Consider the following 56458-nt stretch of genomic DNA (forward strand, 5'->3'; position numbering starts at 1 on the left):
AATGAAAATATCTTCGGTGCCGCGATTACGGATCTCGTTAAGGACACCGACCCAGTACTTGGCGCTCTCATTTCCGCCGACCCACAGGCCAAGGACTTCACGATGCCCGTGCAGTCTTGTCCCAATAGCAACATAAACGGCTTTCTTGACGGTTCGGCCGTCCTGCCTCACATTGAAATGCACGGCGTCCATAAAGACGACTGCATACTTTTTGGCCAGCGGCCGGTTCTGCCATTCTTTGGCAATCGGCAGAATTCGATCCGTCATTCGCGAAATCATTTCAGCAGAGGCATCCACACCGTAGATAGACTGCAGGTGAGCCGAGATATCCCGGGTCGTCATGCCTTTTGCATACATGGACAGGACCTGATCCTCTATATTTGAGATATCGGTCTGGTTCTTTTTGACTGACTGCGGTTCGAAGTCACCCTTGCGGTCTCTGGGGACGTCGATCGGGATATCTCCGGCCGAAGAGGTGACTGTTTTAGGGCTGTAGCCGTTGCGGCTGTCATCTGTATGCTTGTTCTTGTAGTCATATTTGCTGTAACCGAGATGGTCATCCATCTCGGCTTCCAGCATCTGCTGGATCGTATCTCCGAGAAGATCCCTCAGCATAGCCTGTACGTCCTGGGCGTCTTCCGGTTTGTAGTGGGAAAGGAGACTCTGAATAAGCGCTTTTCTTTCCGGTGTCAGTTTTCTCTGTCTTGCCATAAAAATATCCTCCTGGATTGAATTTATCTTAACACCAATCCAGGAGGCTTGCTTTCTTCTCTATGGAGTTTACACAGAATTTGTTATACTCTCGGAAAAATATCTCTTATTGCCGCTAATCAAGCACTGGTAAACTGGCTGTTTGACAATGTAAAAGACACATCACCATGCGTCGTGTACGGGCTTATCCCGCCTTATGTTCCCCATGTATCAAACGGCTATTTTTCTGTTCTGTCTGACAACATTAAAAGTCTGCCTGATAAATTAAATGCCTTTACATTAAATGAATTTGGACAGCGGTACACGACGGAACATTTTTATACAGGTATATCTGATTTAAGCTACAGCAGTACGTTTAATAAGCAAGAAGTTGAGGCGACTCTGAAAGAAAACATGCTATTTTGGGGACGGCTATATGATTTGCCGGTAGATGCTATAGAGCAGATTTCTATGCCGTGCATCAATATCGGTCCGTGGGGAAAGGATTTCCATAAGATGACGGAGCGTGTTTTAAAAGAAGATTTATATGTGAGAACCCCGCAGATTATTGCGGAAGCGATTCGTCTTGTCCTTTCTTTCTCATAGCGGGCAAAAACATAACGTCAAGAAAGATCATACCACCGGCTGAGCCGGTGGTATGTCCAGGTCCTACAATGGCCTATTGCCGGCAGCTCTTAACGAGCTTGAAGTCCGTCAACCGCACCTATTTCCCGGGCAACCCCTAAAGGGGCTTCCTGGGTTTCTTACTACCTGCGTTCACCAGCATACCCGCAAACGGGTCCGTTGGTTCAAACAGTGATAACTGATCTGACTGATAGTCTTCCTGAAGCTGCCTTCTTACTATACTCCGCTATCTTCTTCTGATTGCGACCCACGGTATCAACATAATAACCGCGGCACCAAAAATGTCTATTGCCATACTTGTATTTCATCTGTACAAACTTATCGAATATCATAAAGGAGCTTTTTCCTTTCAGATATCCCATAATTTGAGAAACGCTGTATTTAGGCGGTATGGCGATCAACATATGGATATGGTCAGGGCAAAGTTCAGCTTCGATGATTTCTATTTCTTTCCTTTCGCAGAGACTTCTTAGAATTTTGCCTATTTCATTTTTCCATAGACGATTTGTCTTCTGAATTTAGGTGCGAAGACTACATGATATTTTGCAATTCCATTTGGTGTGTGCTAATGTCTCACTGTCCATACAGGATCTCCTCTGTACGTTGTTTAAGACGGTTGACGGACCTTCCTAATCTTACGGCAGAGGAGATTCTACGCATAGCTATAAGCAAAAGGGACTCCCGGCTAAGCCGGGAGTCCCTTTTTGTGATGGGGCACAACTGTGAGGCACAGCATGTACGGAGGATAGCTATAGGCGTAGCGGGAAGCGACTTGGGCGGCGGTGTTATCATCATCCAGCCCAAACTAAAGCCCCTCGCGGCGAGCTGTTGTCTAAAAGAGGCTGTGAGCCGTGCGCGGCTCTACATCAACGCTGGGCTCCATTACAGCGTGCGGCGAGGTACGGTGCAGGTTGAACGCCCCATAGCAACAGCCCTCGTCGGCTATGGCTTTTCGCGTTTTCGCACGGAGCGCGTCGACGCTCTGCTCTCGAAGGTGCTGCTCTTGCATGAAAATAGCGACGTCTACGTGCAACATAATAAAACGTATAAAATATTTCAACAGATCAGACTCCGATACTTCCCTTTACATATCAATAAGCGTTATTTACGTCTATTACACCTCTGATTTAAATATTTACGAAGTAATGATATGTCTTGGTCGCAATCGTTTCGTTTCAAATAGATGAACTTCATGTACGTCATCTCCTCAGGTTCCAGCGGGATCGCCGCCACTCCATAGTATTCACCAAACGATTCAGGCCCTACCGTAACCCCTTTGCCCTTTTTCACAAAATCCATGATAGTGTAGATATTATCGCTTCGATATATCCGTTTCGGAACTATTTTATGCGCGACGCATATATCCTTTATAATCCTGTCCTCCATTGAATGCTCTAACGACGTTATAAGAGCATCTTCCTGGATGTCATTAAAAGTGATGCATTTCCATTTGTGCCTTGGATCGACAATGGACATCAGTACACACTGCCTCTCACAGATTAAATCATAGACAGCAAGTTTTTTTGCAAAGGAAATCCCTCCCTGTAAAGGCAGCCTGTCCAATATAATATCTATATGTCCGTTAGCCAAATCAGGAAAGAAATCTCGTCCAGCTTCTGTAATAAAAGTCGCATTAATATCCGTGTGTATATCAAGAAAACGGACCAAATCCTCAAAAACACCGCTAGAGAACACGCGAGCGCCTACTCCTATGCGCAGATGCCTTCTCGACCGATCGCAATCACCGCGCAACTGTTGCATCAACACATCCCAGGTAATTTTTACAGGCTGAATTTGTTGACAAAAAATTACGCCCATTTCAGTAAGGTAGACCCCGTGCGGCGTCCTGCGAAACAGAGAAAAGCCAAGCTCTGTTTCTAACTTCTTTATGCTCAGAGTCAACGCAGGTTGCGAGACGTGCAAATTTTCAGACGCTTTCAGAAAACTACCGCTTTCAGCAACGCTAAGTACATATGTCAGCTGCCTGATATCCACGGTCTACCCTCCCTTGTAATAGTTATAAAGTCCAACACGCTAACAATTCTAAACGAATATTCTCACATATGCAAATATTTTAGTTATAAATTTCTATTATACGCCATATTATTAATATGTATTTCACAACTTCTGGATTTCTTTCTAAAATATATAATATCCTATCTAATCAACAGGAAGGTGGCCATTATATGAAGCCGAAGTATCTATTAACAGGCAATGAGGCTATTGCACGAGGGGCTTATGAGGCTGGCGTAAAAGTATGTTCTTCTTATCCCGGTACGCCGAGCACAGAAATTTTTGAAAATCTTCCACAATATCAAGGCGAGCTATACTGCGAATGGGCGCCGAACGAAAAAGTGGCCGTGGAGGTAGCATACGGCGCGGCTATCGCTGGCGCCCGCAGCCTCTGTGCCATGAAACACGTTGGGGTAAACGTAGCCGCCGATCCACTTTTTACAGCGGCATACAATGGCGTCAACCGCGGATTCGTAATAGTGACGGCCGATGATCCGAGTATGCACTCCTCACAAAATGAGCAGGATAACCGTTATTACGCAAAGGCGGCGAAGGTAGCGCTCGTAGAGCCGTCGGATTCTCAGGAATGCATAGATTTCTTAAAAGAAGCGTATAAGATATCGGAAAGGTTTGATATGCCGGTTCTTTTTCGTACAACGACAAGGATCTCTCATTCAAAAAGCCTCGTTAGTTTCTCAAAACGTCAGCAGGCAGAAGCGTTCGTTTACAAACGTAACGTTCGTAAAAATGTTTGTACGCCCGCCAATGCATATCTGAATCATCCAAAGGTAGAAACAAACCTGAATATGCTTCAGGAGTACAGCAATGTCTGCCCGCTCAACCAAATGGAGCTTAGGGGACGGGAAAACGGCGTCATAACGGCGTCGATCGCCTATCAATATGCAAAGGAAGTTTTTCCAGAGGATACTTCTTTCTTGAAATTGGGACTCACCTATCCTATGCCTATGGACCTTATCAGAGATTTCGCCTCTAAAGTAAAGAAACTCTATGTCATAGAAGAGTTGGAACCCTTCATGGAGGAACAGATCAAAGCGGCGGGAATCGACTGCATTGGCAAAGAACTGGTCAGCAATATGTACGAACTGAATCCTCAGCGCCTTCGTGAAATGCTGTTCGGCGTCAAACCTGAGACAAAGCCCTTAGACGTTGAGGCCGTCTCCCGCCCGCCCGCACTTTGCCCGGGCTGCCCGCACCGCGGATTCTTCTATACCATGGCAAAGGGAAAGAATTTCATAGTCACGGGTGACATAGGCTGTTATACACTCGGAGCGGCGGCTCCGCTAAATGCGATGGACACTACTATTTGCATGGGCGGCGGCTTTACCGTCGGTATGGGCATGGCGAAGGCGTTCGAGGCAACTGGCCAGACGGAAAAGAAAGTCTTCGGCGTAGTCGGAGACTCGACGTTTTTTCACAGCGGCCTGACAGGAGCCGTTGAAATCATTTACAACAGGGGGCAGGTGATCCCCGTCGTTCTCGACAACCACATCACAGGCATGACAGGGCATCAGGACAATCCAGGCACCGGCTATACGCTCCAAGGCGAAATCGCAGCCTCGATCAAAATAGAAGAGATATTAAAATCATGCGGGTATAAGGACATTTTTATTGTAGACCCGCAAGATCTGGCAGCCATGCAGAAAGCGGTCGACGACGCGCTCGCCTCCGAAGTGCCGGGCGCGATTATCACACGCCGTCCATGCCTGCTCACAAAACGAACTAAGCATGACATAGGATTGTGCGTGGTGGACGCAGCCAAGTGCATAGGATGTAAAAAGTGCCTGTCGGTAGCGTGCCCGGCAGTCACCATAAAAAATAAAAAGTGCGCTATCGACCCGACACAGTGCGTAGGCTGCACTGTCTGCGCGCAGGTCTGTCCGGTAGGTGCGATTTCCAGAAAGGAGGGGAAGTAATGAATACTAAGAGCGCGATTTTAGTCGGCGTCGGCGGGCAGGGAGCCATTTTGACAGCAAAGGTATTCGTCAACGGTTTAATGAAAAAAGGGTACGACGTGAAAATGTCCGAAGTCCACGGGATGAGTCAGCGCGGAGGAAGCGTTTCCACACAGGTACGCTGGGGAGAAAAGGTATATTCCCCGTTAATTGGCGGTGGCGAATCAGACTTGATGGTAGCCTTCGAGAAAATGGAAGCAGTCCGCTACGCGAATTACCTAAAACCAGAAGGTATTGCGGTCATTAACGACTATGAGCTTGCTTCATCTACCATAGCGGCCGGACTTTGTCAATATCCGGAAGGCTGCCTTGAAGCAATGAAGAAAAATTTCAAGTGCCATGTGTTGAACGCGGCCGATATCGCTATCGGACTTGGCAACGCAAAATGTATGAATATAGTGCTCTTCGGTGCGATGACGAAAACACTTGCGCTGGAAGACATTAACTGGGAGGAAATTATTCATGAGACTGTTCCGCCCAAGTTCCTCGAACTGAACTTGGCGGCCTTCCATGCCGGACGTAATGCTGTAAGGTAAGATAAGGCAAGGGTCATGAATATATATGAACAGTATCGTTCCAAGCTCCGTACGCCGGATGAAGCCGTACAGGCGGTTAAGAGCGGCGACTGGGTCGACTATACGGCCACCTTAAGCTATCCCGCGCTGCTTGACGAGGCTTTAGCCAGGCGCAAGGACGGATTAAGAGATGTCAAAATACGCGGGAATCTGATTTTCGGCCCGATCCATGTAGTCGAGTGCGATCCGGAAAGAGAACATTTTATCTATAACAGCTGGCACTGTTCTGCTTATGAGAGAAAACTGTGCGACAAAGGGCTCTGCAACTACATACCTATGGTTTTTCGCAACGTCGTGCCATATTACCGACACTTTCTGACCGTAAACGTGGCGATGATGTGCGTAACGCCGATGGATAAGCACGGTTACTTCAATCTCTCAACCGCAACCGGTGTAGGGCGCGGGATACTTGAAAAGGCCGACGTTGTGATTTTAGAAGTTAATGAAAATCTGCCGCGTGTTTACGGCGGTTTTGATGAAGTCATCCATATATCGGACGTCGACTATATTGTGGAAGGGACCCACCAACCGCTGCGGCAGTTCCCGGTAGCGCAGGCTACGGAGGAGGATATAAAAATTGCCGAGATAATAGTGCCCTATATACCTTCTGGAGCGACGCTGCAGTTGGGAATAGGAGCTATGCCGAACGTTGTCGGCACACTGCTGGCAGAATCCGATCTCAAAGACTTGGGCATGCATACAGAGTTGTGCGGCGACGCTTATTACGAGTTGTTTAAAGCGGGCAAGCTGACAAACGCACAAAAAACAATTCACAGGCATAAAGGAATGACCGGCATCATTATCGGCTCACAGAAGCTCTATGAATGGGTGGATCAAAATCCCGGAATTGTTGCAGCACCGCTGGAATATATCAACGCCCCTGAGACGATAGGACGGTTGGATAATATGATATCCATCAACAGCTGCATCTCGATGGATCTATACGGACAGGTCTGCGCTGAAAGCGCCGAGCTGCGTCACATCAGCGGCACTGGCGGTCAACTGGATTATCTGACAGGCGCGGCCATGTCCGCAGGCGGTAAGGCCTTTGTCTGTATGACATCTTCTTTTAAGGACAAAAACGGTGTGCGCAAGTCGCGTATATTGCCTCATTTTCGCGGGGATATAGTTACAGATCCACGAAGTCAGGCCTATTATCTGGTAACTGAGTACGGCGCCGTCAACTTGACGGGACGGAGCACATGGGAACGCGCCGAACTTCTGATTGCAATCGCGCATCCAGATTTTCGCGAAGAATTAATTTCAGCGGCAGAAAAGCAGAAAATCTGGCGAAAATCAAATAAACGATAGTAATACAAGGAGGTAAGGTTATGCTTTCGGAAGCAATGTATGCACTTGGCGCCAAAAAGTCCTGCATACGCGAACTTTTTGAATATGGAATGCGTCAGTCCGCAGTCGTAGGGGCAGAAAACGTCTACGATTTTTCAATTGGCAACCCATCAATTCCGGCGCCGCAAAAGGTCAAGGATGCTTTTGTCCGATTACTTACAGAACGAGACAGCCTGGAGATTCACGGTTACACTCAAGCGGCAGGCCGCATGGACGCAAGGGAGGCAATCGCTGAAGGCCTGAACAGTAGGTACAACGCATGTATCAGGGCACAGAACATTTTCTTCACTTGCGGAGCTGCCCCTGCGCTCGTCGCATTGATTCGCGCACTTGCCGTTGACGGGGCCGAGATACTGGCGATCGCTCCCTATTTCCCCGAATACCGTCCCTTTGTCGAGAGCAATGGAATGCGTTTCACAATAGTTCCAGCTGACACAGATGCATTTCAGATATCATTCAGCGCCCTGGAGGCTCAGTTAACACCGCATACACAGGCGGTGATCGTAAACTCTCCCAATAATCCTTCTGGCGTCGTATATACGGAAGAAACGCTGAGAAGGCTTGGGGCTATTCTCAAAAGAAAGAGCAGGGAATACGGACATTTCATATATATTATTGCGGATGAACCTTATCGTGAATTGGCATATGACGGCGTCAAGGTCCCGTTCATCCCCTCTGTCTATCCTGATACCGTAGTATGTTATTCATTCTCAAAATCACTCTCCCTTCCCGGAGAACGCATCGGATATATTTGCGTCCCAGATTGCGCGGCGGAAAGCCAAAAACTTTTTACCGCCGTTGCAGGCGCTGCGCGAACCATAGGTCATGTATGCGCGCCCTCGCTTCTGCAGCTTGTAGCGGCGGAAGCCGTACAAGCAGGAGCCTGCCCTGATCTTGAAGCATATGACCGTAATCGCGTTATGTTGTATGAGGCTCTGACATCATATGGATATCAGTGCGTAAAGCCTACCGGCGCATTTTATATGTTCGTGAAGGCTCCCGACGGCGACGCGGCCGCTTTTTCAGAACTTGCAAAGGGCGAAAATCTTTTGATAGTCCCTGGGGGAGACTTCGGATGCCCCGAGTTCTTCCGTATAAGCACCTGCGTCGCGCCGGAAATGATAGAACGCAGTCTGTCAGTATTTAAGCGCCTAATAGAGTCTATTAATTAAGATATTAGCTCTAACGGCAACGCGGCATTTACTAAAATCTATTCTTTAATCTAAGGGCCGGGCAAAATAGCAGTTTCCCAGGGCAAGCTCTGTCTATTGTTTTCAACTTCTGCATTGACTCTGTAAATATACTGTGAAAAGGAAGGTGTTTTTTATGTCCAGTAATTTAAAATCAGCCGGCAACGCTTTTAGCGGAGTCTATGGATTTTTAATGACGGCTATCGGTTGCGCTTTGGGCATCGGCACTATATGGAGGTTCCCATACTCTCTTGGCGCCAACGGCGGTGCCATTTACCTGATCGCCTACGTTGCCATTATCGCAGCCATAGGAGTCCCGTTGCTTGCGGCGGAAACCGCTATAGGCTTCAAATCACAGAAAACGGCCGTTTTAGCGTACAGAGAATTAAGTCCAGACCGGAAAATATGGTCGATTGCAGGTTACCTCCACTTTGCCGCTGCGCTGATGATTATATCTTACACACTTCCTATATATGCCTGGATACTTGGCTATCTTTATAACACGGTAGCCGGGACATTCGCTGGGTTAAACGCAAACGGCTTAAGCTCGTTTTTCGAGCAATTTTCCGCTGACAAACCTTTGATCATTTCCCTAATGATGCTCAATATAGCGATAAACATGCTGGTTTTGAGAGGCGGTGTAAAGAAGGGGGTAGAATTGCTTACAAAAGCGCTGCTTCCAGTATTAGGGGTGATTATGGTCGTCCTGATTATCGCAGGATTAAGAATGGAAGGAGCTTTCGAGGGCGTAAAATATTTATTTAAGCCCGATTATTCCCTTTTTAATATCTCCTCGCTCAAAAATGCGTTGGGGCAGGCCTTCTATGCAATAGGGCTTGCTATCTTGGCCAACATGGTATTCGGCAGTTACCTCAAAAACCCGGATGAAAATATTGGCAAAACTTCTGCCGTCATCTGTATTTCATTGGTCACCGCCGGCGTCATGGCGGGGTTGATGATCTTTCCGGCCCTATTCGCCAGCGGCTTGAAAGCTCAATCTGGAGTTGCTCTGGTGTTTATGACAGTTCCACTTATTTTTGACACGATGCCATTAGGACGTCTAATGGGAACGTTATTCTTCCTGGGTTTTTACATCGCTGCCTTAACTTCATCAACTGGAGTCGCAGAGGCTGTTATCGGTATGATCATGGAACAATTTCATATGAATCGCAAAAAGACGCTGCCGTTTCTCATTGCCATAATGACAATAATCGGGTACTTCGCTCTGCCGGCTGGCGATTTTTTCAACATTTGCGACATCATTACGAGCAACTATCTGATTATCTTAGGCGCCCTGGCTATTGCAATTTTCACCGGTTGGATATGGGGGGTAGATAATTTTGTAGAAGCCATTAATGTGAAAAACCACTTTGTAAAATTATGGATGAAAATCAGCGTTAAATATATTGCTCCGGTTGTGATAGTGATTATTTTTGTTACATCTATATTCCTATAGCAACATATTTAGTTAATATTAATTAAAGAGAAAAGGGCCGTCCAAGCAGGCGGCCTTTCTCTTATATTAGGTGCCGTTCAGTTTACTGGAATGCTTTCAGCTTTTCTCCGAACTCGCGCGCCTTCTTGAGTGAGACATCAGGGCGCTTGCCGATAGAAATTTTCTTCCGCTCTCTCCGGCTTGTGAGACATACCGCCAATATTTCTGCCAGCCTGGCGCGACCTCAAGATAAAGCCCATCCCTGTCAGCCATCATAAAACGCTGTGTCCCCGGCTTCAAGCCTGCACGGACAATTTAATCAGCAACTGAATTACCTTCAATGGTAAATACTAGAATATTCTTCTTTGTAAATTCTCTGGTAGCAGCTGCACGTTCGACGCGGTGCCATATTTTATCTGCCGGGGGGCGAAGATGCTCTCGCCTAAATGGTTCCTGCTTTGTTCGATAATTATATGCTCGCTCATGTCCATTTCCCTCGGCAGCTCGTGGACGACGATAGGCACGATGGGCGTGGCGCTTATGGGAGTCGGTGAGGGGCTCGGCATTCCCGCCCCCATGAGCGCAGGCGCGATTCTTTCCGGCGCATTTTTCGGCGACAAACAGTTTCCACAATCCGATACGACTAACTTTGCTCCCGCGGTCGCCGGCACAGACCTCTACTCGCACGTCCGTTCGATGTTCTGGACGACGGTCCCCGGGCTGGGCTGTCGATGATAGCCTTCACATATCAACATCTGTAAAGATATTTTTCTTGACAGGCGTTTCGTCATTTTGTATAATTTCACGGTCGATGCGGGGGAGGGAATCGCTGTGACGGAAAAAAATTCTTTGGAGCAGCGTGTCAGAGACGGGCTTCTTTTCGATAATTACGGATCGCTGCTGACTAAAAGGCAGCGCGCGGCGTGCAACATGGTTCTGCTTCAGGATCTTTCCCTCGCCGAGGCCGCGGAAGCCCTCGGCGTTTCGCGGCAGGGCGTTCACGACCTTATAAGCCGCGCGCGCGAGTGTATGGAGGGGGCCGATAAGGCGTTCGGTGTCATCGTTCTGACTCAAAAGCTCGAACACATAGGCGAGCTCCTTGAAGAAAACAAAAGCCGCCTCCCCGGGGACTTGTATACGACGTTTAAAAAATTACTTGGAGCATAGGTGCCGCGATGTTTGACTCATTAAAAGAACGCTTCGAAAATATTTTTGCAAACCTGAGAGGCAAGGGCAAGCTCACCGAAGAGGATATAAACATAGCGCTGCGCGAAGTCCGCCGCGCGCTGCTCGAGGCCGACGTGAACTTCAAAGTCGTCAAGGACGTGGTGGAGGCGATCAGGACGCGCGCGACGGGGCGGCAGGTCGTAGAATCGGTGACGCCTTCGCAGCTCATTTTTACGATCGTTTACGAAGAGCTCGTGAGGATCATGGGCGACGCGCCGGTGCCTCTTGCGGTTTCGCCGAAGCCGCCGACCGTTTACATGATGGTCGGCCTTCAGGGCTCCGGCAAGACGACGACCTCGGTGAAGATAGCGCGCCGCATGCTGAAGGGGCACAAGCCCCTCGTCGTGGCCTGCGACCTGCGCAGGCCGGCGGCGGTCGACCAGCTGCGCGTGCTCGCGGAAAAGGCGGGAGTTCCCTTCTTCGGCCCCGAACCGGGCGAGAGGGACGCGGTGGCGGTCGCCAAGAAATCGCGCGCCTTCGCCGAGTCGCGCCTCTGCGACCTGATAATCCTCGACACCGCCGGACGTCTTCAGCTCGACGACGAGCTGATGTGCGAGCTCGAGGAGATGAAGTCGGCGTCCGAGCCGACGGAGATACTTCTCGTGGTCGATTCGATGACGGGTCAGGAAGCCGTCAACGTAGCCGACGCCTTCAACAAGCGCCTCGGGCTGACCGGCGTCGTGCTGACGAAGCTGGACGGCGACGCCCGCGGAGGCCCCGCGCTTGCGGTGCGCGCCGCGGCGGGCGTCCCGATAAAGCTCGCGGGCTGCGGCGAGAAGACGGAGGACCTGGAGCTCTTCGACGCGCGTCGCATGGCCCAGAGGATCATCGGCATGGGCGATATGGAGGGGCTCATAGAAAAGGTCCAATCCGCGACCAGCGAAGCCGATATAGAGCGCATGACGCAGAGCCTGAAGACGAACCGCTTCACGCTCGAAGACATGCTGGTGCAGCTGCGCCAGATACAGAAGCTGGGGCCTCTCGAAAAGGTCGTGGAGATGCTGCCGATACCGGGCGCGAGCAAGGCGCTCAAAGACGCCGAGATAGACCCCAAGCGCATGAAGCAGACCGAAGCGATAATACTTTCGATGACGCCTAAGGAGCGCCGCAACCCAGAAATAATAAAGGGCGGGCGCCGCAGGCGCATCGCGGAGGGCTCAGGCACGTCGGTGCAGATGGTCAATCAGCTGCTCGCGCAGTACGAGCAGATGAAGGGCATGATGAAGACCTTCGGCAAGATGGCCGGCGGCAGGGGCGGCTTCAAGATGCCGCGCGGGATGGGCGCCTTTATGAAGGGGCGCCGCGGGTTTTTCGGTTAAGAAATTAAGATTGATTCGGAAAAAATTCCGTTTTCAATAAAGGTCTCACCAAAGACAGGCACAGGAGGTGTAAGCACAAATGTCAGTTCGTATTCGTCTTTCCCGTCACGGGAAGAAGAAGGCTCCATTCTACCGTCTCGTGGTGGCGGATTCACGTTCGCCGAGGGACGGCCGCTTCATCGAGATACTGGGCACCTACAACCCGCTCGTGGAGCCCGCAGAGATCAAAATAGACGCCGAGCGTGCGGCCAAATGGCTGGCAAACGGGGCATCCCCGTCCGACACGGCCAAAGCGCTGCTTAAAAAGGCGGGAATCATTGACGCGCCGGCGGCGGAATAAGGAAGGTCTGAATGATGGCAAATTATGTCGAACTCGTAGAGCTGATTGTCCGCCGCCTCGTCACGAAGCCCGAAGAGGTCTTTGTGAGCGAAGAGCGTTCGGAAGCCGGCGCGATACTTATCTCGGTAAAGGTCGCGCAGGAGGACATAGGCCGCGTGATTGGCAAGAAAGGCTCGACGATAAACGCGATCCGCCACGTAGCGAAGGCCGCTTCGATCAAATCCGGCGAAAAGGTGGATGTGGATGTCAAAGAAGAAGAGTGACGGCCCGAGTGAAAGGAGATACGAGATAGGCAAAATCGTCGGCGTTCACGGCATCGGAGGCGATCTGACGCTGCTGCCGCAGACGGACTTCCCCGCGCGCTTCGAGGGCATGGAGACTCTCGACCTGACGCTGCCGGGAAAGCCGATGCGCAGCTATAAAGTGCGCAGTATCAAACCTTACGAGGGCAAGAAGACATTCTTCGTCAGCCTTGAAGGAATAACGGACCGCGACGCGGCGGAGGCCCTCAGGGGCGCGTCCGTGACGGTCGCGGAGGATGAAAGGGTAGAACTTGAAGAGGGCGAATACTGGCTCGACGAGATCATTGGGCTCGAAGTGTTCGACGAGGTCGGCGCCAAGCTCGGCGAGATAACGGAAGTCCTTTTCACCGGCGCGAACGACGTCTACATAGTGAAGACGCCGGAGGGCGCGCTGAAGGCGCTGCCCGCCGTGGACGAGGTGATAAAAAGCGTCGAAGCAGCAAATGGAAGCATGACAGTAAATATCCCCGAAGGCCTGTGGGAGTGATATGAAGATATCCGTGATAACGGCATTCCCGGAGCTTATGCGCAGCTACGCGGCGTCGAGCGTCCTCGGGCGCGCCGTCTCCTCCGGAAAGCTGGAGGTGCGGATTATCGACGTCAGAGATTTTTCTCACGGCGCCTACCGCCAGATAGACGACTACTGCTACGGCGCGGGCGGAATGATGCTTATGGCGGAGCCGCTCGCCGAAGCGCTCGAGTCGGCGTCGGGCTGGGGAAAGCCCTACGTCGTATATCCGAGCCCCCAGGGGACGCATCTCCATCAGGAGCTTGTCGAAGACCTCTCGCGCAAAGAACATCTGACGATAGTCTGCGGGCATTACGAGGGAATCGACGAGCGCTTCACGCAGAAGTACGTTGACGCGGAGATCTCTCTCGGCGACTTTGTGCTGACCGGCGGCGAAATGCCGGCTATGGCGATAATCGACGCAGTTTCGCGGCTTATCCCCGGAGTGGTCGGGAGCGCTTCGTCGGTGACGGAGGATTCTTTCTACGGCGGAATGCTCGACACGCCCCACTACACGCGCCCCGCGGAGTGGCGCGGCGAAAAAGTGCCGGAGGTCCTCACCGGGGGCGACGCGAAGGCTATCGAGAGGTGGCGCAGGCGGCGCTCCGTCGAAAGGACTCTCGAAAGGCGTCCCGACGTGGCTGCGAGAGCCGGAATCATTCCCTGGCTTTCGGGCGGCGCCTACGTAGTGGAAGTACACTATCCGGTGCTCGGCAGAGACGGCGAGAAAGCCTCCACGGCGATAACGGGCATGGACCTGCACGACATAGCGCGCGCGTGCCGCGCCTACGGGATAAAAAAATATCTGCTCGTAACGCCTATCGCGCAGCAGCGCGAGATGGCGAAGCGAATCGCGTGGCACTGGACGGCCGGCTGGGGCGCGGAGTACAACCCCGACCGCAAAGAGGCCTTTTCGACTCTCAAGATATTCGCGTCGGTGCAGAAAGCGCTCGAATGGGTGCGCGAAAGGGAGAAGAAAGAGCCCTTCAAAATAGCGACGACCGCAAGGCGCGTCGGAGGGGCGCAGCACTGGCTCACGCTGAAAAGGCGGATACTGAAGGACGACGAGAGCCCACTCTTCTTCTTCGGGACGGGCTGGGGGCTGCACGGCGAAGTAATGGATATGGCAGATGCCGTCATGACGCCGATAACGGGCGGCAGAGACGGCTGGAACCACCTCTCGGTGCGGAGCGCCGTAAGCATAACGCTTGACAGGTTCTTCGGCTGGAGGTAGCGAAATGGGAAGGGCGTCGGTCCTTCGCGGTAAAAAAATAAAAATACAGCAAAAAGAGGGAGGGAAACCTCATGCAAGATCCAAGAATGGCTCTGGTTGAGAAGAAATTCCATAAAGACGCGGATTCGATTCCTGAATTCCGCTCCGGGGATACGGTCAAGGTCCACGTCAAGGTCAAAGAGGGAAACCGCGAGCGCATCCAGATATTCGAGGGTGTAGTGATCGGCCGCCAGCACGGCGGGCTGCGCGAGAACTTCATCGTCCGCAAGATATCCAACGGCATAGGCGTCGAGAGAATCTTCCCGGTCCACTGCCCGACGATCGACAGGATCGAAGTCGTGCGCAAGGGCCGTGTCCGCCGTGCGAAGCTCTACTATCTCCGTGATCTCAGCGGAAAAGCCGCGCGCATCAGGGAGCGCAGGGACTTCGCGGCCGAATAGCGCCGCGTCCGCGCCGCTTTTCGCGGCACGCTAATATTTTACAAAACGCGAAAAGGGAAATTTCTCCTTTTCGCGTTTCGCTTGTTTTTATGACAAAATATTTTCGGCCGAAAAGGCGCCGAACTTTCCCGGCTTCGGAAGGGCGCCGCAAATCCGCCGAAAGCGCGCGCCTTCCTTCGCCTTCGTCGCTGGGCCTTTCAAAAAATCATTCGGTTAAATTCCTCGCGAACATCGCCGGGAGCTATTGACAAATATATCAGGCCGCTGTAATCTCTACTAAGTTAGTAGGGAAGGTGGTATTTATGGCGATCACACAAAAATGTCAATATGCGCTGAGGGCTATCTACGAGCTCGCGCTGAGCCAGAACGAAGCACCGCTCAAGATGGGGGCGATAGCGGACGCTCAAAACATCCCCGTGCGCTTCCTCGGAAACATACTCGGCAGCCTCAAGGGCGCGGGGATCGTCGATTCCGCGCGCGGCAAGGACGGAGGGTATTTCCTCGCGAGGCCCGCGTCGGCGATCACGGTCGGCGAGGTGATGCGCTTCATACAGGGGCCGCTCGGCCCCGTCGAGTGCTCGCGCATGGACGAGGACTGCCTGCTCTACGACGACTGCGTCTTCCGCCCGCTCTGGGACAAGGCGAGGGCGGCGCTCGAAGCCGTCTACGACGGCACGACGTTCCAGGATCTGGTAAACCAGTCTGTAAACAGCTGCTGCCGGCCCGACTGCCGATGCGGCGGCAGGCGATAAGGCGGCAAATCAATTTACTATGAGGGGAAATAAAAATGACAGCACGCGAAGTCTATCTGGACAATTCGGCGACGACGAGGACGGACCCGAGGGTCCTTGAGGCTATGGCTCCGTACTTCTCGGAAAAGTACGGCAACCCTAACAGCCTGCATAAATACGGGCGTGAGGCGCGCGCCGCGGTCGACACGGCGAGGGCCCAGACCGCCGCTCTAATAAACGCGGAGCCGGCCGATGTAGTTTTCACCGGAGCCGGAAGCGAGGCGGACAACCTCGCGGTCAAGGGCGCCGCCTGGGCGCTCAGGGAGAAGGGAAAGGGCGCGCACATCATCACGAGCGCGATAGAGCACCATGCGGCCCTCAGCTCCGTCAAATGGCTCGGCAAGATGGGCTTCGAATACACGATACTGCCCGTCGACGGCAGAGGCATGGTAAGCCCCGATGCGCTGGAGGCCGCGATACGCCCCGACACGACGCTCGTCACGATCATGTTCGCGAACAACGAGATAGGCACTATCCAGCCGATAAAGAAGCTCGGCGAGGTATGCCGCAGGCACGGCGTGATGTTCCACACCGACGCGGTGCAGGCCGCGGGGCATATAAAAATCGACGTCAAGGAGCTTCCCGTCGACATGCTGACGATGGCGGCGCATAAGATGTACGGCCCTAAAGGGATAGGTGCCCTCTACGTGCGCAGGGGGATAAAGCTGATACCTACGCTGCACGGCGGCGGGCAGGAGTTCGGCCTTCGCTCCGGGACGGAGAACGTCCCCGCGATAGTAGGCTTCGGCAAGGCTGCGGAGATAGCGAAGGCGCGCCTCGACGCCGGAGCGGACAAAAAGCTCGCCGCAATGCGCGACTACTTCATCGAGGGCGTGCTCTCGAAGATTCCCGAGACGCGCCTGACCGGGGCCGCCGGAGACGACCGCCTGCCCTTCCACACGAGCTTCGTCGTCAAGTACATCGAGGGCGAGGGGATGCTTTTGCTCCTCGACGCGGCCGGCATATACGCTTCAAGCGGCTCGGCCTGCACCTCCGGCAGCCTCGAACCGAGCTACGTCCTGCTCGCAACGGGGCTTGACCACGCGACCGCACACGGTTCGCTGCGCCTCACGATGAGCCACGAAACGACAAAGGAAGATATCGACTACGTGCTGGAGAAATTCCCGCCGATCGTGGAAAAGCTCCGCGCCATGTCGCCGTTCTACAATAAAAAGTAAAAAGCGTAAAAGCAAATTTCGAAGGGGGACGAAAAAATGTACAATCAGAAGGTAGTAGACTATTTCATGAATCCGCGCAACTCCGGCAGAATCGAAGACGCGAGCGCGATAGGCGAGGTCGGAAACCCCGTCTGCGGCGACGTTATGAAGATATATCTGAAGATCAATCCGCAGAGCGAAGTGATAGAGGACATCAAATTCGAAACATTCGGCTGCGCTGCGGCGATCGCTACGAGCTCGATGATAACCGAACTGGCGAAGGGCAAGACGCTTGCAAATGCACTTAAGATAACGAACAAGGACGTCGCCGACGAACTCGGCGGGCTGCCGGCCGTGAAGCTGCACTGCTCGCTGCTCGCACAGGAGGGCATACAGGCCGCGGCGGCCGACTACTATATGAAGCGGGACGGCAAACTCCCAGCGGGGCTCAGCTTCCCCGAAAGCAGCATGTCGAACGGCGGCGCCGAGGAAGAGCGCTTCGTCAGCGAAGACAGCCGCGCGGCTGATTAAGGGGGGCGATACAATGTCAGGCAAAATAATCGCCGTATGCAGCGCGCCGAAGAAGGGCATGATAAAGCACGACCAGCGCGAAGGCGTGCTGATAGAGGAGAGCGGGCTCGAAGGCGACGCCCACGCCGGCTTCATGCACAGGCAGGTCAGCCTCATCGCGATGGAAGACGTCCGCACGATGATGGAGAAATTGCCGAACCTCGTCCCGGGAAGCTTCGCCGAAAATCTGACCACCGAAGGCTTCGACCTCGGCAGGCTGAAGATCGGCGACAGGCTGAAGGTCGGAGAGACGCTGCTGGAAGTCTCCCAGATAGGCAAGGAGTGTCATTCGCACTGCGAAGTATTCAAGCAGAGCGGCGAATGCATAATGCCGAAAAAGGGCATCTTTACCAGAGTGATCAAGGGAGGAAAGGTAAAAGCGGGCGATACTATAGACTTCGCGTAAATATAGAGCCGCCGCGCTCTTTTTATGGGAGAGACATATATGGAGAACGAAGAAAAACGCGAACACGAATGTTACGAAAACTGCGGCTGCGCAGCCTGCGCGCAGGAGCAAGGCGCGCATCACCACGTCCACGGGCACGAAAGCGGCTGCGGCTGCGCGGCCTGCCACGCGGTCGACGATATTTTCAGCGAAAACGAAGAGGACGAAAAAAAAGCTCAGTCCGAATTCAGACGCGAGGTGACCTTCCTCGCAGTCGCCGGCGCGGTATTCGTGCCGACGCTGATCTGCGAAGCGCTCTTCCCTGATGTAGCGCCGGAATGGCTCTTCAACGCGGTATTCGCGGTCCTTTACCTGCTGACCGGCGTGCCGGTGTTGAAAATAGCTTTGAAAGCGCTGCTGCGCGGCGACGTATTCAACGAATTCACGCTGATGGGAGGCGCGACTCTTGCGGCGCTCGCGATAGGCGAAATGTCCGAATCCGTCGGCGTCATGCTCTTCTACCGCCTCGGCGAAGCCTTCCAGGAACGCGCGTCGTCAAACTCGCGCCGCTCTATCAGGGCCCTGCTCGCGCAGAAGCCTATGACCGCGCGGGTCGTCACGGAGGACGGAACGGTTGAAAAAGACCCGAAGGAAATAGTGAAGGGCGACGTCGTTCGCGTGATGCCGGGCGAGATCGTCCCGATAGACGGCCGCGTCGTCAGCGGCACGTCGCAGATAGACATGTCCGCGATCACCGGCGAATCGATGCCGGTCGCCGTCCGGCGCGGCAGCGAAGTCCACGGCGGCACACTGTCGCTCGACGGGCTGCTGACTGTAGAGGCGGCGGGGCCATTTGAAGATTCCACGATAGCGCGCATGCTTGAAATGGTGCAGAACGCGGTCGCGCGCAAGTCCCCGACCGAGCGCTTCATCACGAGATTCTCGAAGTGGTACACGCCGGCGGTATTCTTCATGGCCTCGGCGGTAATGCTTCTGCCTCCTCTCTTAGGCTTCGGAGCGTGGCGCGAATGGATATACAGAGGGCTCGTCCTGCTCGTCATATCCTGCCCCTGCGCCCTCGTGATATCGATACCTCTCGGTTACTTTGGAGGGATCGGCGCGGCGTCGAAAAACGGCATACTCGTGAAGGGCGCGAACGTCTTCGACGCCGTCGGACGCGTCGACACCGCGGTATTCGACAAGACCGGCACATTGACCTACGGAAAATTCAGGCTCGTTAAAATCGTGCCGGCCGCGGGTATCGAAGAGCGCACGGTGCTTTCGGCCGCGGCGTTGGCGGAAAACGGCTCGACGCATCCGGTCGCCAAATCGATAACGGCCGCCGCGGCGGACGTTTCCGCGCCGGAAGGGGCGTCGATAACCCAGCTTCCCGGCAAGGGCATGCTATTCAAGAACGAGGGCGACACGATAGTAGCCGGCAACGCGGCGCTGCTTTCCGAATTCGGCGTCGCTGCGCCCGCAGTCGCGGAGCACGGCACTGTCGTACACGTCATGAAAAACGGAAAATACCTCGGCGCCCTGGTAGTCGCCGACGAACTGCGCACCGACGCCGCCAAGACGATCTCCGAACTGCGCATGCAGGGCATAAAGGGCGTCTACATGCTGACCGGCGACAGGGAGGAGACGGCGGCCGACGTCGCGAAAGAGCTTCGGCTCGACGGCTACCGCGCGGAGCTTCTGCCTGGAGACAAGGTCGAAGCTCTCAAAGAGCTCTGCGGCGGCGACACGAAGAGGACCGTTTACGTCGGCGACGGCATAAACGACGGCCCGGTCCTCGTGACCTCCGAGACCGGCATAGCGATGGGGGGCTTCGGCTCGCAGGTCGCAGTCGAAGTGGCGGACGCGGTCATACTCGACGATTCGCCGTCGAAAGTTGTGGGACTGCTGCGCATCGCGAAAAAAACGCGCGCGATAGTCTGGGAGAACGTATTCTTGGCGCTCGGAGTCAAGCTCGTATTCCTGATATTCGGCGTGGCCGGGCTCGCAGGCCTCTGGGAGGCCGTTTTCGCCGACGTAGGCGTCGCGCTGATGGCGATATTGAACTCGGCGCGCGCGACGCGTATAAAATAGGCTGTAATTTATACGAAAGAATAAAAAATCTCAGCAATAACGTGCAGGGAACAAAAAAATGAGGAGGAATCTGAAATGACCTTAAGCGCACGCAACCAGCTGAAGGCTGTGGTAGCGGGGGTAAAGGCCGGAGCGGTGAACAACGAGGTGTCCCTCCGCCTTGAAAAGGGAACGGTGATCACGTCTATCATCACCGCGGCGAGCTGCGAAAGCCTCGGGCTCAAAGAGGGTGCCATGGCCTACGCCGTGATCAAAGCGACGAACGTGATGATCGGCGAAGATGGTGGCAAGCTGAAACTCTCGGCGCGCAACCAGCTTCGCGGTACGGTGAAGGCCGTAGTCGAAGGCGCGGTCAACTGCGAAGTCGAAGTGACGCTCGACGGCGGCGAGGAGATGACGTCGATAATCACGCTGGCCAGCGCGAAGAAACTCGCGCTCGCCCCCGGCAGAAAAGTCGTAGCGATAGTCAAGGCCTCGGACGTAATGGTAGGCGTCGAAGCGTAAAGCGAAAGGAAATTCTCTAAACATAGAGGCGCGGCTCTGCAGCGCCTCTATGCTGATATTCCCTGGGGATTCTCTCTCCAGTTTCTCTGACTATTATTGACATCTGCGGCGTTTGCCTCTAATATTCAATGCGTGAGGAAACGGGCGGCGCGGAGCGCGGCCTTTAAAACTGTTTAAGGAGATGCGGATATGGCAGAGGAAAATTGTTCCTACGACTGCAGCAGCTGCGAGCAGAAGTGCGACCATGAAGGAGCGCCGGATTTCAGCGTTCCCGCCAATCCATTGAGCAACGTAGGCAAGGTCGTCGGCGTCGTAAGCGGCAAGGGCGGCGTCGGAAAATCGCTCGTCACGGCGCTGCTCGCCTGCGCTATGCAGAGGAAGGGGCGTCAGTGCGGGATACTCGACGCGGACGTGACGGGGCCGTCTATTCCCAGGATGTTCGGCATAGATTCGCTCGTGACGTCGAACGCTTCCGGGATAATCCCGGCCCATTCGAAGCGCGGGATAGACGTGATGTCGGTGAACCTGCTCGTCGAGGATAAATCGACGCCGGTCATCTGGCGCGGCCCGGCCATCGCGTCGGTCGTCAAGCAGTTCTGGAGCGACGTGATATGGAGCTACGAGGATTTCCTCTTCGTGGACATGCCGCCGGGAACGGGGGACGTGCCGCTGACGGTTTTCCAGTCGCTGCCGGTCGACGGAATCGTCATCGTCACCTCGCCGCAGGAGCTCGTCTCGATGATCGTCGAAAAGGCGATGCGCATGGCTAAGGAGATGAACGTCCCCATCCTCGGGATAATCGAGAACATGAGCTATGTGCAGTGCCCCGAGTGCGGCAAGAAGATAAAGCTCTTCGGCGAAGGACATGCGGAAGAGACCGCGAAGAGGTACGGGATAGATTTTCTCGGAGAGATTCCTCTCTCGCCGGAGCTTGCGCGCCTCTGCGACGCCGGCAACATCGAATACTTCTCCGACCCCTTCACGGATAAGGCCGCGGCGAAGCTTGAATCTCTGAAATAGATAACGGCAAAAAGCGTTTTGCGGGAGACCTCATGATAATGAAGTCTCCTTTTTTAATATGAAGCCCGCAGAAAAGGAAAGGAAGATGTACAATGCTGATGCTCTGCTACCCGAAGTGAACGACGTGCAAAAAAGCCGCGGAGTGGCTTGCGCTGCACAAGATAGACGCCGCAGTGCGCGACATAAAGGCGGAAAATCCGACGGCGGAGGAGCTGAAGGAGTGGCGGGAGCTCTCCGGCCTGCCGCTGAAAAAATTTTTCAACGCGAGCGGCATGCTCTACCGCGAACTCGGGCTCGGCGCCAAGCTGCCGACGATGGGCGACGAGGAGCAGATAAAGCTGCTCGCGTCTGACGGGATGCTCGTGAAGCGCCCCCTGCTGATAGCGGACGGCGCCGTCCTTGTCGGGTTTAAGGAAAAGGAGTGGGAAGCGGCGCTGCTGAAATGACACCGTTGAATATCCCGAGTGGATTGAAGGACGAAATGCGCCTGTGGCGGCGTGATTTCCATAAATATCCCGAACGCGGCTGGACGGAGTTCAGGACGACCGCGAAAATCGCGGAGCAGCTCGCGGAATGCGGCTGGCCCCTGCGCTTTTCAAAGGACTTTCTGCGCGCCGAGGACATAATGGGGCGCGACATCGACGTAGGAAAAGAAAAATCGCGCGCTATGGCCCAGGGCGCCGACGAAAAGCTGATCGCCGAAATGGGCGATTACACCGGCCTCACCGCGGAGCTCGACGCGGGGCGCGAAGGACCGGTTTTAGCGCTGCGCTTCGACATCGACTGCGTCGAGTGCCGGGAGGCGAAGGATGAACGGCACTTCCCGGCGAGGGAGGGCTTTTCGTCGGTGAACGACGGGCTCATGCACTCCTGCGGACACGACGGGCACGCCGCGGTCGGACTCGCGCTCGCGCGTCTGCTTATGGACGAAAGAAAGAGGCTCTGCGGAAAAGTAGTCCTCATATTCCAGCCCGCCGAAGAAGGAGTGCGCGGCGGCTACGCGATGGCGCGCGGCGGCGTTGCCGACGGTGCGGATTATTTCCTGACGATGCATCTGGGGCTCGGCAGGCCCACGGGCTCCGTCGTGTGCGGCATGGGAGGCTTCCTCTGCTCGACGAAGTTCGACGCGGGATTCGCCGGCGTAGGCGCGCACGCCGGCGCCGAGCCGGAGCGCGGCAGAAACGCGCTGCTCGCCGCGGCCTCCGCTGCGCTGAACCTTCACGCGATAGCGCCGCACTCCGGAGGGGCTACGCGCGTCAACGTCGGGGTGCTGCGCGCCGGCGAAGGACGCAACGTCGTGCCGCCCGCCGCTCTGATGAAGATAGAGACCCGCGGCGAGGACGCGCAAGTCGCGAAATACGTTTATGGCAGGTCTATGGAAGTGCTTAAAGGAGCCGCCGCGATGTACGGCGTATCTCTTACAGTCACAAAACAGGGGGAGACCATCAGCGCCGAAAGCGACGCGGAACTTGCCGCGGCGATCGCCGAAGCCGCGCGCGCCTCCGAAGGCGTGACACGGATAGACGAATACGGCAAAATGGCGGGCAGCGACGACGCCTGCTGGCTGATGGAGCGCGTCCAGCGCGGCGGCGGAAAAGCCGCCTACATAGGCATAGGAGCGGACTCTCCCGCCGGCCACCACAACGAACGCTTCGACATAGACGAAGCCGCTATGGACATCGCCCTCTCCGTGCTGGCGAACAGCGCGCTGCTGATCTGCGGGAGAAAATCGTAGCGCGCCCTCCGCACCTCCGCCGCGATTTAACCGCGCCGTCGTATCTTCTGTTTTAGCGCCGCCGCGAAGGACGGAATGCGTGGAATATGATTTTTTGCTTGACTAACGCGGCGAAAAGCCCCAGAATAATCTGTTATATTTCACAGTCGGCGGCTGGGGATAATTAGCGCCGGCCCAGATATTTTGTTCGGAGGATGGCAGATGGAAGGCAAGACAAGGGAAGAGATACTGCGCCTGCTCGAGGCGAACGCGAGATACACGGCGAAGGATATAGCCGCGATGCTCGGCATGGAAGAAGAAGAGGTAAAAAATGAAATAGAGGCGATGGAGCGGGAGCGCGTCATCTGCGGCTATCACGCGCTCGTCGACTGGGACAAGACGGACGACGAAAAGATATCCGCGCTGGTAGAGCTGAAGGTCACGCCGCAGCGGGGCGACGGCTTCGAGCGCATAGCCGAAAAAATATACCAGTACCCGGAGGTAGAATCGCTATACCTTATGTCCGGCGGCTACGACTTCACGGTGATACTGAAAAAGGCCACGATGAAGGAGATAGCTAACTTCGTTTCCTCCCGCCTCGCGGTGATCGAGGAGGTGCAGAGCACGGCGACGCACATCGTCCTCGCGCGCTACAAAGATCACGGCATGCAGTTAGCGGCTCCCAAAAAAGACATGAGGATGGTCGTCACTCCATGAGAGACTTCATCTGCGGCAAAATAAAAAAGATAAAGCCGTCGGGTATCCGCCGCCTCTTCGACATAGCGAGCGAGATACCGGACGTCATATCGCTCGGCGTGGGCGAGCCCGACTTCGACACGCCGTGGCACATACGCGAAGAGGGCATCTACTCGCTGCACAAGGGGCGCACCTTCTACACCTCCAACTCCGGGCTCATCGAGCTGCGCGCCGAGATAGCGGCCTTCATGCGCCGTAAATACGGCCTGACCTACGACCCGGAAAAAGAAATAGTGGTGACGGTCGGAGGCAGCGAGGCGATAGACATAGCCCTGCGCGCGACGCTGGACCCCGGCGACGAGGTAGCCTACCCAGAGCCCTGCTTCGTCTCCTACGAGCCCTGCATACTGCTCTCCGACGGCGTCCCCGTGCCGATAGCGCTCTCGTCTGAGACGGAATTCCGCCTCACGCCGGAGCTTCTGGAAGCGGCGGTCACGCCGAAGACGAAAGCGCTGCTGATATCCTACCCCAACAACCCGACGGGCGCGATAATGGAACGCGAAGACCTCGAAAAACTTGCGCCGGTGATCCTGAAACACGACCTTTTAGTGATATCCGACGAAATCTACAGCGAGCTGTCGTACAAAGAGCGCCACGTCAGCATAGCGTCGCTGCCCGGCATGCGCGAGCGCACGGTAGTGATAAACGGATTTTCGAAATCCTACGCGATGACCGGCTGGCGTCTGGGTTTCGCCTGTGCGCCGGCGGAAATAATAAAATATATGCTTAAGGTGCATCAGTTCGGCATAATGTCGGCACCGACGATGAGCCAGTACGCGGCAGTATCGGCGCTTAGGAACGGGGATAAAGACATAGCGGTGATGGCGGAGTCCTACAATCAGAGGCGGCGCTTCCTGATGGAGCGCTTCCGCGAGATGAAGCTGCCCTGCTTCGAACCTTACGGCGCCTTCTACGCCTTTCCCGACATATCGGAATTCGGCATGAGCTCGGAAGAATTCTGCGAGGCTCTGCTTAAGGCGGAAAACGTAGCTGTAGTCCCTGGTTCGGCGTTCGGGGCCTGCGGAGACGGGCACGTAAGGATTTCCTACGCCTATTCGATAGAAGCGCTGAAAGAGGCTATGTCGCGCCTCGCGCGCTTTGTGGAGAAGATGCGTGCGAAATAGCCGCATCCGGAGAAAGAATATCAAAAAAAGCTCCGCCTGTTTCTGTGGGCGAAGCTCTTTTTTTATTAGGAGGCCGCGTCTATCAGTTCCTTAAGCTTGTGGCGAATCTTTTTCAGCCTTGCGGCGACGGCCTGCTGGCTTATGCCGAGCGTCTCGGCGATCTCCTTCTGCGTGAAGCCCTCCATCAATGCCTGCGTCATGTCGAGCTCTTCCTGCGACAGCGCGCGGAAGAGCATTTCGCGAAGCTCGGCCTCGCCGTATTTTTCATCCTCCGCGCCCTGCGTTTCCTCTATTTCTTCAAGCAGCAGCTCCTCTCCGTCGGCGCGGAAGCGCCTCATCCTCGACGCAGCGTCGCGCACAGCGGCGGGCAGGCGCTTCTTGAGGAAGAGCGGCAGCCATTTCATATCGCGGCACTTGCCGGCGAGGATTATCAGCGCGAGATAGCCCTCCTGGACGAGATCCTCGAAATCCGCCCCGCGCCCCTGATAGCGCTTCGCGACGGAGAGCACGAGCGGCGTAAATTTTTCCGCTATATCCTCCATCGTGCGGAAGTCAGCCATCCGAGACCTCCATATGTACGAAGGAGCGCGCGGGGTAGGCGATCGTCCTGCTGAAGCCGGATTCTGCGGCCTTAGCGCGCAGCGTCTCCTGAAATTCTGGCGCGGCCGCTACGTCGGCGGCGAGGCCGCGCATATGCAGGCTGCCTTTCACGCCGCCGACGGCTTTGTTGTGCGGCGCGCAGCGGTAGCCGCTCGTTATTATTATCGGGCGCGAAAGGCTGTCGCGCAGCTTCTGAAGCGCGACGACGAGCCGCCTGTGCACGATGACCGCGTGACAGCAGGGGCATTGGAATTCGCGCAGATTAAAATTAGGGGATATCTGAAAGTCGTTCAGACGCATGTTAGTGACCCTCCTTTGCGGGGTGCCTGCTTGTTTTTTTGAAATTTTTGGGGGAGTCGGCCGCCATACGGCGCGGGGGGCGCTGCGCGCATGCCGCAGCGCCGCTGAGATCGCTTTGTTACTTCTGGGACAGCTTTTCGATAACCGAGCCGAGGCTTATCACGGCTTTCGTCAGCTCTTCGAGCCGCTTCTCCATCCTGATCAGCAGAAATGAGGCGACGGCTATCGAAAACCCGGTCTGTACGATGCTGCCTATCAGCTCGTCCATCAAACGTCCCTCCTTTCGTTGTTTTTTTGAACGTTCGGGGATAGTAGGGGAATTTTCATCGTGTAATCGACATACTTTGTAATCTTTTTGTTTTATGAAGTTACTATATGTTATCAAAACGTGCCGGGCTTTTCAAGCGGCGATTGGAAATTCTCCACGGTTTTTTCAAAGGCGGGAAGGGGAGGCCCCCTTCCCGCGCCGCGTTACACGCCCGCCGCGGCTATGTCGATCGCGCTCTCGCTGCGGTCGATGAGCACGGCGGAGTCGCAGGAGACGAGCGTCACGTCGAAGGGCTGCTGCGCGAGTATCAGATCGGCGGCGCTTTTGACCCTGGCCGCGCCTCCCTCGCCGAGAAGCGTCGGGTCGGCGTAGTTCAGGCTGAGCGCGAAGCTCTTGCCCGCCTCGGTCGTGAATGTCATCTTAAGCGTCTTCATTTATCTTCACCTCCTTTCGCTCAAAAGTACCGCTTCGGCGTTACTCGCTTTCGAGAACGCCGGTGTCGTACTTCTTCACGGAGACGACGGGGTATTCGAAGAGCCCGCCGAGCGACGCCGCGAGAGCTCCGAGCGCGTCGGCCCCGGCTCCCGCGCCGATCTTAGCGACGGAAACGCTCTTCGTCACGCTTTCGCCGTCGGCGCCCCCGAGGGTGAGCGTGAAGCGCAGCGATGTGGAAAGATGCCTTACGTTAGCCATTTCCTTCACCTCCTTTCTTAGTCTGATAACAATAAAAGTGTGCCTGAGGAGACGGTTTTACAAACGGGAAATATAAATTTTTAAGAAAGCCTGAGGCCTCCGTAGCCCTCTTTTACTATATAATTGTGCGGTAGAGAAGAAAGAGGAGGCGGTCTTGTTGGAAAAATATTCGGTCGAAAGATTTTCAGCTCTCTGCGACGCCGGCGATTTTACCGCGTCGTGCGTCGACGTCCCGAAGTTCCTCGGCTTCTGCCGCGAATGTCCGAACTACGGCAACAACTGGATGTGCCCGCCTTTCGATTTCGACCCTATGACGATATGGAGCTACTGCGGCAAGATTCGCCTTGCCGTCGTTCGTATAAAGCCGGAGGGGGAAAGCGCCGCGAGCGCCGAAGAGCGCGCGCTCAAGATTATCGGCGCGGAAAAGAGAAAGCTGCTTCTGGAGCTGCTTGACGAAGAAAAGAGGATAAGGGGCGGAGTTTCCTGCTCCGCGGGCTCCTGCGACCTTTGCGAAAAGTGTGCGCGGACGGAGGGAAAGCCGTGCCGAAACCCCCAGATGGCGCGCCATTCGATAGAATCACTCGGCGCCGATGTTTCGATCGCACTGAAAAAATATCTCGGACTCGAGATCAGCTGGATAAAGGAGGGCAAAATGCCGGAGTATCTGACCCTCGCGGCGGCGTTGCTGCTGCCGAAGGAAAACGACGCCACAATAACTTCGCTGCGCCACCGTTCTCCTTTGTATTTGCCGCGCTGATTGGTATAATTGTTTTGTCGATATCCTATTGACGCAGGGGGAATGCCTATGTACGTTAAAAAAATCATCGCGGCGGCCCTCGCGGCCGCCCTCCTTTCGGCGCCGCTGCCGGCGCTCGCCGCCATTTCCCAGGCGGACGCCGCGAGGATATGGAAAAAAGTCGCGCGACCGACCGAACTGACCTCTCTGCCCTTTTACGTAAAAAACGAAGATTCGCCGAACGCGTGGGTGACGAACGGCGAATCCGTCACCGTGACCACGGGGCTGCTCAAGCTGCTTGAGGATGATTCGGAGCTTTACGCGGTCTTCGCGCACGAGGCCGGACACGTCAAGCTGAACCACGTAGCCAAAACCAGGACGCGCATGACCGGCCTTTCGCTGGCGGCCGCCCTCTTCGGCCAGTTTTTTGGCGGAGGGCTTGCGGGCACGGCGGCGAACGTCGGAGCCAACCTGGCATACTCAGGATGGAGCCGAGAGCAGGAGATCGAGGCCGACGACTATTCGGTCGATCTCGCCGTGAAGAACGGCGAGGACCCGATGGGTATGTATAACGCTATCGCGCGCCTCTCGAAGGTGAACAAGACCGAGCCGAGCGGCTTCAACTCGCACCCGCCGGACGACCGCCGTATGCTCCATATAAAGAACAAGATACTCGCGGTGAAGCCGGACGCCAAATTCCCGGAGGAAGAGAAAGCGCGGGAATACCCGGACGACGAGGAGTATCGGCGGGAGGAGAAGCTCGTGCAGGAGGAATCCAAAGGGCAGCAGGAAAATTAAAAGTTTACAGTGGCAGGCCGCCTCCAAGGCGGCCTTTTTCTGCGCAAGCCGGCGCGTCGCACGTACAAATGTATGATAGGCGAATGTATTTAAATGGGAGGAATAGGGATGGCGGGTTTGATTCTTAAACAAGACAGGAAAAAGGAAAGCAAAAAAAAGATAGTCTCCGACAAGCTCAGGGAGCTGATAGAAACGAACTCCTTAGCGCAGGGGGACAAGCTCCCGTCGGAGCGCGAGCTCGCGCAGAGGCTCGGCGTAAGCCGCAACGTCCTTCGCGAGGCGGTCGTCTCCCTCTCCTCCGAGGGTATCCTCGAAGTCCGCGAGCGCCAGGGGATATTCGTGAAGAACGCCGAAGGCTACGGCGTGCTCGAATCCCTTCAGGGGATACAGCTCCTGCCGGCCGACTTCATCCTCTACCAGCTCGAAGTGCGCACGATAATTTCCGTGCCGGCCGCGCGGCTCGCGGCGCAGCGCCGCACCGACGAAGACATACGCAAGCTGCACGAATGCTACGAATCCTTCGCCGCGTGCCCCTATTCGACCCCGGAGGAGCTGGAGCAGAGCGGGAAGTGGGAGGCGCTGCTGCACCACCTCGTGACGGAGGCCGCGCATAATCCTATACTCTCGAGGATAAACGAAAGCGTCAACGCGCTCGTCGAAAAAAATAATCTCATACTCCACCCGAACCTCGTCACCGAGGGCGGATGGATGCCGCATATAATCGCGCAGCACGCGAAGATAATAAAGGCCATAGAGGAAAGGGATTCTAAGTCCGCCGGCGACGTGCTGCAGGAGCATATGATGGAATCCGTCAAAATGATGAGCGAAAGGCATCCCGAAGTCGTCGCGAGAATATCGAGCCCCATACTTCTGATGTAGCGTCGTGGCTTCAGGAAAAACGGACCATCCCGGCCGCGCCCTGGCATTTTCAGCCGCGCGGCTTTTTCGTCGGCGCGCCGCCGGCCTTCGCGAGCCTCTGTCCCCCAAAATGCAGTAAAATAAAAATTCCCAGATTATCCGAAAAAATCTTTAAAAATCCGCGCGATATATAGACAAAGTCTATGGATAAATCGCGATTTTGATATTATAGTAGACTGGTTTTTAATAGAACATGTTCTACTAAAAAACGAAGGCGCATGTCGTTCTGGATGGAATATTTTAATTATTTATTGCTGATTTGCAGGATTTATCCGCAGATTTTAAAACCGGATAGGATGAATGCACGGCGTTTCGACGTAGAAGGGCGATAAAAACTATAATTTCCTACTAAAGGAGTGAGGCCATATGCCGACAGGAAAAGAACTTGTAAGGGCGGCGCTGCAATTTCAGAAAGTAGAGAGGATCCCGTGGGTCCCCTTCACAGGGGTCCATGTCGCGAAGCTCCTCGGCATGGATGCGGAAAGCTACTTAAAAGACCCTGACGCGATCGTGAAGGGCGTCGTAGCGGCCGCCGAAAGATATAAGGCGGACGGCGTGTGCTCGGTCTTCGACTTACAGGCCGAAGCCGAGGCGCTCGGCTGTGAGCTTAAATGGTCGAAAAACAACCCGCCGGCGGTCGTCGGACACGTGCTCGAAGGGGGAAAGAGCGTCGCCGACCTGCCGGAATTCACTAAGGATAAGGGAAGAATCCCGCAGTGCCTCGAGGCTACTAAGAAGATAGTCGACGCGATAGGGGACAAGACGGCCGTCTTCGCGCTTGTGTGCGGGCCGTTCACTCTGGCGCTCCACCTCGCGGGGCAGACCTTCATCACGGACCTCATCACCGCCCCCGACAAAGCCAAGGAAGTCCTTGACTACGCCGCGCAGATCGTCGTTAAAATGTCAGAATGGTACATCGACGACTGCGCCGTGGACGCCATAGCCGTCGTGGACCCGATGACGAGCCAGATATCGCCGCGCCATTTCAGGCGCTTCGTATCGCCGGCGGTCGAGCCGGTCATCAAGGCCGTGCGGGCCAAGAATACGCTGATCACCCTCTTCTGCTGCGGCAACGCGACGAAGAACATCGAGCCGATGATGGAGTGCCGGCCGGACGGCATAGCGTTCGACGAACAGGTCAGCCTTCCGTTCGCCAAGGAGCTCTCGGAAAAGTACAAAGTCGCCGTCGAAGGCAACCTGGCCCTTACTACGACGCTGCTCTTTGGTTCGCCGCTGGAATGCGTAAACGAGGCCAAGGAGAGAATGGCGGCCGGCGGCAAAGAAGGCTATATCCTTTCGCCCGGCTGCGACCTGCCCTTCGATACGCCTTTCTACAACCTTGAAGCGATCGGCGACTATGTCCGCGACGGCAAAGAGCCGGACAAAAACGCCGGATACACCTCGCTGGAGGACGCCCTGCAGCAGTGCGCCGAGAGCGGCCAGGACCTTGAAGACGTTGATATCGTCCCCGGCAGGGTCTTCATCGAGATCGTGACGCTCGACAGCGAAGGTTGCGCACCGTGCCAGTACATGGTGGAAGCGGTGAAGAATGTCCAGGACAAATACGGAGACAAACTCATATGGAGGGAGTCTCTGATCAAGAGCGTGGCCGGCATACGCCGGACGCAGAAGCTCGGCGTTTCCACGCTGCCGACGATGCTCATCAACAACGAGGTGGTATTCGACAATATCATTCCCTCTGCGGAAGAGCTCTGCAAGGAGATCGACAAGAGGCTGTAGTCCCCGCTGCGCGCCGGAAAAGCGGACCTGAGGCGAAGCCCGCTTCGCGCGAATGCCGATCCTGCCATCCGCAGTACGGATAGAAAAATGCTATTGAAAGGCCAAAAGCCGCGCTTTTGAAATTTTCAGAGGCGCGGATTTTATTTTTTGTTCGTACGGAGGCGCGCTGTTGAAAACGACGAACGGAAGAAGATACCGAAAATCGGCGCCGGCCGCTGCGATGGAAGCGCGGTCGGATTGAGGAAAGCCGCCGCCTTTGAGCTTTCCGGTAAAGAAAAAAATGTTGGCGCATGCGGATTTGAAGCTGAACAGTGAGATAATAGGTATAGGCGTGCTCGTGCCTTTCCATCGCATACAGACGCGAGGACGCCTATGCCGAGATAGCCGGCGGCGCGAGAAAGCTCCGTCCGGCGACGCATATTTATTTTGACGTTTCGGAAAGCGGGTGTGACAGGTGACGGAAGGAGTTTTCAGGATCGACGCGGTCAAAAAGGGAGAGAAGGTAAGCGACGTCCTGCGCAGGGAGGGCGTCGCGCTGCCGATGGAATGCGGCGGCGCGGGGCTCTGCGGCAAATGCCGCGTAACGATAGAGGACGCTGCCGCGCCGTGTGCAGACGAGAAAAAATTACTCTCCCCCGAGGATATAAAAAACGGCGCGCGCCTCGCCTGCCTGACCGACGCGGTGGATGGCATGACGGTGAGGCTGCCTCGCGCTTCGCGCGGGGAACGGATACTCGCGGGAGTCGAGACGGAAAGCGGCAAAGAGGCGCGGGGCGCGGATTTTTCCGTCGTGGTGGACATCGGCACGACGACGGTCGTCGCCTACCTCGTGCGCAGCGGCTCGGAAAAGCCGGCGGCGGTCGCCTCCTGTATGAACCCTCAGAGGGAATTCGGCGCGGACGTCATATCACGCATAAGCTACGCGAGCGAGCGCGACGACGGTCTCGCCCTCCTTCATGAAAAAATAATTTCCGCGATAAACGGGCTTATCGCGGAGATCACGGAAAGCGTAGGTGCGCGGCGCGCGCAGATATCGCTCGCCGTGATCTCCGGCAACACGACGATGGAGCATCTATTCGCCGGCGTCTCCGTGCGCAGCATCGGGCGCGCGCCCTTCATGCCGGAGTTCCGCGTATTCGACACGCTCGCGTCGGAAAGGCTCGGCCTCGAACTCGCGCCCGGCACGCCGGTCAGCCTGATGCCGAACATCTCCGGCTTCGTCGGCGGCGACATAGTCTCCGGCACGGTCTACACAGGGCTCGCGGACGCGGAGGAGCTCTCGCTCTTCATCGACATAGGGACGAACAACGAAATGGTCCTCGGCTCGAAGGACCTCCTTCTCTGCTGCTCGGCCGCCGCGGGGCCGGCGCTCGAGGGCGCGAAGATCTCGCGCGGCATGTGCGCGGCCGAGGGCGCCATCGACCACGTCAAGCTGAACGGCAATGAGCTCACCGTTTCCACCGTCGGCAACGCGCCGGCGATAGGCATATGCGGCTCGGGGCTCGTAGACGTCGTCGCGTTGCTGCTTTCTGAGCGTATAATCGGCCAGGACGGCAAATTCAAAAAGGACGCCGAAGCGCTGCCTGGCCGCCTCGATGTGAAAAACAAGCGCTGGCTCATAGACAACGGCGTTTACTTCACGCAGAAGGATGTCAGAGAGGTGCAGCTGGCGAAGGGCGCGATCTGCACAGGAGTGGAGATAATGCTGGCGGAAGCAGGCAAGCGCCTTGAGGAGGTCGACAGGATATTCCTCGCCGGTGCGTTCGGCAACTACATCGACGTGGAAAACGCGTCGAAAATAGGCATACTGCCCAAGGTGCCGAAGGAAAAGATAATCCCCGTCGGCAACAGCTCCGGGCTCGGCGCGATAGAATGCTGCCGCGATAAAGGCTTCCCGGCGAAGGCCGCGAAAATCCTTGAGCGCGCAAAACATATAGAGCTGGCTACGCACAAGGACTTTCAGCAGATATTCGTCAGGAACCTTTTATTCTGATAATTTCGCAAAAAATTCCTCGCGAGCCTAAGCTGAGGGGAATTTTTTTGCGCGAAAGCTTCAGTTCATCAGCATACCGCCGTTGATGTTGACGACATCTCCGGAAATATAGCGGCTCTCCTCGGAGCAGAGGAAATGAATGACCTCTGCTATCTCCGACGGCTCGGCAAGGCGCCTCGCGGGAATCTTCGGCAGCGCCTCCCTCCACCTGTCGTTCGCGTAAATCTTTTGCGTGCCCACCCACTCGGGCGTCTTCTTTGGGTAAATTTATCCCGATCGTCCTCATAAGAAATGATTTTACGGCGAAATATTGGAAATTTTTTATCTTGACAGGGATGTTCTTTCATTTATAATTTTAAGTTAAAATTGGTAGTTCCTTTGGTTGAGCCAATTGAGTATATAATTTATCAGGTATATTCGGCCTCTGCCTCCCATAGACGCCGCGAAGGGAACGGAATATGAAGAAATGTGCCGAGAAGGGGGCATTTTCGATTCCGAGAGTAGACCATTAAAGATGGATTAGGTAATATACCGCAAAAATTTTAATTACTTAAAGAAGGGAGCTGGTAATAGGAGAAGCCTCAAAAGAGAGCGTGAAACGACGGGCGTAGTTTTGGGAAACGGGAAGTAGTGTTTTTAGGACGTATTGATCAAGTTTTAAAGGGAGGAATTTTTCATGAGAAGAAATTTTACGGCGGTAGCCGTCATCTGCGCGTTATTCACAATCTTAGTTCCCACGAGGTTTGCCGAGGCCAAAACCTTAAAGATGTATATCCCTAACGCCTATGTCAAAGAGAGCCAGCAGGCGCAGGGATTCCAAGCCGCCGTGGATCAGATTAAGAAAGATACCGACGGCAGGGTCGCAATCAAAATCTATTATGGCGGGCAGCTCTGCGGCAGCTATGAGGACGCAATTGACGAATGCCGTAACGGGACTATAGATTTAGCGGCGACGTGGCCTACAAAGAAGTACGACAAAAGGTTCGACCTGCTTAACCTGCCCTGTTTCGCGCCGCTTGGCTACAAACAGTACGGCGAGATCATGTTCTCCAAAAATTCCATCGTGCCTGATTTTATGAATAAGGTTATGACCGAAGTCGGCGTCACCAGTATCGGAGGCTTCCCAGAGTGCTATACTACCTACAGCTTTGCGAAGGGCAAGCGCCCCAAAGATTTCAACGGCTTCAATAAAAAGAACAGGAGCCTGCGCGTGCCCGGAATGCCTCCTTACAGAGACGCCGCGGCCGCTATGGGTTACCAGACTGTGACGATGGACAGCTCGGAGATGTGGAACGCCATGCAGACGGGACAGGTCGACGGCGGCGCCGCCTCCCCCCTTGAGGAATGCTGGTTCCTTGGCAGGGACATCGTCAAGCATATAGACTATAACAAATTCTGCTGCCCGCCGACATGGATAATCTGCAACAATGAACTGTGGGCTTCATTCTCGGCCGACGATCAGAAGGCTATTATCAAAAACTTCTATGACAGCTCGATGAAGGTTCTTGCCAACCTGGAAAAGAAAGAAGCCGAATACATGGCGAACTTTAAGAAGATTGGAACAGAGATTCACACCTACAGCGATGAGGAGATATATAAACTGCACACAGAGCTTCGCAAAAAGGTGTGGCCGAATTACTACGAGGCTATAGGCGAGGAATTCCTGCGCAAGCTCGACAAGCAGGTCTCGGCCATGAAGCCCTAAGGCGGCGGGGTATAAGGGATAGCTTGAGCTTCAAATAACTTTATTCTGGTTAACGCCGTAATGTTGCGCGCGGGGAGGAGGTCGCCTCCTCCCCGCGCGATGAAAAGGGAAGTGACGGAGCAATGAGGGAAGTCAAATTTATCTATAAAATTATGGATTCAAAGTTTGAAAAAAATCTGGCCCGCTTGGAAACATTAGTGATGGTGATCACGACCTTGGTAATGCTGACGATACTTGCCATCGTCGTCGGGATGAGATATGTCCTCCATCAGGACTTTTACGGATACAACGAGATAGTGCTCGCGGATTCGTTTTGGATGTACTTCATCGGCGCCGCCTTTGCCATGCGCAGGGAGGAGCACATAAAAGCCGACATACTTAAAAATTTTATAAGTAAAAAGGGCGGCGCGGTTATGAGGCTGCTGGCCGACATAGTGCAGACAGCGGTAAACTACGCCATGGTGGTCCTTTCATATAACCTTGTGGCGTCGAATTTTCGAGCCTGGACTATCACCCCGCTGTGGGAAATCCCCTTTTTTGTCCCGCAGATATCTATTTTTATATCGTTCGTCCTTATGGCGTTTTATCTGACGATGTACATGATCAGGGATTACAACGATCTGGTCGTGCTGTTTAAGGGAAGGGATTAAAGATGTCCTCGTTAGCGTTGATCGGTATAGCCATATTGATAATAATCGGCGGCCTGCTTCTCGGAACGTATATCCAGTACGCGTTTTTGGCGGCCGCCTTCTTCCTTGTAGGGACGCTGGGATATAAGACAAGCTTCATGCTGACCTATGGCTACAGCGTCGTCAATTCGATCGTCCTCCTCTGCGTCCCCCTTTTCATCGCTGTAGGATTGCTGATGAATCAAAGCGGCATAGGCAAGAGCCTGGTGGAATTCGTCTCTATTTTTGTGGGAAGGGCGAAATGCGGGCTGGCGGTCGTCGCGGTCGTAGCCAGCGCGGCGTTTGGATCGATAGCGGGCAGCAGCCTCGCGACGCTTTCGTGCATAGGTACGATCATGAAGCCGCGCTGCGCTGAGGCCGGGTATGACAGAGGCTTTACCGCGGCGCTTGTCTCATGCGCGTGCCCCTTAGGCCTGCTTATACCGCCGAGCGCCCACATGGTGCTCTATTCATGGGCCGGACGTCAGTCGTTGCTGGCCTGCTTCCTTGCGACGGTCGGCCCGGGGCTCATGCTGGTTTTCATGCTTTCGCTCTGCAGCTACTTTATTCTCAGGAACAACCCGAATATCAAAGTCAATGAAAAGATACCTCTTCCGGAACTCCTTACGCTTGCAAGAAAGAGGACCGGATCCGCCATCCCGGCGTTGATGATGCCGTTCATCGTTCTTGGCGGCATATACGGCGGTTTCTTCACGCCGACGGAGGCGGCCGCCGTAGCGGTATTGTATACGATACCTGTGGGATTCTTCGTATACAAAAAGCTGACGCTGAGAAACCTTTACGATACTCTGGTTGAAACGGCCGCCAGCACGGGAGTCATTATGGTGATGATATTCTGCATAATGATATTGAGCCGCATATATATCATGGAAGATCTGCCTGCAATGATCACGGAGCATCTCAAAAACTTCTCGGACAACAAGTATGTGATTCTGCTCTGTACGAATGTGATTCTCCTGATAATCGGCATGATAATGGACGATACGAGCGCGATACTTCTCTGTGCGCCTATCTTTATCCCCATACTTGAGGAATTTGGCGTACATCCGGTCCATTTTGCGGCGATAATGGGCGTAAATATAGGGATAGGCGTTCTCACTCCGCCGACCGCGCCGAGCCTCTACTTTGGTTCGAACGTGATGAAGGTGGAAGTGGCGGAGATGCTGCCCACAACGTTGAAGCTTCTTGTCTTCGCCTGGCTGCCGACGCTGATGGCGGTCACTTATATACCTGCGCTCGCTCTCTGGCTTCCCGATACGCTTCTTGGTGGCATAATGTGATAGAGAAGGGAAAGTTATTCGCAAAGCGTGCGGGCCGCAGCGCCTGCAAAAGCAACGCCGCGACCCGCACGCCGTTGATACAAAGACGGAAGGCAAGGGGATCGGGGCTTGTCATTCCGTCTTTTTTGATAGCTTGCCTTTAGAGGATGAAGCCCGCCGCCGCGTAGAGGATTATCGACGCCGCCGCGAAGAGGGCGCAGTACGGGGACTGCGTCTTTATATGGTCGATGATGTCGCAGCCGGTAGTCGAGCAGGACATGATCGTCGTGTCGGAGATCGGCGAGGTGTGGTCGCCGAAGATGCTACCGCCGAAAAGCGCGCCGGCCGTCAGCGGCACGCTGACGCCGAGGTTCAGCGCCATCGGCAGCGCTATGACGGACATGATCGCCATGGTCCCCATCGACGTGCCCGTCGCGAAGGATATGAGGCAGGAGACGATGAAGACGAGCGTCGGCAGCAGCGCCGGGCTCAGATGTCCGAGGAATATCGACGAAAGGTAGTTGCCGGTGTCGAGCGCCTTGACCGTCGTGCCCATCGTGAAGCCGAAGAGCAGTATGAAGGCTATCGGCAGCATTCCGGCCGCTCCGGCGAACATCTCGTCGATGACGCCGTTCAGCGTGTAGAGCTTTTCGGCGACGCAGAGTACTCCCATTACGAATAGCGAAACGAAGCAGCCCCAGAGCAGCGAGTTCATGCCGCTCCCCTTGAGTATCGAGCCGCCGCCCGTCACGTACAGCGTCGCGATGACGGTCGCGAGCAGCGCGCCGATCGGCAGGAAGAGGTTAGTCGCGCGCGGCCGGGCCTTGGAGATGCGCGCGTTGCGCGCCTGCGCTTCTTCGCCCCCGCGGCGCCCCGGCTCGTCGAGCTCTCCGCTCTTCAGCGCGCGCTCTTCGGCGGCCTTCATCGGGCCGAAATCCTTCTGGAGGAGCGCGACTACGAGGACGCCCAATACCGCGAGCAGACAGTAGAAGTTCAGCGCTATCGACTGTATCAGCACGCCTATCGCCTCCTCTTCGGCGACCCCGCCCGACGTGAGGTAGCCGATCATCGCCGCGAGCCAGCCGGAAAGCGGGATCAGCACGCAGACGGGCGTCGACGTCGCGTGGACGATAAAGGCGGCCTTCTCGTGCGGGACCTTCAGCGCGTCGTTGACCGGGCGCGCGACGGAGCCCGTGACCATGCAGCTGAGCGAGCCGGAGGTGAAGATGAGCACGCCGAGCAGCCAGGTGAAGATGTTGGCCGCGCGCTTCGACTTGATGACGCCCCTCTTTTCGACCATCATCTCGACGAAGCCGTCAATGCCGCCGGACTTTTCGATGAGGTGAATCAGCGCGCCGATCAGCAGCATCGAGGCGATGACTATCGTGTTGCCGCTCGAACCCATCGTCTTGACGAAGCCGTTGAGAGTGTCGTTGAGGGCGGCGACGACGTTCCAGTCGGCGAGGATCGCCGAGCCGAGGAACACGCCGATGAATAGCGATATGAAAACGTTTTTCGTGACTAGCGCCAGAACTATCGTGAGTATCGGCGGTATCACTGACCAAAAGCCGTACTGCATTGCAAACCTTCTCCTTTCGCGCCTGACGCGCAGGCGCATTGAAATCTTTTTTCTTTTTCCGCCCGCGGCGTGGCGTAAGGTCTCCCTGCCGCGACGTAATATCGGTCGCGAACAAAAAATTAGGCCCGTGAACATCCCTCCCCTTAGTCGCCCTCCCACGGCGCTTAAAAAACAAAGCCAGACATTACGCCCCGAGGCGTTTTGTCTGGCTGGATCTCTCAGCTTATACCCACGCGCCGGAACGGCGTGTCAGCGGAAAAGGCAGTCATGTTAAATTTTACCCGGCGGACAATTCCGCCTGTTGGCATTTATTTTAGGTCAACGCCTCCGTCGCTGTCAAGCTCAGGCGCGTTTGCCGCGTTCGTCGTTTGTCACAGGCGCAGCGAGCGGCCGAGCTTATCGTTGACAATTTTGCCGTCCGCGAACGCGACTTTGCCGCCTATCATGACGCAGCTGATGCCGGAGGGCGGCGTAGTCGGGGCTTCGAACGTCGAATTGTCGCGCACCTTGGTGGGGTCGAATATCACGATGTCGGCGTCCGCTCCAGCGCCGATGCCGCCCTTGCCGCACAGCCCGGCTTTTTCCGCCGGCAGCGCCGTTATCTTGGCGACGGCGTCGTAAATCGGCATGCGACTCCCAGCGTATTTGCCGAGAAAGCGTGGAAAACAGCCGGCCGCTCGCGGGTGCCCCTGCCCGGAGCTGAGCAGCCCGTCGCTTGCGATCATGACGCCCGGCTGCACGACTGCCATGTCGATCTCCTCCGGCAGCATCACGCGGCACACCGTCAACGTCAGGGGCGCGTCGCGGCGCAGCTCGTCGAAAATCTCCTTCGTGCAGCTCCGCCCTCTGTACTTGCCCTCGCAGAGCTCGACGACGCTATAATCGGCGCGGTAGCGTTCGAGGAAGCCCTCGTCGTAAGTCGTCTCGCCGATGCGCGTGCTGAACGCGTAGTAGGGGTAGCAGTCGCAGTGGAGGCGGAGGCCGTTCGCCCTTTCGGCGTCGACCTTTTGCAGGAAGCGCTCCATCTGGCCGAAGCCCGCCATGCTGCCGATATGCGATATCTGTGTGTTGAGGCCGAACTTCCTTCCCGCCTCTATCAGCTCGTCGGCCGCGGCGAAGACGCCCTCCGCGTCGTCGCGTATGTGCGCCGCGATCATCTTGCCGCCTTTGCGGCAGAGCCGCGCGGTGCCGTGCAATTCCTCTTTGCCGGTGCCGGGCACGTAGCGCAGCCCGTAGGATATCCCGGCGCAGCCGCGGTCGAGCTGCTCCTCGGTCTTTTTGCAAAGAGCCTCCAGCTGTTCCGCGCTGATGCGCGCGTATTTGTCGCGGGCGCCCGCGATGTTGCGCAGCATCGTGTGCCCCGCCAGCATCGCGACGTTGACCGGTGCGCCGGCGCGGTCTACGGCGTCCAGATAATCCGCCGGCTCGCAGACGTTCTGCCCGCAGTTGCCGGCGACGACCGTCGTCACCCCCATCCGCAGCATGCAGTCGAATATGCACACGCGGATATCGCCGCTTGCCTCGTCGATCGGATCCTCGTGCATGTGTATATCGATGAAGCCCGGCGAGACGACCTTTCCCGTCGCGTCGACCACGGCGTCCGCTCCGCCGGGCTCAAGCGGCGTCAACGCCGCGACTCTGCCGTCCTCTATAATGATATTTTGCTTTGAATTGACGCCGTTTTTCGGGTCGACGACGAAACCGCCTTTTATAACAGTGCGCATAAAAATCCCCGCCCTTTCGATCTGCCGCGCGCGCCGCCGGCCGCGCGGAGCGATGATTTATTATAGCGACGACGCGGGAGAAAAGACAAGACGCCGCCGCCGGTCGCGGGAGAAACGCGCGGATATCCGCCCATATATATGATAACCGGTAAAATAGCTGAAATCGTAAATAGAAAATGCGAAAGGAAGGGCGACAATGCTATAATAGCCTTTATTGAAAAATTTAACTTGGCTGAATAAAGCGAGGCGTTAGCATATGAGCAGAGTATATAATTTCAGCGCGGGGCCGGCGGCGCTCCCGGAAGAAGTGCTTCGGCAGGCGGCCGCGGAGATGCTGGATTATCGCGGGACGGGCATGAGCGTCATGGAGATGAGCCACCGTTCAAAAGAATTTGAAAATATCATCGAGGGCGCCGAAGCGACGCTGCGCGAGCTTATGAGCATCCCGGCGAGCTACAAAGTCCTTTTCCTGCAGGGCGGCGCGAGCCAGCAGTTCGCCGCCATTCCGATGAACCTTACTCGGAACGGGACGGCCGATTACATCGTCACCGGACAGTGGGCGAAAAAGGCCGCGGCCGAGGCCGAGAAATATACAAAGGTGAACAGGATAGCCTCGTCGGCGGATAAGATCTTCTCCTACATCCCCGACTGCTCCGACCTGCCGGTCGACAAAGACGCCGACTACGTCTACATCTGCCAGAACAATACGATATACGGGACGAGGTATCCTCAGTTGCCGAAGACGAAGGGGCGCCCGCTGGCCGCCGACGTATCCTCGATGTTCCTCTCCGAGCCGGTCGACGTGGAAAAGTACGGCGTGCTCTACGCCGGCGTGCAGAAAAACGCCGGCCCGGCCGGCCTTGTGGTGGCGGTGATACGCGAGGATCTGATAAGGGAAGACATCTGGCCGAATACGCCAGTGATGCTCTCTTGGAAAACGCAGGCCGACGCGAAGTCGCTCTATAACACGCCGAACTGCTGGGCCGTCTATATATGCGGCCTCGTCTTCGAATGGCTTAAGAAAAACGGCGGCCTTGCGGCCATGCGGGAAAGAAACGAAAAAAAAGCCGGGCTGCTCTACGATTATCTCGACTGCAGCTCGCTCTTCCGCGGCACGGTGGAGCCCGCGTCGCGCTCCCTTATGAACGTCCCCTTTGTCACCGGAAACGAAGAGCTCGACAAAACATTTATAAAAGAAGCCGCCGCCGCCGGGCTGGTGAACCTCAAAGGGCACCGCACCGTCGGCGGGATGCGCGCGTCCATCTACAACGCGATGCCCTACGAGGGCGTGGAGGCTCTTGTAAAATTCATGAAGGAGTTTGAGGCGGAGCACGCTTAAAGCGTTCAGCTTTTAGCGAAGACGGCCGAATATCGATATGAAAAACCGCAAAATATATTGCCTTAATCCCATAAGCGAGATCGGATTGAAGAAATTCCGCGGCGGATACTCCATCACGGACAAAATCGAAGACGCCCACGGCGTGCTCGTCCGCAGCGCCGACATGCTGGCGATGGACTTCCCCAAATCCCTGCGCGCCATAGCCCGCGCCGGGGCCGGAGTCAACAACATCCCGCTGGAAAAATGCTCTGAGATGGGCATCGTCGTATTCAATACGCCTGGGGCCAACGCCAACGGGGTCAAAGAGCTGGTGATCGCCGGCCTGCTTTTAGCGTCGAGAAACATCAGCGGCGGCATCGAATGGGTCAGAAAAAACAGCGGCGGCGAGAATATCGCGAAAGACGCCGAAAAAGCCAAGAAAGCCTTCGCCGGGCGCGAGATACTGGGGAAAAAGCTGGGCGTGATAGGGCTGGGCGCGATCGGCGTCATGGTGGCGAACACGGCCATATCTCTGGGTATGGAAGTCTACGGATACGACCCCTATATATCCGTAGGCTCCGCGTGGAATTTAAAGCGCGACGTGCACCACTCCGAAAACGTCGACGAACTGTATGAAAAGTGCGACTATATCACCGTCCACGTCCCCGCGACGCCCTCGACCAGAGGCATGATAGACGCGGAGGCGCTCGCGAAGATGAAAAAGGGCGTAAAAATATTGAACTTCGCCCGCGACACGCTGGTAAGCGAAAACGATCTGGCCGCCGCTCTGGAAAGCGGGCATGTCTCAGTATATGTCACTGACTTCCCGACCGCAAAGTCCGTTAAAATGAAAAACGCCGTCGTCCTCCCGCACCTGGGCGCCTCCACGGCCGAATCCGAGGACAACTGCGCGGTGATGGCCGCCTGCGAGCTCCAGGAATACCTTGACAACGGCAACATCAAGCATTCCGTCAACTATCCCGACTGCGACGCCGGCGTATGCAGGACGGAATCGCGCATCGCCTGCCTGCACGGCAACCTTCCCGGCATGATCAGCAAATTCACGGCCATAATGAGCGAGGAGGATATCAACATCGCGAACCTTACAAACAAGAGCCGCGATAAATACGCCTATACCGTGATCGACATCGACACGCGCATAACCGACGAAGCGCTTGAACGCATAAGAGAGATCGTCGGCATGCACAGGGTTAGGATAGTCAAATAGCCGATCTGGGCGTCCCGCCGGGGTAAACCGCGGCGCAGACCGCCGCTTCGAACTGCGGTTTATAGACGGGAATTTTATAGAATGGCGTAGGGTTTCAAAAGATCCATGCCATTCTTTTTTTATTTCCCAAATTACTCAAAACGGCATCAAATACCTTCATGGCGACAAGATAAGGGTAGCGTCTTGTTATTTTCCATGTTATAGTTTGGCGTCGGATAAAAAATGGAACGATGATAATTTTCATGAAATATTCATGAGATTTTTGAAGCTTTTATCTTGACAAGGACGCCCTTTCATTTATAATTTAATCAGATTTTGGTAGTGCCTTTGGTTGAGCCAAAAAGGAGGAAAGGCGGATGACGCGCGGCGTTATTTTCAATCTCGCACATTACGCTGTACACGACGGGCCGGGAATAAGGACAACCGTCTTCCTCAAAGGCTGCCCGCTGCGCTGCGTCTGGTGCTGCAGCCCGCAGTCGCAGAGCTTCGAGCCCGAGCGCTCTCTGACTGATGAAAAGGTATACGGCCGCGAGGTGGGCGTCGAAGAGCTTTTCGCCGAGGTCTGGCGCGACGCCCCCTTCTGGCGCCGTTCGCGCGGCGGCGTAACGCTCTCCGGCGGGGAAGTGCTGTCCCAGCCGGATTTTGCCGTCGAGTTCCTCGGCGTCTGCCGCGCCCACAACGTCCACACGGCTATCGAGACGTCGCTCTTCGCCTCTCCCGAGGTTTTCCGCCGCGTCGCCGAAGCGGCCGATCTTATCCAGTTCGACGTAAAGGCGATGGACGGCGCCCTGCACAGAAAGCTCACCGGCCGGGACAACGAAGTCATCCTGCTGAACGCCGTCTGGCTGCTGCAAAGCGGCAAGGACTGCCTCGTCCGCTTCCCGATGGTCCCCGGCGTCAACGACTCCGAAGAGGAGCTGCGCGCTCTGGGCGCTTTCGTCGAGAAGTGCCGCAAATGGGCCGACGTTGAAATATTGAAGTACCATAGGCTCGGCGTCGGCATATACGGAGAGCTGGGGCGCAGCTACGCGCTGCCGGACGTTCAGCCTCCGACGGAAGCGGAATTGGCGAAGGCGAAAGAAATTTTGGGCGGATACAAGATAAATGTTTTTTAGAACGGCGCGATAGGAAAGGATGTAACGCAATGGACAGGAACGATACGATCAAACGCATTTCCGGAATGAAAAAACGCATGGTCACAGAATGCCCGACCGAGCTCCTGCCGGAGCGCGCGCTGCTCGTCACGGAGGCGTATAAGAAGTACGCAAGCGAGCCGCCGGTGCTCAAGAGGGCCTACGCGCTGCGCCACATTCTGGAAAATATGACCCTTTTCATCGACGAGGGCGAGCTTTTCGTCGGGCACAACTCGCCGAAGCCGCGTTCGCCTATAGCCTGTCCCGAGCTCGGCGCGCGCTGGATACTCGCCGACCTCGACACCTTCGCGACGCGGCCGGCGGACGCCATCGGGCTGACCGACGAGAACAAGGAGATTCTACGCAAGTGCCTCGAAAGCTGGCAGGATTCTTCGCTCGACTCCGTGACGTCGAAGCTTGTCCCGGACGAAACGAAGAAGGCGATCGCCGACCATATGATCACGGTCGGCGCGCAGGGCACGGCGCACGGGAATATCGCCGTGAACAATAAGAAGCTCCTTGAGAAGGGGCTGCGCGGGATGATCGGCGAGATAGACGCAAAGTTGGCGTCCTTCCAGCCACAGCGTGCGAGGGACGGCAACAAGATAGCCTTCTGGCGCGCGGCGAAGATTTCGCTGGAAGCTGTGATAGCCTTTGCGCACCGTTACGCCGGCGAGGCGGAGAAGCGCGCCGAAAAATGCTCCGACGCGAAGCGCCGCGAAGAGCTGCGCGACATCGCCGCGGTGCTGAGGAAGGTGCCGGAGTTCCCGGCGGGGAGCTTCCGCGAGGCGATCCAGTCGGTCTGGCTCGTCTACGTAGCGACGCAGATCGAGGCCGATCCGCACGCGATGCTGCTCGGGCGCTTCGACCAGTATATGTACCCCTATTACAAGAAGGACAAGGAGGAGGGGCGCCTCAGCGACGAAGAGGCGGTGGAGCTCATAGCGCACATCTGGATCAAGTGCACCGCGATCATCAAGCTGATGGACTCTGTCACGACGCGCACCTTCGCCGGCTTCCCGCTATTCCAAAACATCACGCTCGCGGGGCAGGGGCCGCGCGGCGAGGATGTCTGCAACGAGCTGACGGAGCTGATAATGGACGCCGCGTCGCTCGCCAAGGTCACGCAGCCCTCGCTCTCCTTCCGCTATCACAACAAGGTCAGCCACAAGGCCCTGCTGCGGGCGTGCGAGATGATAAAGCTCGGGCTCGGCTATCCGGCGATCATGAACGACAACTGCATCATCCCCAAGCATTTGATCCGCGGCGCCACGCTCGAAGAGGCTCGCGGCTACTGCATGAACTGCGTCGAGTCCGACATCGAGGGCGCGTGCGACTCACGCTCCAACGGCGGCTACGTGAATATGCCGAAGGCCTTCCTACTGGCGCTGAACGACGGCGCCGATCCGTCGACCGGCGAGCAGTGCGGCCCGCATACGGGGAAGCTTGCGGATTTCAAGAGCTTTGACGAGCTGATGAAGGCTTTCGATGCGCAGGTGGCTTACTTCGTCAAGCTCATCGTCCGCGCCTACGACCTCATAGACGGCGCGCACGCGGTGCACGCGCCGGAGCCCTTCACGTCGGCGCTGCTAGACGACTGCATCGCCAGCGGCCTCACGAGGCAGGAGGGCGGCGTGAGGTATAACTTCTCGGGCATATTCGGCGTCGGCCTCGCGTCGGCGTCGGACGCGATGGCGGCGGTCAGAAAGGTCATATTCGACGACAAGAGCGCTAAGGCGGAGGAGCTGCTCGGCGCGCTGAAGGACGACTTCGCCGGGGCGGACGAGCTCAGGAAGCTCTGCTGCGGCGCGCCGAAATTCGGCAATGACGACGATTACGTAGACCTTATCGCCAGAGAGGCGGCGCACATATTTTGCAAGGAGGTCGTGCGGTACCCCTGTATGCGCGGCGGCTTCTACATACCGGAACTGCACTCTGTTTCGACTCACGTCTACTTCGGCGAGCTGACGGGCGCGACGGCCGACGGGCGGCTCGCGGAGACGCATTTCTCGGACGGCGCTTCGCCTGTCGGCGGGCGCGACCGCAGCGGCCCGACGGCCGCTATGCTCTCGATGAGCAAGCTCGACCATATAGAAGTGCTGCAGGGGGTCCTATATAACCAGAAGTTCTCGCCGTCGGTGCTGAACACTCCGAACTCGGCGGCGCTTCTTGCGGATTATATCCGCGCCTGGTGCGACTTAGGCGGGCACCACATCCAGTTCAACGTCGTCTCCTCGGGGGATCTGAAGGAGGCTCGGCGCAAGCCGGAGGAGCACCGCGACCTTATCGTCCGCGTGGCGGGCTACAGCGCCTACTTCGCGGAGCTCAACGCGAACACACAGGACGAGATCATAGCGAGAACGGAATACGAAGAGCTGAACTGAGTATTTAACTACAGGGGAGGAACTGAAGATGACGGCGACAGAACCCAAGTACATGGCAAGAGTGAACAGGTTGAAGAAGAAAGTGTTCGAGACCTACCCGGAGATAGATCTCGAAGACGCGGTGATATTGACGAAGAGCTTCCTCGAAACGCAGGGGGAGGCGCTCGTGACGAGGAAGGCGAAGGCCTTTCGCAGACAGTGCAGCGAGAAGAGCGTCAAGATATGGGACGACGAGCTCATAGTGGGCAACTCGGGCAGCAAGATCCGCGGAGGCATACTCTCGGCGGACGTCTGCTGGTCGGTGCTCGACCGCGAGCTCGAGACCATCAACACGCGCGAATACGACAAATTCAAACTTCTTCCGCAGGACAAGAAGGACTTCGAAGAGATCATCCGCCCGTACTGGAAGGGGCGTTCCAACTACGAAGAGTGGCTGGCGCGCATCCCCGCCGACGTGGCGGCGCTGCGCGACAACGGCGCGCTCTACATCGACAAGAAAGCCGTCCGCGGCTGGGGCGAAGTGACGGCTGGCTACGGCTGGTTCATCGACAACGGTGTCGAAGGCCTGCGCAAGAGGATACTCGAGCGCAAAGCGAAACTCGACGCGACAGTTCCCGGAGATTATGAGAAAGAAGTGTATCTCGACGCGCTGCTGATCACGGCCGAAGGGATGGAAATACTCGCCGAGCGCTACGCGGCCGAGGCGGAGCGCCTTGCCGGAGAAGAGAAAGACCCTAAGCGCAAAGCCGAGCTGCGTCAGATAGCAGAGAGCTGCCGCCGCGTGCCGGCCTACCCGCCGCGCACCTTCCGCGAAGCGATGCAGTCCTTCTACTTCTACCAGGTATGCATCTTCATGGAACAGAACGCCGCGGCCTACAACCCCGGGCGCATGGACCAGTACCTCTACCCCTACTACAAGGCGGACATAGAAGCTGGGCGCATCACGCCGGAAGAGGCGCAGGAACTCTTCGACTGCCTTTGGGTCAAATTCTCCGAGCCCTGCGTCTTCCAGGACGAAAAGACGGCCGAATACTCCTCAGGCTACCCGATGTTCCAGAACCTCTGCGCCGGAGGCATAGACAAATTGGGCCGCGACGCGGTGAACGAGCTCTCTTACATGATAATCCAGGCGACCATGGACACCAAACTCTACCAGCCGTCGCTCTCGGTGCGCTACAACATGGCGAAAAACCCCAACTCATTCCTGCGCAAAATCGTCGACCTCATGGTGATGGGCACCGGCTTCCCGGCCTTCCACAACGACGAAGTGGGAATAAGGATGCTCATGAACAAAGGCATCCCCTACAACGAAGCGTGGAACTGGAACCCCGGCGGCTGCGTAGAAACCAACCTCGCCGGCAAACTCCGCGGCTACTCTGCCCTCGCCGACATCAACCTCGGCAGCGTCATAGAATTCACGCTCTTGAACGGGCGCTGCCGCAAGACGGGCGTGCTTGCCGGCGCCGAGACGGGCGACCCCCTCACTTTTGAAACATACGAAGATTTCCTTGACGCACTCAAGCGCCAGCTGCACTACGTGATACGCACGACCGTCAAGGCCAGCCACATCATCGACGACATCTGCTTCGAGCGTCCGGTGCCGGCGCTTTCGATAAGCTTCGAAGAATGCATCGAAAACGCGAAAGACTACGCCTGGGGCGGAGCCAAATACAATACCGGCAACGGCATAATCTGCATAGGAGTCGCGGACCTCATCAACAGCGTCGCGGCCGTCAAACGGCTCGTCTACGACGCGAAAATATGCGACATGCGGCGGCTCCTCAGCGCGCTGGCGAGCGACTTCGAAGACGCGCCGGAAATCCTCAAAGCCTGCAAAGAAGCGCCGAAATACGGCAACGACGACGCTTATGTAGATGAATTGGCGGCCGAACTCTTCGGCTACATCGCCGACGAGATAGAAAGCTACAGAAGCAAATTCGGCGTGATGACCCCGGGCATCCTGCCGGTATCCGGCAACACCCCCTTCGGCAAAGAAGTCGGAGCGCTGCCGTCGGGGCGCCGCGCGTGGAAGCCGCTCGCCGATGGAGTCAGCCCCAACGGCGGGACAGACACCAACGGCCCGACGGCGGTGCTCAAATCAGTCGCGAACATCCCGCACGACCGCTTCGTACAGGGCACGCTGCTCAACATGAAACTCGACCCGCAGATGGCCCAAAGCGAAAACGGTGTACAGCAGATCATGGGCATGCTCAAGACGCTCTGCTCGCTCGGCGTCTACCACATCCAGTTCAACGTCGTGGACCAGAAAAAACTCATCGAAGCGCAGAAACACCCGGAGGAATACAAGGACCTCCTCGTGCGCGTCGCGGGCTACACGGCCTTCTTCGTCGAACTGGGCAAAGACGTGCAGAACGACATAATAGCGCGCACGACTCAGAGCTCCGTCAACTGCATGAGCTGCGGCTAAAAGGAAAAACATGGAAAGCCCGCACAAAACCTCCGGCACAGTGCTCCGCTTCGAAAGAAGCTCGATATACGACGGAGACGGACTCAGGACCGTCCTCTTCCTAAAAGGCTGCCCGCTGCGCTGCCTCTGGTGCTCCACCCCCGAATCGCAGAAATTCGAACCGGAGCGCGGCATGACACAAGAGAAATGCACCCTCTGCGGCAGATGCGTAAAAGCCTGCCCCAACGGCGCTCTCTCGATAGAGGGCGGCAGGATAAAAACGGATCGGGAGAGATGCGCGGGCCGCTTCGAGTGCCTGAAAGCCTGCCCCAGCGGCGCGATAACGCGCTACGGCGTGAAAATGAGCGCGGAAGAAGCGGTGCGTGAAATAGCGAAAGACGAACTCTTCTTCTTCCACTCCGGCGGCGGGCTGACCGTGAGCGGAGGCGAGCCGCTCTCACAGCCGGAATTCCTCAAAGAAGTGCTTGCCGGCTGCCGCGAGCGCGGCATAGAGTGCGCGATAGAAAGCAGCTTCTGCGCGCCGTGGGAGGAGATAGAGCCGATACTGCCCTATATCAGCCTTCTCCACACGGACATAAAACAGATAGACCCCGAAAAACACAAGAAACTGACGGGCGTGGGCAACGCGCAGATACTGGACAACATAAAGCGGGCGGACCGAAGCCCATACAAATTCGGCATAGTCATCCGCACGCCGCTGATACCGGGAATAAACGACGAAGACGAAGATTTTATAAAACTTGCGGGATACGTGAGCGGCCTCCAAAAACTCCGCTTCATGGAATTCCTCGCCTACCACAGGCTCGGCACGGAGACCTACAAGCGTTTGGAGAGAGAGTACGAACTCGACGAAATACAGCCGCCGGAGGCACAGTTCATGCGCGAAAAGGCGCTGCTCTTCAAAAAAGCCGCGGGCGTGACGGTGAAGATAAACGGCGTGACGGTGGAGTAGCGGCGGCAAAACGGGCAGGTTTAAACAAGCGGCGTACGGAAGGGCTTTTGAGAGCGCGGGAGGCGGGCGCTTCCGCGCGCCGCGTTCCCCCAGGCGCGGTAAAATCGGCTTTACAAATTTGAGAAAGCTGATAGAATACGGTCAAACGGAAGGAGATTCCTTCCACGCAGCAGACGGGGAGCCTGTTTTAAGGCTGAGAGGGGGCGACGCCCCGACCCGATGAACCTGATGCGGGTAATGCCGCCGTAGGGAGAATAGCTCGTGTGCGTTTTTACGGCTGTCCTTATGGGGCGGCCGTAAATTTTTCGTAAGAGGTGTCGGCGATGGAGGAGAAAAGGACGACTTACGCCAACGCGCTGATATGGTTCGGCGCGGCGGTGTCTATAGCGGAGATATACACCGGGACTCTATTGGCCCCGCTAGGCATGGGCGCGGGCATGGCCGCGGTCGTGATAGGGCACGCCGCCGGAGGCTTTTTGATGTATCTTGCGGCGCTGATAGGCGGGCGTTCGGCGTGCGGCGCTATGGAGAGCACGGGGCTGTTCTTCGGCCGCGGCGGCGCGAAATTTTTCGCCGCGCTCAACGTGCTTCAGCTGATTGGCTGGACCGCCGTGATGGTAGCCGGTGGCGCGATCTCGCTGGGGCTGATTCTCAACCCCGTGACCGGAATGAACAACGCGCTCTGGTGCTGCGCGATAGGCGCGCTGATAGCGCTCTGGATCGTTCTCGACATGAAAAATTTCGAGCGCGTGAACAAGGTCGCGATGGCCGCGCTTTTCATCCTTACGCTGACGCTTTCGTTCGTCATATTCGGCGGCGGGAGAGAGGCCGACGCGGTGGGCGGCTCGCTTGAATTCGCCGACGCGGTCGAGCTTTCCGTCGCGATGCCCCTGTCGTGGCTGCCGCTGATATCCGACTATATGCGCGACGCGGAAAAGCCCGGCAAGAGCGCCGCGGTGAGCAGTGCGATCTATTCGATCGTCAGCTGCTGGATGTACTTCATCGGGCTCGGGGCCGCGATCTACACCGGAGGCGCGGACGTCGCCGAGATCATGAGCGGCGCTGGCATGGGGGCGGCAGGTATAATCATCGTCGCCTTTTCGACCGTCACGACGACCTTCCTCGACGCTTATTCGGCCGGCATCAGCTTCCACGTGATATTCAAAGGCGTCAAGGAGAAGGCGGCGGGCATCGCGGTGTGTGCGCTCGGTACTCTCATCGCGATATTCGCCGACCCGGAGAGCTACGAGGAGTTGCTTTACCTTATCTCCTCCGTCTTCGCCCCTATGGCCGCGGTGATGGTGGCGGACTTCTTCCTGCTGGGTGGGGAGGACCGTTCGGCCCAGCCCTTTTCGCCGCGGAATATGGCGCTGTGGGGCGCGGGCTTCGCGCTCTACAGATATCTGATGAGCGCCGGCAGCCCGATAGGCGCGACTCTGCCGGTGATAGCGGCGACGGCGGCGCTCACGTGGATCGTCGGAAAATGTTTCCCGCGCGGGACGCGGGCCCTGACGCGCTGACATGGTAAAAGCCCGCAAAATGGATGCCGGAGGCAGGCGGGGTATACTAGCGCTTTGCGGAGCTTTATGGCTTGGGTTACATAGGAATGGCAATAGATCGGAAAGAGGCCGAACTCTTTCCGACAGGATTTAACGGGGAGGCGGCTATGATGAAGAAACAAACAGCTGGAAGAGACCGCTTAGGGGAATTTGCTCCGAAATTTGCGCAGCTCAATGACGACGTTCTGTTCGGGGAAGTGTGGTCAAGAGAGGATAAGCTCTCCGCAAGGGATCGCAGCATGATCACGATTGCGGCGCTCTTCTCAGCTGGACTTTATCCGCAGCTGAAATCTCATCTTGCGCTCGGCAGAGAACACGGCGTCACAAGGACGGAAGCTGTGGAGATCGTCACGCAGCTTGCGTTTTACTGCGGGTGGCCGAAGGCGTGGAGCACATTTCCGCTCATTCAGGAAGTATATGGGGATGAACGGCCGGAGGCGGACGGCGTTCCATCCGACCTTTCCGTGTTCCCGGTCGGGAGGCCGAATACGGCATTTGCGCAGTATTTCATCGGGCGCAGTTTCCTTGCTCCATTGACTTTGGAGCAGATTCCGACGTTCAATGTGACCTTTGAGCCGGGATGCCGGAACAACTGGCATATCCACCACGCTTCGAGCGGCGGCGGTCAGCTTCTGATCTGCGTCAGCGGCCGCGGCTGGTATCAGGAGCGGGGCAAGGAGCCGAGAGAATTGCATCCGGGAGATGTGGTAAACATCCCGGCGAACGTAAAGCACTGGCATGGCGCCGCAAAGGACTCGTGGTTCCAGCATATCGCGCAGGAGATTGCCGGAGCGGAGACGCATACGGAGTGGTGTGAGGCGGTAGAAGATGAGGATTATCTGATTCTCCCTTAATAACAGAGAAAAAATAGGGTTTTAGGAAATGATTTAGGGGTGATATGTGGGGAAGCGCCGAGCGACTTCTTATCGCGATCGAACCATTTGAAAATAGCGCGAAAAAGCTTGCGCTCTGCCGCGCGCCGTGTTAATATATCTGAGTTGGATTTTTCCAACGGGTTTTAAGCAGAGGATGCCCCTCTCGCCTGCCGGCGCTTTTAGTTGTCAGGCTGACCGAAAGATGATGTCAAAGGTCCGGGCGCATTCTTGTGCGTCCGGGCTTATTTTTATAAGCGAATATTTTTAGGAGGTGTAATGCCATAGCAAACACAAGGGAAGAGGAGCCCCGCGTAAATTCCGAGATAACGACGCCGGAGATTCTCCTTATCGATGAGAAGAACGCAAAGCGCGGAGTGGTGAATATCCAGGAAGCTCTAAGAATGGCCGAGGCCGTGGAACTCGATTTGGTCGAAGTCGCGCCGCAGGCAAATCCGCCGGTGTGCCGCATAATGAATTACGGCAAGTACCGCTTCCAGCAGCAGAAGCGCGACAAGGAAGCCCACAAGAAGCAGAAGAATCAGGTCGTGAAGGAAATCAAAATGCGCCCGAAGATCGACCTGCACGACTACGACTTCAAGGTGAAGGCGATCCAGACGTTCCTACAGGCGGGGAACCGTGTGAAGGTCTCCGTTTTCTTCAGGGGCCGCGAGATGGCTTTCCTCGACAGGGGGCGCGAGGTGCTCAGCAAGGTCGCCGGCGCCGTCGCGGAGTTCGGCAGGGTTGAGACCGAGCCGCGGATGGAGGGCTCTTATATGAGGATCATGATAGCGCCGAACGCCGAAAATCCGCTGAAGAAGGCGCAGCAGCGCCAAAAGAAGGAGCCGGAGGCGCAGCCCGTTCAGCCGAAGGTGCAGAAAGCGAAGGCAAAGAAAAACCTTCTGCCTGACGCCGACCAGATATAAAAGAATTCAGTTACCCGTCCGGGTATGAAATGTTAGAGGAGGACAATCATATGCCTAAGTTGAAATCACATTCCGCAACAAAAAAACGCTTCCGCATAACGTCTACCGGCAAGGTGATGTTCAAGAAGAGCGGGCGCGGACATCTTCTTTCCGTAAAAAATTCAAAGCGTCTCCGCACGCTGAGGAAAAAGGGGATTCTCCCGACCGGAATAGAGAAGCACGTAAAGAAGATGCTCCCTTACGCGTAGCGCGGAGCCGGGATTCAACAGTCGAAATTTTGCAAGGAGTGAATTGTCATGCGAGTAAAAGGTTCCAGTGCGAGCCGCAGCAAGCAGAAAAAATTATATAAGATCACCAAAGGATTCTGGGGGCGTAAGAAGAACGTATACCGCCGTGCGCGCGAAGCTTATCTGCACGCCCTTACGAGCGCGTTCGCGGGACGCAAGAACAGGAAGCGCGACTTCCGCAAGCTGTGGATCATCCGCATCAACGCCGCCGCGCGGGCGAACGGCATAGCCTACAGCGCCCTCATCAACGGGCTCAAGAAAGCCGACGTCGCGATCAACCGCAAGATGCTCGCGGACCTTGCGATCAACGACGCCCCTGCGTTCGCGCAGCTTGTCGAAAAGGCACGCGCGGCGCTGTAATATAAATATTTTATTTATATCGAGTGTGAAAGACTTTGCTTTTTCATACCGCGTATAAAGTAGAAAAAATGATTCTAACGGGCTTCCTGCTGGTAATAGCGGCAGGGGCCCTTCTATTATGAACACCGTTTCTTTGGCTAAACTCTTTCAAAGTCTTGTAAACTTGCGCAACCAAATCACCGACAGCCTGCTTTTGCCTTGCTAAACATATCAAACTCGTGCAAAGTATGTTAAACTCTGTCAAGAGAAAAGACGGAACACAGACGGAACCGGCGTCGAAAAATACGGTTTTAAGCCTCCACGGTTCCGGCGAGAGGGGATAAACATGCTGACAGAGAAGGAAATGCAGCGCGAGATACGTGCCGTCCCTGAGGGCGTGCGCAAGGGAATCTTAATCGACGAGGGCTTTATCCTTGACGTTTTGAAAAGCCGCAAGATGGTCTGGCGATACCGTTTTACAGATAGGCGCGGTAAAGAGCTGAAGGTCAAATTAGGCGAATACCCGGGCATGTCGCTCAGGGAAGCGCGGATTGCCCGCGACAAACTGCGCGGCGATATTGCGTCCGGAGAATATGAAGAGAAGAAGAAGGCGGTGACCTTTGGAGAAGTTTTCGAAACATTGATCAAGCGCCGTGTAGAAGGCGTCTGTACCGAGAAATACCTGCAAAATATGCGCATATACATGAAGCGCTTTATTTCCATGCTCGGCGATATGCCGATAAATGAGATAACGTCATCCGACGTTCTAAGAGTCATCGAAGCGGCGGAGTCTGACGGCGTGTATAGTACTGCCCACAAGATAAAGCAGACGGCTGGGCAGGTCTTTCGCTTCGCAGCGGCCGCGGGGCTCGTGACGGCCGACCCGACATATATGCTTACGGGGCTGTTGCAGGTGCGGAAGGTCAAGCATATGCCGCGGATAACGGACCCTGAACTTGCGGGGCGGCTGATGCGCGATATACGCGACAAGGGGCATTCCCCGACGATGCGCATATTCTTACAGCTGCACGCCTATACTTTTGTGCGCCCGAAGGAGATACGGGAAGCGGAGTGGGGGGAATTCGACCTCGCGGCGGGAGTCTGGAAGATACCGGCCGAGAATTTGAATCGGAGCCTTTTTTATTACTGTCTTTTTCACTTTTTCAGAGCGGAGTCCACTTGATAATATAGGATAAATCCTATATAATGATTTGCAATAAGATGAGTCTACTGAAGGGTGGAGTGTCGTGCAGGCTTTTGAGGTTCTTTTCTACCGTAAAGAGGACGGGACCGAGCCAGCTAAAAGCTTTATTCTCGGGCTCGACAAGAAAATGAGAGCCAAAATATTGTTATCCGTTGATTTGCTGGGTGATAACGGGCATTTGCTTAGAGAGCCTTATTCGAAGCCTTTGGGCGACGGCATATTCGAGTTGCGGGCAAAGATTGGTTCTGATATTTCGCGAGTGCTGTATTTCTTCTTTGTTGGCCGTAAGGTGATACTAACCAATGGATTTATAAAGAAGACAAGCAAGACGCCAGTCACCGAGATAACCCTTGCCAAGAAATATAGGGCAGAGTTCTTAGGCAGGAAGGAGAATCAATTATGAGTACGACGTTTAACGAGTTCTTGGCTGAACAGCTGAAAGACCCTGAGTTTAAGGCTGAATGGGAAGCGCTGCAACCGCAAAAGGCTATTATTCAGGCCATGATTGACGCGCGGAAGCGAAGCGGTATAACCCAAAAGCAGCTTGCGGAGCGTACAGGCATCGCACAGGGAGATATAAGCAAACTGGAGAACGGCAGCGCCAATCCCTCGATAAGAACGCTCCAAAGGTTGGCTGACGGCATGGGCATGAAGCTGAAAGTGGAGTTTGTAAATTAAGAGGCGGGGCCGAGCGCCGATAGCACCTTAGACGGTAGTGTAACTTATTCTGTGTAAACCCCTTGCCCCTGGATCGATGTAAGACATCAAAGGGTTACCGTTACTGCTTCAGTATCACCATAATGACATACGCTATCCGGGCTGTCAATGGACTGCAGCCCGGACTTTTCTTATAGGCGTTTAGGGCTATTCCAGATCTCCGGGTTCTATGCGTTCCTCAAAGTAAATGCACAGCTGTGACAGAATTTTACTCCAGTCCCTGTCCCTGCCGGTCCACTTTTCAGTGATGTCCATCGTCGCAAGATAAAGGAGCTTGAGAAGGGCGTCGTCTGAGGGGAAGATCGTACGTGTTTTTGTCACTTTCCTGAGCTGCCGGTTGTAGTTCTCGATCTGGTTTGTCGTATAGATCATCCGGCGCAGCTCATAGGGATACTTGAAATAAGCGGATAACTGAGGCCAGTTGTTCCGCCAGCTCGCTACCGAAGACGGGTATTTCGAGCCCCACTTCTCTTCAAGTCTGTCAAGCCCTTCCTCGGCCTGCTCCAGTGTAGGAGCCTGATAGACACCCTTCAAATCATTCATAAAAGCCTTAATGTCCTTGTAAGAGACGAATTTTGTCGTGTAACGGATCTGATGGACAATGCAGCGCTGGATTTCGGCCTTGGGATATACGGCGCTTATCGCATCTGCAAAGCCTGTCAGCCGTCGACGGAGATAATGAAAATATCTTCGTGCCGCGATTACGGATCTCGTTAAGGACACCGACCCAGTACTTGGCGCTCTCATTTCCGCCGA

The 56458-nt window shown here is 55.8% G+C and carries 58 protein-coding genes, 2 pseudogenes and 1 riboswitch; of the genes and pseudogenes, 47 read left to right on the top strand and 13 right to left on the bottom strand.

All coding sequences use genetic code 11. From position 1 onward, the window contains the following. Positions 1-711 (bottom strand): IS256 family transposase (locus EH55_RS03550; RefSeq protein WP_037974845.1); only part of this gene is annotated, 711 nt, incomplete at its 3' end. Between the two features lie 48 nt (positions 712-759). Here EH55_RS03550 and EH55_RS03555 point away from each other — a divergent pair. Continuing rightward, the gene (locus EH55_RS03555) at positions 760-1296 is read left to right on the top strand and encodes a zinc-binding metallopeptidase family protein (protein ID WP_037974847.1); all 537 of its coding nucleotides are present in this window, start codon (positions 760-762) and stop codon (positions 1294-1296) included. A 136-nt stretch (positions 1297-1432) separates the two neighbouring features. On the opposite strand, the pseudogene tnpA reads toward EH55_RS03555, so the two are convergent. The 3 genes and pseudogenes from tnpA to EH55_RS13340 form a co-directional block, all read right to left on the bottom strand. Beyond that, positions 1433-1919 (bottom strand): annotated as a pseudogene (tnpA, locus tag EH55_RS13780) (IS200/IS605 family transposase). 248 nt (positions 1920-2167) lie between these two features. Continuing rightward, on the bottom strand, positions 2168-2395 hold the full coding sequence (locus EH55_RS14115) for a hypothetical protein (protein ID WP_051682615.1): 228 nt from the start codon (positions 2393-2395) through the stop codon (positions 2168-2170). A 41-nt stretch (positions 2396-2436) separates the two neighbouring features. Continuing rightward, positions 2437-3330 carry a LysR family transcriptional regulator gene (locus EH55_RS13340; protein WP_051682616.1) on the bottom strand — a complete coding sequence of 298 codons (894 nt, stop codon included), beginning with the start codon at positions 3328-3330 and terminating at the stop codon, positions 2437-2439. Positions 3331-3521: 191 nt separating this feature from the next. On the opposite strand from EH55_RS13340, the gene iorA reads away from it, so the two are divergent. The 24 genes and pseudogenes from iorA (at position 3522) to EH55_RS03690 (ending at position 25353) form a co-directional block, all read left to right on the top strand. Further along, positions 3522-5282, top strand: coding sequence for an indolepyruvate ferredoxin oxidoreductase subunit alpha (gene iorA / locus EH55_RS03575; RefSeq protein ID WP_037974853.1), 1761 nt, complete (start codon positions 3522-3524; stop codon positions 5280-5282). Next, the gene (locus EH55_RS03580; RefSeq protein ID WP_037974855.1) at positions 5282-5857 is read left to right on the top strand and encodes an indolepyruvate oxidoreductase subunit beta; all 576 of its coding nucleotides are present in this window, start codon (positions 5282-5284) and stop codon (positions 5855-5857) included. The genes iorA and EH55_RS03580 overlap by 1 nt, the downstream gene beginning before the upstream one ends. A gap of 15 nt (positions 5858-5872) precedes the next feature. Beyond that, positions 5873-7207, top strand: a complete 1335-nt coding sequence (locus EH55_RS03585) for an acetyl-CoA hydrolase/transferase family protein (protein ID WP_037974856.1) — start codon at positions 5873-5875, stop codon at positions 7205-7207. Positions 7208-7227: 20 nt separating this feature from the next. Continuing rightward, positions 7228-8418 carry a pyridoxal phosphate-dependent aminotransferase gene (locus EH55_RS03590; RefSeq protein WP_037974860.1) on the top strand — a complete coding sequence of 397 codons (1191 nt, stop codon included), beginning with the start codon at positions 7228-7230 and terminating at the stop codon, positions 8416-8418. A 154-nt stretch (positions 8419-8572) separates the two neighbouring features. Further along, a complete protein-coding gene (locus EH55_RS03595; protein WP_037974862.1) occupies positions 8573-9892 on the top strand; it encodes a sodium-dependent transporter in 1320 nt (439 codons plus the stop codon). 411 nt (positions 9893-10303) lie between these two features. After that, positions 10304-10606 carry a Na+/H+ antiporter NhaC family protein gene (locus tag EH55_RS03600; protein ID WP_037974864.1) on the top strand — a complete coding sequence of 101 codons (303 nt, stop codon included), beginning with the start codon at positions 10304-10306 and terminating at the stop codon, positions 10604-10606. 96 nt (positions 10607-10702) lie between these two features. Then, complete coding sequence (locus EH55_RS03605) at positions 10703-11038, top strand: sigma factor-like helix-turn-helix DNA-binding protein (RefSeq protein ID WP_051682617.1); 336 nt, start codon at positions 10703-10705, stop codon at positions 11036-11038. Positions 11039-11046: 8 nt separating this feature from the next. Then, entirely contained in the window at positions 11047-12417 is a 1371-nt protein-coding gene (ffh, locus tag EH55_RS03610) for a signal recognition particle protein (protein ID WP_037974866.1), read from the top strand. 79 nt (positions 12418-12496) lie between these two features. After that, the gene (gene rpsP / locus EH55_RS03615; protein WP_037974868.1) at positions 12497-12757 is read left to right on the top strand and encodes a 30S ribosomal protein S16; all 261 of its coding nucleotides are present in this window, start codon (positions 12497-12499) and stop codon (positions 12755-12757) included. 11 nt (positions 12758-12768) lie between these two features. Next, the gene (locus tag EH55_RS03620) at positions 12769-13020 is read left to right on the top strand and encodes a KH domain-containing protein (protein WP_407831802.1); all 252 of its coding nucleotides are present in this window, start codon (positions 12769-12771) and stop codon (positions 13018-13020) included. Further along, on the top strand, positions 13001-13546 hold the full coding sequence (rimM, locus tag EH55_RS03625; RefSeq protein ID WP_051682618.1) for a ribosome maturation factor RimM: 546 nt from the start codon (positions 13001-13003) through the stop codon (positions 13544-13546). Before EH55_RS03620 ends, rimM begins: the two co-directional genes overlap by 20 nt. Position 13547: 1 nt before the next feature. Continuing rightward, complete coding sequence (gene trmD, locus EH55_RS03630; RefSeq protein WP_037974871.1) at positions 13548-14801, top strand: tRNA (guanosine(37)-N1)-methyltransferase TrmD; 1254 nt, start codon at positions 13548-13550, stop codon at positions 14799-14801. Positions 14802-14872: 71 nt separating this feature from the next. Continuing rightward, on the top strand, positions 14873-15241 hold the full coding sequence (gene rplS / locus EH55_RS03635) for a 50S ribosomal protein L19 (RefSeq protein ID WP_037974873.1): 369 nt from the start codon (positions 14873-14875) through the stop codon (positions 15239-15241). 302 nt (positions 15242-15543) lie between these two features. Then, positions 15544-15993, top strand: coding sequence for an RrF2 family transcriptional regulator (locus EH55_RS03640; protein WP_037974875.1), 450 nt, complete (start codon positions 15544-15546; stop codon positions 15991-15993). Between the two features lie 35 nt (positions 15994-16028). Further along, a complete protein-coding gene (nifS, locus tag EH55_RS03645; RefSeq protein ID WP_037974877.1) occupies positions 16029-17210 on the top strand; it encodes a cysteine desulfurase NifS in 1182 nt (393 codons plus the stop codon). Positions 17211-17246: 36 nt separating this feature from the next. Then, positions 17247-17720, top strand: coding sequence for an iron-sulfur cluster assembly scaffold protein NifU (locus EH55_RS03650; protein WP_037974879.1), 474 nt, complete (start codon positions 17247-17249; stop codon positions 17718-17720). A gap of 13 nt (positions 17721-17733) precedes the next feature. Then, on the top strand, positions 17734-18165 hold the full coding sequence (locus tag EH55_RS03655; RefSeq protein ID WP_037974881.1) for an MOSC domain-containing protein: 432 nt from the start codon (positions 17734-17736) through the stop codon (positions 18163-18165). 39 nt (positions 18166-18204) lie between these two features. Then, on the top strand, positions 18205-20235 hold the full coding sequence (locus EH55_RS03660; RefSeq protein ID WP_037974883.1) for a heavy metal translocating P-type ATPase: 2031 nt from the start codon (positions 18205-18207) through the stop codon (positions 20233-20235). A gap of 75 nt (positions 20236-20310) precedes the next feature. Beyond that, positions 20311-20739 carry a TOBE domain-containing protein gene (locus EH55_RS14685; protein ID WP_037974885.1) on the top strand — a complete coding sequence of 143 codons (429 nt, stop codon included), beginning with the start codon at positions 20311-20313 and terminating at the stop codon, positions 20737-20739. Between the two features lie 189 nt (positions 20740-20928). Then, entirely contained in the window at positions 20929-21759 is an 831-nt protein-coding gene (locus EH55_RS03670) for an Mrp/NBP35 family ATP-binding protein (protein WP_037974887.1), read from the top strand. A 131-nt stretch (positions 21760-21890) separates the two neighbouring features. Then, positions 21891-22205 (top strand): annotated as a pseudogene (locus EH55_RS03675) (ArsC/Spx/MgsR family protein); the annotation flags it as partial. Further along, positions 22202-23494: an amidohydrolase gene (locus tag EH55_RS03680; RefSeq protein WP_037974889.1), complete on the top strand. Its 1293-nt coding sequence runs from the start codon at positions 22202-22204 to the stop codon at positions 23492-23494. The pseudogene EH55_RS03675 and the gene EH55_RS03680, both read left to right, overlap by 4 nt. A 201-nt stretch (positions 23495-23695) precedes the next feature. After that, positions 23696-24190: an Lrp/AsnC family transcriptional regulator gene (locus EH55_RS03685; RefSeq protein ID WP_037974891.1), complete on the top strand. Its 495-nt coding sequence runs from the start codon at positions 23696-23698 to the stop codon at positions 24188-24190. Continuing rightward, on the top strand, positions 24187-25353 hold the full coding sequence (locus tag EH55_RS03690) for an aminotransferase class I/II-fold pyridoxal phosphate-dependent enzyme (protein WP_037974894.1): 1167 nt from the start codon (positions 24187-24189) through the stop codon (positions 25351-25353). Before EH55_RS03685 ends, EH55_RS03690 begins: the two co-directional genes overlap by 4 nt. Before the next feature lie 65 nt (positions 25354-25418). Here EH55_RS03690 and EH55_RS03695 read toward each other — a convergent pair whose 3' ends face one another. The 5 genes from EH55_RS03695 to EH55_RS03710 all read right to left on the bottom strand — a co-directional run bounded on the left by EH55_RS03695 (position 25419) and on the right by EH55_RS03710 (position 27214). Next, positions 25419-25913: a sigma-70 family RNA polymerase sigma factor gene (locus tag EH55_RS03695; RefSeq protein ID WP_037974896.1), complete on the bottom strand. Its 495-nt coding sequence runs from the start codon at positions 25911-25913 to the stop codon at positions 25419-25421. Continuing rightward, entirely contained in the window at positions 25906-26253 is a 348-nt protein-coding gene (locus EH55_RS03700; RefSeq protein ID WP_037974898.1) for a YcbK family protein, read from the bottom strand. The genes EH55_RS03695 and EH55_RS03700 overlap by 8 nt, the downstream gene beginning before the upstream one ends. A 118-nt stretch (positions 26254-26371) precedes the next feature. After that, positions 26372-26521, bottom strand: a complete 150-nt coding sequence (locus EH55_RS13790) for a YvrJ family protein (RefSeq protein WP_070110070.1) — start codon at positions 26519-26521, stop codon at positions 26372-26374. 203 nt (positions 26522-26724) lie between these two features. Continuing rightward, the gene (locus tag EH55_RS03705; RefSeq protein ID WP_037974900.1) at positions 26725-26955 is read right to left on the bottom strand and encodes a DUF2922 domain-containing protein; all 231 of its coding nucleotides are present in this window, start codon (positions 26953-26955) and stop codon (positions 26725-26727) included. Positions 26956-26995: 40 nt separating this feature from the next. Then, positions 26996-27214: a DUF1659 domain-containing protein gene (locus EH55_RS03710; RefSeq protein WP_037974902.1), complete on the bottom strand. Its 219-nt coding sequence runs from the start codon at positions 27212-27214 to the stop codon at positions 26996-26998. 157 nt (positions 27215-27371) lie between these two features. Between EH55_RS03710 and EH55_RS03715 the strand changes: the two genes are divergently transcribed. The 5 genes from EH55_RS03715 (at position 27372) to EH55_RS03740 (ending at position 33399) form a co-directional block, all read left to right on the top strand. Next, positions 27372-27971 (top strand): DUF2284 domain-containing protein, encoded by a 600-nt coding sequence (locus EH55_RS03715; protein ID WP_051682619.1) that lies wholly within the window; start codon positions 27372-27374, stop codon positions 27969-27971. Positions 27972-28019: 48 nt separating this feature from the next. Further along, on the top strand, positions 28020-28748 hold the full coding sequence (locus EH55_RS03720; RefSeq protein ID WP_051682620.1) for a M48 family metallopeptidase: 729 nt from the start codon (positions 28020-28022) through the stop codon (positions 28746-28748). Between the two features lie 108 nt (positions 28749-28856). Continuing rightward, positions 28857-29627: a FadR/GntR family transcriptional regulator gene (locus EH55_RS13345; RefSeq protein ID WP_051682621.1), complete on the top strand. Its 771-nt coding sequence runs from the start codon at positions 28857-28859 to the stop codon at positions 29625-29627. A 405-nt stretch (positions 29628-30032) separates the two neighbouring features. Further along, the gene (locus tag EH55_RS03730; protein WP_037974905.1) at positions 30033-31406 is read left to right on the top strand and encodes a uroporphyrinogen decarboxylase family protein; all 1374 of its coding nucleotides are present in this window, start codon (positions 30033-30035) and stop codon (positions 31404-31406) included. Positions 31407-31860: 454 nt separating this feature from the next. Next, positions 31861-33399 carry an ASKHA domain-containing protein gene (locus EH55_RS03740; protein WP_051682622.1) on the top strand — a complete coding sequence of 513 codons (1539 nt, stop codon included), beginning with the start codon at positions 31861-31863 and terminating at the stop codon, positions 33397-33399. A gap of 60 nt (positions 33400-33459) precedes the next feature. On the opposite strand, the gene EH55_RS03745 is transcribed toward EH55_RS03740, so the two are convergent. Then, entirely contained in the window at positions 33460-33639 is a 180-nt protein-coding gene (locus EH55_RS03745; protein WP_037974909.1) for an SDR family oxidoreductase, read from the bottom strand. 436 nt (positions 33640-34075) lie between these two features. On the opposite strand from EH55_RS03745, the gene dctP reads away from it, so the two are divergent. The 3 genes from dctP to EH55_RS03760 all read left to right on the top strand — a co-directional run bounded on the left by dctP (position 34076) and on the right by EH55_RS03760 (position 37073). Then, positions 34076-35104: a TRAP transporter substrate-binding protein DctP gene (gene dctP, locus EH55_RS03750; RefSeq protein ID WP_037974912.1), complete on the top strand. Its 1029-nt coding sequence runs from the start codon at positions 34076-34078 to the stop codon at positions 35102-35104. A gap of 122 nt (positions 35105-35226) precedes the next feature. Then, on the top strand, positions 35227-35754 hold the full coding sequence (locus EH55_RS13350) for a TRAP transporter small permease (protein WP_051682623.1): 528 nt from the start codon (positions 35227-35229) through the stop codon (positions 35752-35754). A gap of 2 nt (positions 35755-35756) precedes the next feature. Next, positions 35757-37073, top strand: coding sequence for a TRAP transporter large permease (locus EH55_RS03760; protein ID WP_051682624.1), 1317 nt, complete (start codon positions 35757-35759; stop codon positions 37071-37073). A 139-nt stretch (positions 37074-37212) separates the two neighbouring features. On the opposite strand, the gene EH55_RS03765 is transcribed toward EH55_RS03760, so the two are convergent. Together EH55_RS03765 and EH55_RS03770 are read right to left on the bottom strand one after the other, a co-directional pair. Further along, on the bottom strand, positions 37213-38631 hold the full coding sequence (locus EH55_RS03765) for a Na+/H+ antiporter NhaC family protein (protein WP_037974950.1): 1419 nt from the start codon (positions 38629-38631) through the stop codon (positions 37213-37215). 371 nt (positions 38632-39002) lie between these two features. Further along, positions 39003-40355 (bottom strand): amidohydrolase family protein, encoded by a 1353-nt coding sequence (locus EH55_RS03770; protein WP_037974914.1) that lies wholly within the window; start codon positions 40353-40355, stop codon positions 39003-39005. 256 nt (positions 40356-40611) lie between these two features. On the opposite strand from EH55_RS03770, the gene serC reads away from it, so the two are divergent. From serC to EH55_RS03840, 14 genes are all read left to right on the top strand, one after another. Next, a complete protein-coding gene (serC, locus tag EH55_RS03775; RefSeq protein ID WP_037974915.1) occupies positions 40612-41694 on the top strand; it encodes a 3-phosphoserine/phosphohydroxythreonine transaminase in 1083 nt (360 codons plus the stop codon). A gap of 85 nt (positions 41695-41779) precedes the next feature. After that, positions 41780-42901 carry a phosphoglycerate dehydrogenase gene (locus tag EH55_RS03780; protein WP_236617066.1) on the top strand — a complete coding sequence of 374 codons (1122 nt, stop codon included), beginning with the start codon at positions 41780-41782 and terminating at the stop codon, positions 42899-42901. A 356-nt stretch (positions 42902-43257) separates the two neighbouring features. Then, positions 43258-44016 carry a glycyl-radical enzyme activating protein gene (locus EH55_RS03785; RefSeq protein WP_037974918.1) on the top strand — a complete coding sequence of 253 codons (759 nt, stop codon included), beginning with the start codon at positions 43258-43260 and terminating at the stop codon, positions 44014-44016. A 29-nt stretch (positions 44017-44045) separates the two neighbouring features. Further along, positions 44046-46418, top strand: a complete 2373-nt coding sequence (locus EH55_RS03790; RefSeq protein ID WP_037974920.1) for a glycyl radical protein — start codon at positions 44046-44048, stop codon at positions 46416-46418. 28 nt (positions 46419-46446) lie between these two features. Beyond that, positions 46447-48846 carry a glycyl radical protein gene (locus EH55_RS03795; RefSeq protein ID WP_037974922.1) on the top strand — a complete coding sequence of 800 codons (2400 nt, stop codon included), beginning with the start codon at positions 46447-46449 and terminating at the stop codon, positions 48844-48846. Positions 48847-48856: 10 nt separating this feature from the next. After that, the gene (locus tag EH55_RS03800) at positions 48857-49798 is read left to right on the top strand and encodes a glycyl-radical enzyme activating protein (protein ID WP_037974924.1); all 942 of its coding nucleotides are present in this window, start codon (positions 48857-48859) and stop codon (positions 49796-49798) included. Positions 49799-49962: 164 nt separating this feature from the next. Then, positions 49963-50069, top strand: a riboswitch (TPP riboswitch). 52 nt (positions 50070-50121) lie between these two features. Next, a complete protein-coding gene (gene cytX, locus EH55_RS03805) occupies positions 50122-51318 on the top strand; it encodes a putative hydroxymethylpyrimidine transporter CytX (protein WP_037974926.1) in 1197 nt (398 codons plus the stop codon). A 149-nt stretch (positions 51319-51467) separates the two neighbouring features. Further along, a complete protein-coding gene (locus tag EH55_RS03810; protein WP_201769332.1) occupies positions 51468-52211 on the top strand; it encodes a carboxymuconolactone decarboxylase family protein in 744 nt (247 codons plus the stop codon). A 302-nt stretch (positions 52212-52513) separates the two neighbouring features. Beyond that, entirely contained in the window at positions 52514-53155 is a 642-nt protein-coding gene (gene infC, locus EH55_RS03815; RefSeq protein ID WP_051682626.1) for a translation initiation factor IF-3, read from the top strand. A gap of 50 nt (positions 53156-53205) precedes the next feature. Continuing rightward, a complete protein-coding gene (gene rpmI, locus EH55_RS03820; RefSeq protein WP_037974928.1) occupies positions 53206-53403 on the top strand; it encodes a 50S ribosomal protein L35 in 198 nt (65 codons plus the stop codon). 48 nt (positions 53404-53451) lie between these two features. Further along, a complete protein-coding gene (gene rplT, locus EH55_RS03825) occupies positions 53452-53802 on the top strand; it encodes a 50S ribosomal protein L20 (protein WP_037974930.1) in 351 nt (116 codons plus the stop codon). Positions 53803-54127: 325 nt separating this feature from the next. Further along, entirely contained in the window at positions 54128-54964 is an 837-nt protein-coding gene (locus EH55_RS03830) for a tyrosine-type recombinase/integrase (RefSeq protein WP_037974931.1), read from the top strand. A gap of 64 nt (positions 54965-55028) precedes the next feature. Beyond that, positions 55029-55388, top strand: coding sequence for a type II toxin-antitoxin system RelE/ParE family toxin (locus EH55_RS03835; RefSeq protein WP_037974933.1), 360 nt, complete (start codon positions 55029-55031; stop codon positions 55386-55388). Next, a complete protein-coding gene (locus EH55_RS03840) occupies positions 55385-55663 on the top strand; it encodes a helix-turn-helix domain-containing protein (RefSeq protein WP_037974934.1) in 279 nt (92 codons plus the stop codon). Before EH55_RS03835 ends, EH55_RS03840 begins: the two co-directional genes overlap by 4 nt. Before the next feature lie 186 nt (positions 55664-55849). On the opposite strand, the gene EH55_RS03845 is transcribed toward EH55_RS03840, so the two are convergent. Beyond that, positions 55850-56458 (bottom strand): IS256 family transposase (locus EH55_RS03845; RefSeq protein ID WP_236617067.1); only part of this gene is annotated, 609 nt, incomplete at its 5' end.

It is taken from the genome of Synergistes jonesii, assembly GCF_000712295.1.
GTDB lineage: Bacteria > Synergistota > Synergistia > Synergistales > Synergistaceae > Synergistes > Synergistes jonesii.

Coding starts and splice junctions, on each gene's coding strand:
- EH55_RS03695 (WP_037974896.1), bottom strand. CDS start 25,913: ATGGCTGACTTCCGCACGATGGAGGATATAGCGGAAAAATTTACGCCG.
- serC (WP_037974915.1), top strand. CDS start 40,612: ATGAGCAGAGTATATAATTTCAGCGCGGGGCCGGCGGCGCTCCCGGAA.
- EH55_RS13345 (WP_051682621.1), top strand. CDS start 28,857: ATGGCGGGTTTGATTCTTAAACAAGACAGGAAAAAGGAAAGCAAAAAA.
- EH55_RS03580 (WP_037974855.1), top strand. CDS start 5,282: ATGAATACTAAGAGCGCGATTTTAGTCGGCGTCGGCGGGCAGGGAGCC.
- EH55_RS03620 (WP_407831802.1), top strand. CDS start 12,769: ATGATGGCAAATTATGTCGAACTCGTAGAGCTGATTGTCCGCCGCCTC.
- trmD (WP_037974871.1), top strand. CDS start 13,548: ATGAAGATATCCGTGATAACGGCATTCCCGGAGCTTATGCGCAGCTAC.
- EH55_RS03765 (WP_037974950.1), bottom strand. CDS start 38,631: ATGCAGTACGGCTTTTGGTCAGTGATACCGCCGATACTCACGATAGTT.
- EH55_RS03595 (WP_037974862.1), top strand. CDS start 8,573: ATGTCCAGTAATTTAAAATCAGCCGGCAACGCTTTTAGCGGAGTCTAT.
- EH55_RS03600 (WP_037974864.1), top strand. CDS start 10,304: ATGCTCTCGCCTAAATGGTTCCTGCTTTGTTCGATAATTATATGCTCG.
- ffh (WP_037974866.1), top strand. CDS start 11,047: ATGTTTGACTCATTAAAAGAACGCTTCGAAAATATTTTTGCAAACCTG.
- EH55_RS03800 (WP_037974924.1), top strand. CDS start 48,857: ATGGAAAGCCCGCACAAAACCTCCGGCACAGTGCTCCGCTTCGAAAGA.
- EH55_RS03700 (WP_037974898.1), bottom strand. CDS start 26,253: ATGCGTCTGAACGACTTTCAGATATCCCCTAATTTTAATCTGCGCGAA.
- rpmI (WP_037974928.1), top strand. CDS start 53,206: ATGCCTAAGTTGAAATCACATTCCGCAACAAAAAAACGCTTCCGCATA.
- EH55_RS03795 (WP_037974922.1), top strand. CDS start 46,447: ATGACGGCGACAGAACCCAAGTACATGGCAAGAGTGAACAGGTTGAAG.
- EH55_RS03705 (WP_037974900.1), bottom strand. CDS start 26,955: ATGAAGACGCTTAAGATGACATTCACGACCGAGGCGGGCAAGAGCTTC.
- EH55_RS03685 (WP_037974891.1), top strand. CDS start 23,696: ATGGAAGGCAAGACAAGGGAAGAGATACTGCGCCTGCTCGAGGCGAAC.
- rpsP (WP_037974868.1), top strand. CDS start 12,497: ATGTCAGTTCGTATTCGTCTTTCCCGTCACGGGAAGAAGAAGGCTCCA.
- EH55_RS03840 (WP_037974934.1), top strand. CDS start 55,385: ATGAGTACGACGTTTAACGAGTTCTTGGCTGAACAGCTGAAAGACCCT.
- EH55_RS03585 (WP_037974856.1), top strand. CDS start 5,873: ATGAATATATATGAACAGTATCGTTCCAAGCTCCGTACGCCGGATGAA.
- dctP (WP_037974912.1), top strand. CDS start 34,076: ATGAGAAGAAATTTTACGGCGGTAGCCGTCATCTGCGCGTTATTCACA.
- EH55_RS03640 (WP_037974875.1), top strand. CDS start 15,544: ATGGCGATCACACAAAAATGTCAATATGCGCTGAGGGCTATCTACGAG.
- rplT (WP_037974930.1), top strand. CDS start 53,452: ATGCGAGTAAAAGGTTCCAGTGCGAGCCGCAGCAAGCAGAAAAAATTA.
- EH55_RS13350 (WP_051682623.1), top strand. CDS start 35,227: ATGAGGGAAGTCAAATTTATCTATAAAATTATGGATTCAAAGTTTGAA.
- EH55_RS14685 (WP_037974885.1), top strand. CDS start 20,311: ATGACCTTAAGCGCACGCAACCAGCTGAAGGCTGTGGTAGCGGGGGTA.
- EH55_RS03790 (WP_037974920.1), top strand. CDS start 44,046: ATGGACAGGAACGATACGATCAAACGCATTTCCGGAATGAAAAAACGC.
- EH55_RS03690 (WP_037974894.1), top strand. CDS start 24,187: ATGAGAGACTTCATCTGCGGCAAAATAAAAAAGATAAAGCCGTCGGGT.
- EH55_RS03720 (WP_051682620.1), top strand. CDS start 28,020: ATGTACGTTAAAAAAATCATCGCGGCGGCCCTCGCGGCCGCCCTCCTT.
- rplS (WP_037974873.1), top strand. CDS start 14,873: ATGCAAGATCCAAGAATGGCTCTGGTTGAGAAGAAATTCCATAAAGAC.
- EH55_RS03730 (WP_037974905.1), top strand. CDS start 30,033: ATGCCGACAGGAAAAGAACTTGTAAGGGCGGCGCTGCAATTTCAGAAA.
- iorA (WP_037974853.1), top strand. CDS start 3,522: ATGAAGCCGAAGTATCTATTAACAGGCAATGAGGCTATTGCACGAGGG.
- EH55_RS03770 (WP_037974914.1), bottom strand. CDS start 40,355: ATGCGCACTGTTATAAAAGGCGGTTTCGTCGTCGACCCGAAAAACGGC.
- EH55_RS03760 (WP_051682624.1), top strand. CDS start 35,757: ATGTCCTCGTTAGCGTTGATCGGTATAGCCATATTGATAATAATCGGC.
- EH55_RS03590 (WP_037974860.1), top strand. CDS start 7,228: ATGCTTTCGGAAGCAATGTATGCACTTGGCGCCAAAAAGTCCTGCATA.
- EH55_RS03680 (WP_037974889.1), top strand. CDS start 22,202: ATGACACCGTTGAATATCCCGAGTGGATTGAAGGACGAAATGCGCCTG.
- EH55_RS03710 (WP_037974902.1), bottom strand. CDS start 27,214: ATGGCTAACGTAAGGCATCTTTCCACATCGCTGCGCTTCACGCTCACC.
- EH55_RS03655 (WP_037974881.1), top strand. CDS start 17,734: ATGTCAGGCAAAATAATCGCCGTATGCAGCGCGCCGAAGAAGGGCATG.
- EH55_RS03785 (WP_037974918.1), top strand. CDS start 43,258: ATGACGCGCGGCGTTATTTTCAATCTCGCACATTACGCTGTACACGAC.
- rimM (WP_051682618.1), top strand. CDS start 13,001: ATGTCAAAGAAGAAGAGTGACGGCCCGAGTGAAAGGAGATACGAGATA.
- cytX (WP_037974926.1), top strand. CDS start 50,122: ATGGAGGAGAAAAGGACGACTTACGCCAACGCGCTGATATGGTTCGGC.
- EH55_RS03650 (WP_037974879.1), top strand. CDS start 17,247: ATGTACAATCAGAAGGTAGTAGACTATTTCATGAATCCGCGCAACTCC.
- EH55_RS13790 (WP_070110070.1), bottom strand. CDS start 26,521: ATGGACGAGCTGATAGGCAGCATCGTACAGACCGGGTTTTCGATAGCC.
- nifS (WP_037974877.1), top strand. CDS start 16,029: ATGACAGCACGCGAAGTCTATCTGGACAATTCGGCGACGACGAGGACG.
- EH55_RS03830 (WP_037974931.1), top strand. CDS start 54,128: ATGCTGACAGAGAAGGAAATGCAGCGCGAGATACGTGCCGTCCCTGAG.
- EH55_RS03810 (WP_201769332.1), top strand. CDS start 51,468: ATGAAGAAACAAACAGCTGGAAGAGACCGCTTAGGGGAATTTGCTCCG.
- EH55_RS03660 (WP_037974883.1), top strand. CDS start 18,205: ATGGAGAACGAAGAAAAACGCGAACACGAATGTTACGAAAACTGCGGC.
- EH55_RS03670 (WP_037974887.1), top strand. CDS start 20,929: ATGGCAGAGGAAAATTGTTCCTACGACTGCAGCAGCTGCGAGCAGAAG.